Origin of the sequence: Mesorhizobium sp. M1328 (assembly GCF_040318075.1) — a bacterium.
Taxonomy (GTDB): Bacteria; Pseudomonadota; Alphaproteobacteria; order Rhizobiales; family Rhizobiaceae; genus Mesorhizobium.
On sequence record NZ_JAMYLO010000013.1, the window covers coordinates 1 to 56,008 of the forward strand.

The following is a 56,008-nucleotide window of genomic DNA, read 5'->3' on the forward strand; positions in this document are numbered from 1 at the left end:
CGCGGGTTTCTCTTCCAAGTTCTTCTTCCTCATCGGCGGCGCCGGCGCCGCCAATACCGCGGCGGCTACGGCGGACCGTAAAATCCTGTTCATCCAGACAGTGCCGGCAGTGCTGGCGCTGATTGCGCTGGCGTTGGGCTAGCGCATGATCCCTGAACCGAAAGCTGGAAAAGGATCATGCGCAAAATCAATTGCTACAGCGCCGGGCGCTGCGGCCGATTTCAGCCGCCCGGATAGTTTGGGCCGTAGCCGTTGGGATAGTATCCGCCATCGCCGCCGTTGCCGATGAGGAAGGCACTGCCGGTAGCAGCGCGCAGCTTTTGGCTGACATCGTCGAGCTGCGCCAGCAACCCCTGATATTGCGTGCTCGGCATCGTTCCATCGCGCGCGGCCCTCTGGGCGGCCCGATCGAGTTGAGCGACCTGCGTGCGCAAGTCACGTGCCTCGCCCGGCTCGAGCTTGTTCGCCCGGATGGCGCCCTGGATACCCGTCTCCACGCTCTGGATCTGATTGATCAAGGCCGTCTCACGCGGGCCGGCGTAAGCGCCAGCAAACGGAACGGCGAGGAGAAGTGTGGCGAGCGTAGCAGTCCTGAGATTCCTGGGAGCGAAGAAGCGCATGGTTGCGTCTCCTTTACTGGGGAAGGCGGTGGTTGGGAGGGCCCTGCCTTCCGGCCGCGGGCCGTCAGGTTCCGTCGCGTCGCGATGAGGGAGGCATCGCCGGCGGTTCCCGGCCCCTTGCCAACAGCTAGTGACGCGTCGCGGCAAATTGTAATCAAAAAAAGGTAATTTCTTCGGGCCTTGCCGGCGCCGCGCCGGTGCCCTAGATGGCCCCGCCGCTCCGGCCGGCCCCGATCCGGAGCATGGCGCAAGCCAAAGGCTTGCGGATCACCGCTCGGTCAGCTTCAACTCGATGCGGCGGTTCTTGTTGCGCGCCTCTTCGGTATCGGCGGGGTCGAGCGGCTGGAATTCGCCGAAGCCGGCCGCGACCAGCCGGTTGGCCGGCACGCCGTTCTCGATCAGGAACTTGACCACCGATGTCGAGCGCGCCGTCGACAATTCCCAATTGTCGCGGTAGCGGCCGGTGCCGGAGAGCGGCTTGTTGTCGGTGTGGCCGTCGACGCGCAGCACCCAGTTGATCTCCGGCGGGATCTCCTTTTGCAATTCGATGATGGCATCGGCGAGCTTCTTCATCTCGACCTTGCCGGCATCGTTGATCACTTCGGAGCCGGTCGGGAAAAGCACTTCCGACTGGAAGACGAAGCGGTCGCCGACGATGCGGATGTTCTCGCGGTCGGCGAGAATTTCACGCAAGCGGCCGAAGAAATCGGAGCGGTAACGGTTCAGCTCCTGCACGCGTTGCGCCAGTGCGACGTTGAGGCGGCGGCCGAGATCGGCGATCTTGGTGTTGGATTCGCGGTCGCGCGTTTCGGACACGTCGAGCGCTTGTTCGAGCGCTGCGATCTGCTTGCGCAGCGCCGAAATCTGCTGGTTGAGGATCTCGACCTGGCTCAGCGCCTGCTGGCTGATCTGGCGCTGGCTGTCGAGCTCGCCGGAAAGGGCCGTTGCGCGCTGGTTGGCGGCATCGCCGGCACCGGCGCCTTGCGCCAGCAATTGCTCGAGCCGGCTCTTTTCCGCCTCCGACGCAGACAGCGATGCCTGCAAATTGGCAAGGGTGTCTTCCTTGTCCTGCGTCGTCGAGCGCTCCAGCGCCAGAAGCTGGGTCAACTCGTTGATCTGCGAGTTGAGGCGGTTGAGCACCGTGTCCTTGCCGGAGATCTCGCGGCCGAGCAGGAACTGCGCCAGCACGAAAACCGTGAGCAGGAACATGATCGACAACAGCAGCGTCGACAGCGCATCGACGAAGCCCGGCCAGTAATCGATGCGGCGGTCGGAGCGCCGGCCTCGTGCCAACGCCACGTCAATGCACTCCAGTCTTCTTCAAGGCGTCGGCGATCTTCTCCAAGGTGTTGCGCATCGCCCTCTGCTCGTCGGACTGGGCCTCGACCCAGTCGCGCATGATCTGCTGTTCCGAGCGCATGTTCTTGACCAGGCCGGAAATGCCGTCGGCGAGATTGGCCATGGCGGTGGCGACGCGCGGATTGGAGCCGCCGCCATTCTCCTGCAGGGTGCGCAGCTTTTCCGACAACAGCCGGATTTCCTCGGAGGGTTCGGTCTTGGCCGCGTCGGCAACGACGATGTCGGAGGACAGGTCGGTGACCGAGGACAGCCAGTTTTCGAGTTCGGTATAGAAGCGCGTCTGGGCGCGGCCGGCCTGCAGGTCGAGGAAGCCGAGCACCAGCGAGCCGGACAGGCCGAACAGCGAGGACGAGAAGGCGGTGCCCATGCCGGCCAACGGAGCGGAAAGCCCCTGCTTCAGGGATTCGAGCACGGCGGCGGCATCGCCGGTGCCGGGATCGAGCGACTCGATGGTTTCGCGGATCGAGCCGATCGTGTTGAGCAGGCCCCAGAAGGTGCCGAGCAGGCCGAGGAACACCAGCAGTCCGACAAGGTAGCGCGACGTGTCGCGGCTTTCGTCGAGGCGGGTGGCGATCGAATCCAGCATGGTGCGCATCGAACTGGTCGAGAAGGCAATCGTCGACGAGCGACCGATCATCGCCTTCATCGGCGCCAGCAGCACCGGTTCGGTGGTTTCGGAACCGGCGCGGAACGAGTTGACCCAGCGCACCTCGCGGAACAGCCGGCCGACCTGGACGAAGGCCAACAGGATGCCGACCGCCAGCACGCCGATGATCAGGCCGTTGAGGCCGGGATTGGTGATGAAGGCCGTCGAGATCTGGCGGGTCAGGATGGCGGCGATAAAGGCCACGATGAATAGAAAGATCACCATGGTCAGCAGAAACACCTGCGGGCTCGACAATTTGTGCGGATCGTAGATCAGAACGTCGGAGCGCCTGCCCATGCCGAAGGATCTGAGAAGAGTCATCCGTGCCCCGTTTCCGATGCCGTCGCCGCCGATCAATTTGTGTTTGCGACTCTAAACGGAATTGTGACGAAATTGAATGGCGCTTGGCAATATTGCCACTGTCCGCGACCGGAGGTCAAAGCCGGTTGATGACCAGGCAGTCGACCATGGCGGCCAGATGCAGGCCGGCGCCGGTGACGACAAAGCCATGCCACAGCGCATTGTGGAAGCGCAGGCCCTTCCAGGCGAAGAAGATCACGCCGCAGGAATAGACGATGCCGCCGGCAACGATGAGCGCGATCGATGTCGCCGGCAGCGTCCGCACGAGCGGCTCCACCAGAACGATGCCGCTCCAGCCGATAGCTAGATAGAAGACGATCGCCAGTCGGTCGAAACGGCCGGGAAGAAAGACCTTGATGGCGATGCCGACCGCCGCGGCGATCCAGACCAGGACGATCATCGAAACGGCCAGCGGCGAGCCGCCGAGCTGGGCCAGGAAAGGCGTGTAGGTCGCCGCGATCAGCAGGTAGATCGCCGCATGGTCGAAGCGCCGCAATATCCATTTCGCCGGCGACGATACCGGCCAGAGATTATAGGCCAGCGAAATCGACAGCACGGTGAGCAGCGAGACCACATAGAATGCGGCGGCGACATATTCGCCGGGGCCGGTTCGATAGGCGGCCAGTGCCAGCAGCGTCGAGCCGGCAGCGATCGCCAGCACGATGCCCACGGCGTGGACGATACCGTCGGCGATGATCTCGGCGCGCGAGTAATGCCAGCGCCCCATGAAGGGGATGTCGAACTGGGGTAATTCGCTCTGGGACGTGGGCCGGCTGTTCGTCATCGATGATCCTGCGTCGCCTTATCTGGGCGGCCGCGGGATAGTATTTCAAGCTTTGGTTGCGGTTTTGCGACTGCGGCGCTTCAGCGCGGCGCGACTACATCAGCGCACTGGGAGTGGCTTCTTCACCGTCTTCAACAGCGCGCGCTGCATGAGTTCGTTGCCGGCAACGACCGAACCGGCGGTCAGCATCTCCTGGCCGCCGGCGAAATCGGAGACGAAGCCGCCCGCCTCGCGGATCAGCAAAATGCCGGCGGCAATGTCCCAGGCCGACAGGCCGATTTCCCAAAAGCCGTCCATGCGGCCGGCAGCGACGTAGGCGAGATCGAGCGAGGCGGAGCCGAGGCTGCGCACGCCCGAGACCTCGGCCATGACATTGCGCAACTCGACAAGGAAATTGCCGTGCTGGCCACGCCCGAGATGCGGCATGCCGCAGCCGATCACCGCGTCGACCAGCTTGGTGCGGCCGGCAACGCGCAGCCGGCGGTCGTTCATGAAAGCGCCGCCGCCGCGCTCGGCGGTATAGAGTTCATCCATCGCCGGATTGTAGACGACGCCGGCGACGATCTGGCCTTGGCGCTCCAGCGCGATCGAAACGGCAAAGAGCGGAATGCCGTGCAGGAAATTGGTGGTGCCGTCGAGCGGGTCGACGATCCAGCGGTGCTGGCCGTCGTCGCCCTCGATCACGCCGCGTTCCTCCATCAGGAACGCGTAGCCGGGCCGCGCCTTGGACAGTTCGGCAAAGACGATGTCTTCGGCCTTGCGGTCGGCCTGGCTGACATAGTCGCCCGGCCCTTTCATCGAGACCTGCAGGTTCTGCACTTCGCCGAAGTCACGCGACAGCGAGCGGCCGGCCTTCATTGCGGCCTGGACCATGACATTGAGGATCGCGGAACGCGCCATTGCTGTTCTTCCTGTCGCTGCGCCTATTTGCCTTGACCCATGATCTTATCCAAAAAGTCTGCCACTCTTTGGGATCATGCCTTAGTCGGCGCGGCGTACGTAAGTGATTTCGTTGGTATCGACGATGATGCGCTCGCCCGAGCCGATGAACGGCGGCACCAGCACGCGGATGCCGTTTTCGAGTATCGCCGGCTTGTAGGACGAGGCTGCCGTCTGGCCCTTCACCACCGGGTCGGCCTCGGTGATGGTCAGCGTCACCTGGTCGGGCAGCGAAATGCCGATCGGCCTTTCATCATAGAGCTGGACCGTCACCATCATGCCGTCCTGCAGGAAGGCGGCGCGATCGCCGACGAACTCCTTTTGCAATTCGAGCTGCTCGTAGCTTTCGGTGTCCATGAACACCAGCGCGTCGCCCTGCTCGTAGAGGAAGGAAAAATCCTTCAGATCGAGTCGGATCTGCTCGACCGTCTCGGCCGAACGGAAGCGCTCGTTGAGCTTGGTGCCGTTGATCAGGTTCTTGAGTTCGACCTGGTTGTAGGCGCCGCCCTTGCCGGGCTTGACGGTGTTGGTCCTGACCGCCACCCAAAGGCCGCCATCATGCTCGATGACGTTGCCGGGACGGATTTCGTTGCCATTGATCTTGGCCATGGTGAGGTGATCCGGAAATGAGATGATCGCCGCAAAGGGCAATTTGGCGCCTCCAAGACCACAAATCGCCAGCAGAGGCAAGGAGCGCCTTCCGATGAAGCGGGAACGAAGCTGGCCCGGCAGCGCGGCGCGGCAGCTTTAGTCCGTCCTGACAGTCGCGGTGACGGCCTCGGTCACTGCGTCGGCGACCTCTGTCAAAAGATGCAGGTGCGGCGAACGCAGGACGACAATTCGCAGCGCCAGCTCGAGGCCGGGAGCGTCGACCAGGGCAATGCCCTCCGGCAGCTTTTCCCGCAGCAGCCGCGTGGGTAGCAGACCAAGGCCTTGGCCTCGACGAACCCAGTCGATCTGCAGCGCGCTGTCCTGAATCTCGGCCCCCACCATCAACCTGTGGCCGCCCTCGGCAAGGGCAGCCGCCAGCCGCCCGCGCGCGTCGCAAGGCTCAGGGCTGAGGACCCAGGGCATGGTCTTGACGTCGGCTTGCCGGCCGGTGTTTTCGGCAGCGATGATGCCGAGGGGCTCGGTTCCGACAACGCCGTCGCCAGTTTTGGAATTGCCTCCGTCCAGGATGAAGGCGAGGTCGAGCTGTCCGCGCTTGTGCTGGTCGGCCAGCTCAAGACTCCAGCCGCTCTTCAGACGTAGCGAGATCTTCGGAAACCGCGCCACGGCATCAGCAATAGCGGCGGCCACGGCTTTGTCGCAAAGTCCATGCGCGAGGCCGAGCCGCAGCAGGCCCTCCGGCTCGTCGCCCTTGGCGAATGATTTCAGCGCGTCGACGGCGGCGAGAATGTCCTTGCCGCGTGCCAGCACCTCTACGCCGGCCGGGGTCAGTCGCGACGGCTTTAGCCGGCGGTCGAGCAAATCCGTGCCGAGCATCTCCTCCAGCCGCTGAATCTGGCGGGTGACGGCCGGCTGCGTCAACGGCAGGCGTTGCGCCACCTTCTGAATCGAACCCTCCTCGGCAAAGAGGGCCAGTGTTTTCAATTCTTCAAGCACGACACCCCCGAACATGTCATAGAAGCATAATTATCCTGAACATTATGAATTTGAAATTCGGTGGATGGCAAGCGATTTTCCTCCGGCAGGACCCAGCCGGAAAGGAACGACGATGAAAGCGATCGAATTGCAGAGCCCGGGCGGCCTCGAGAACCTCAGAATGGTCGAGCGGCCGATGCCTGAACCAGGGCGCCAGGAGATGATTGTGAAGGTCAAGGCGACGGCGCTGAACTACCGCGATGCCGAGATCGTCCGCGGCAGCTATCACACGAAGTTTGCATTCCCGCTGGTGCCGCTGTCGGACGGCGTCGGCGAAGTCATTGCCATCGGCGCCGAGGTCAGCCGGTTCAAGATCGGCGACCGGGTCTGCGGCACGTTCTGGCAGCGCTGGGTCGGTGGCAGTTTCGCCATGGCCGAGCCCTCCTATCAACGTGGCGGCCCGATCGACGGGCTGCTCAGCGAATTTGCCCGGCTTGACGAACAGGCGGCGGTGCTGGCGCCGGCCAATCTGAGCGACCTCGAGGCGGCGACCCTGCCATGCGCCGGCGTGACGGCATGGCACGCGCTGTTTACTGAGGGCAGCGTCAAACCCGGCGACACCGTGCTTTGCCTCGGCACCGGCGGCGTTTCACTGTTTGCGGTGCAGTTCGCCGCCGCTGCCGGGGCGCGCGTCATCGTGACGTCGAGCAGCGACGAGAAGCTCGCGCGGGCAAAGCAACTTGGCGCGCAGGATGGCGTGAACTATCGCAGCGTCCCCGATTGGGCATCGGCCGTGCTGGGATTGACGGATGGCCGCGGCGCCGACCATATCATCGAGGTTGGCGGACCGCAGAGTTTTGCACAATCGCTGGGGGCAGCGGCTCGCGGCGCCCAGATCAACGTCATCGGCTATCTCGGCGGCAGTGACGGCGCCATCAACCCGCTCGACATCTTCCGCCGGCAGGTTAGGGCGCGAGGCATACCGGTGGGCTCACGCGAATCCTTCGAGGCGATGAACCGCGCCATTGTCGTCAACCGATTGAGACCGGTGATCGACCGGGTCGTGCCGTGGAGCCAGGCCGCCGAAGCCTTTCGGTACCTTGAGCACGGCTCGCCCTTCGGCAAGGTCGTGCTCGATCATACGCAATGAGCCCGTCTGCCGAGCCCGGGGCGCAATGAATCGCGAGATCGCGATCAGGGCAGGCGGTTGGCCCGTTGCAGCGCCTGCTGCGTCTGCTCGTCGGTCAGGCCCTGCAGGAAATCGTCCATCTCTTGGTCGATGAGCCCGGCGCGGCGGGCGACAACATACCAGGCGCCGGCGAGGATCAGATCCGGATCGGTGCCGATGCCGTTCATGTAGAGCTTGGCGAGACGGTTCTGGGCGGCGACATTGCCGCCTTCTGCGGCCTGTTTCATCCAGTTGAAGCCGGATTTCAGGTCGCGGACGCCGCCGCGTCCCTCGATCATCCAGGTGGCGAGATCGATCTGTGCCGTGTCGTAGTTCTGCCGCGCGGCCTGTGCCAGCAGGCCGCGGGCGCGGACATCGTCGCGCGGCTTGCCGCCGGCGCCATTGGCGTAGACCTGTGCCATCGCATATTGTGCGTCGGCAAGCCCGGTCGCGGCAGCGCGCTCGTAATAGGATACGGCTTTGGCAATACCGGCATCGCCGGGCTCCTGTTCGACCATCAGCTGCGCAAAATTGAACTGCGCCAGGCGGTTGCCGGCCTCGGCGGCGGCCTGCATCAGCGCATAGGCTTCCTTCTCGTCCTTTTTGACGTAGCGGCCGTCGAGCAGCATCAGCGCATACTGGAATTGCGATTCCGGGACGCCCTGCTCGGCGGCAAGCGCATACCACTTCGCCGCCCCTGCCGCGTCGACCGGCACGCCGAGGCCGCGCGACAGTATCTCGGCCACCAGCGTCTGTGCCGCCGGATCGCCGTTTTGAGCGCGGGAAAGCGCAAGATTGTAGGCCGTCTTGTAGAGCCCGCGCTGAAAGGCGCCGTAGGCGGCGTCGGACGGCTTTGCGCCGAAGCGGTCGGGGTTGATGGTGTCGGCCGACGGCAACGGGGCGGTGGTGGCGGGCTGCGGCAATTGTGCGGCGATCGGCTTATCGGCAGGTTCGCTGGAATCCGGCCTGGGCTGCGGCAGCGGAACGGGTTCCGCCGCTATCGCCTGCGTCACGGCCGTTGCAAGAAAGGCGCTGAAAAGGATTGTCCGCGAGCGCACGTCAGTCCTCGAAGCGCGGCGCGGTTTCGTCGAGCAGCGCGTTGGCGGCGGCGACCGCCATCTTCGGATCGGCGCCGTCGGCGAAGACGGCGCTGGACAGCGCCACGAATTCGGCGCCGGTGGCGGCGACCGCTTCCACCGAGGCAAGATCGGATCCGGCCATGACGATGCAAGGGATCTGGATCACGTCCGCCCACCATTGCCCGAGCGACAGGTTGCGGGGGTGCGGCTCAGGCTTGTTGTCGTAACCGAAGCGGCCGAAGAAAATGTAATCAGGCCTGACCTCGCCGAGTTCCAGCGCATCGTCGCGGGTCTTGGCGCCGCCGGTGCCGACCATCATCCTGGCCTGGAAGTGTTCGATCGTTTCAGCGAGCTCGTCCTTGCCGACCTCGACATGGATGCCATCGGCCTGGACGCGGCCGGCGATGCGGGTGTCGCCAGCAATGATGACGGCAATGCCGGCCGCTTGCGCCACCGGCACGATCTGTTCGGCAAAGGCCTGGAAGGCGGCCTCGTCCATACCGTTTTCCGGCAGGATGAGCGAGGCGACGTCACCGCCGTCGAAGGCCGCGGCGATGCGCTCGGCAGGCACGTTCGGCGGCGCGATCAGCACGATACGGCAGCGGTTGGGCGGCGTTGCGTCATTCATTGAATTCGATCCCGGTTATCGCCTATGCCGGGCGAAGATGGTTGCATTGCGGCATAGAGCAAAGTGCGGGGATTGAACAGGCGGCAGGGGGATCACGATTGCCGTCAACATTCTATCGGGGCTCGGCGTATGGCTGCCGCTGGCCGAAATTCTCCTCGCCTGGCCGCTTGCGGCCCTACGCAGGCACCTTCGATTTCCACAGCGACCAGCCGAGATTCATGCCGGCAGCGGCGACCAGGATCGCGGCGCCGCCGACGATCTGCGCCGGATGCAGCCGATGGCCGAAGGCGACGACGTCGACGAGGATGGCGACGACGGGGTAGATGAAGGACAGCGATCCCTGCAGATGCGTCGGCAGCTTCTGGATGGCGCCGTACATGAGGATGTACATCAGACCGGTATGGACGATGCCGAGCGTCGCCAGCATTACCCAGCTCCGCGCATCGACGGGAAGGTGGGTGAGATTGGCGAAGGGTGCCAGCATGACGACGCCGATGCAGACCTGGATCAGGGCGATCAGGTGCGGCGGCGTGCCTTTGAGTTTCTTGGTGACGATAGCCGCAACGGCCCAGAAGAAAGCCGCGGCCAGCGCCATCGCAATGCCGGTAAAGTAATCCGTACCATGATCGCCTGCATCGGGCGCGGCCTGCACGATCAGCAGCATGCCGGCGAAGGCGATGCCGAGCCAGGTCAGCTTGGTCATCGTCAGCCGTTCGGAGAAGAAGAGCGCGCCAAACCCGACCAGCATGAAGGGCTGCGTGTTGTAGACAGCCGTGGCGATCGAGATCGAGGCACGCGAAAACGCGCTGAACAGCAGCAGCCAGTTGATAACGATGGCAGCACCGCCGAGAGCCGCGATCGCGACGATGCGAAGCGACAGCCTGCCGCGCAGCAGTCCCAGCGCCGTGCAGATGACCAGCAGCGTTACCGCACCGAAGGCGCAGCGCCAGAACACCACGTCCATGATGGGCTGGCCGGAAAGGACGACGAACCAGCCGATCGTGCCGAGGATCGCCATCGCCGCCGTCATTTCGATCGTGCCGCGTACCGTATTGTCCATGGATGCTCCCGAAACTCTGTTGAGATTTTATAATCCCATGGCGGATCGGGCCTTTCCATGACTTGTTGCCGGTGATATGCAGAACCAACCTCATTAAATTAGGTAAACATCGGCTTTTTCTTGGAATTGTAAAATGCTGGACGAGCTCGACAGAAAGCTCCTCGATATCCTGGTCAAGGATTCACGGACTTCGCTGAAGGAACTGGCGCTGCAGGTCGGGTTGTCGTCGCCAAGCGTTTCGGAGCGGCTTCGGCGGCTTGAGGATCGCGGCGTCATCCGCGCTTTCACCATCGATATCGATCCGCAAGCGCTCGGCTACGCCTTGCAGGCGATCGTTCGCATCCGGCCATTGCCGGGCAAGCTGCACATCGTCCAGAAGCTGATCGAGGAAATCCCGGAATTCGGCGAATGCGACAAGGTGACGGGCGATGACTGCTTCGTTGCCCGGCTGTTCGTCCGCTCGATCGGCGAGCTCGACGGGGTTCTCGACCGCATCGCCGACAAGGCCGAAACCAGCACCGCCATCATCAAGGCGCAGCCGATCCGGAGACGCCCGCCGCCGCTCGACATGCCAAACATGTGACGGGTTTCGGTGGCTTGGCCCACATATTTGCGGTCGCGGTCTGGCCATTTCTGGTCTATTCCAGAGTTCAGCTTTCCCTCCAGCGTCCCTTCCCCATGTCAGGTCTGCTCGTCGATCCCTGGTTCTATGCCGCGGCCATTCCGGCCGTCATCCTCGTCGGCCTGTCGAAAGGCGGCTTCGGCGGCGCCGTCGGCTTTGTCGGCGTGCCATTGATGGCGCTGACCATGCCGCCGGTTCAGGCTGCCGCAATCCTTTTGCCAATTCTGTGCCTGATGGACATTGTCTCGGTGTGGACATGGTGGGGCATCTTCGACCGCAAGATGCTGGCCGACATGATGCCGGGTGCCGTGATCGGCATTGCCCTTGGCTGGCTGACGGCGGCACTTGTAACCGAAGAGATGGTGCGGCTGATCGTCGGCGCGGTTGCCTTGATCTTCGTGCTGCGCTGGCTCTATTTGCAACTCCGCCACGGTGCCGGCCACGCGGCGGAGCCCAACCGCGTCGCCGCCGGCTGCTGGGGTACTGTTGCCGGGTTCACCAGCTTCGTCGCCCATGTCGGCGGACCGCCTTTTCAGGTCTACGCCTTGCCGATCAGGCTCGATCCGAAGGTGCTGTCGGGCACCGCGGCGATCTTTTTCGCCGTTACCAATGCGCTGAAGCTCATCCCTTATTTCGCGCTCGGCCAGTTCGACACCACCAATTTGACCGCGTCGGCGGTGCTGATGCCACTGGCGCCGCTGTCGACAATCGCCGGCGCCTGGCTGGTGCGGCGGATGCGGCCGGAGCTGTTCTATCCCTTTACCTATGCGACCGTGGCGGTCGTCGCGGTCAAGCTTCTGTGGGACGGCATAGCCGGCCTTCTGTAAGACGGCGGCCCCTGTCGGCCGCCGCCGGATCCCTTAAGCCTCAGGCGGCACTCGGCAGCAGCGGCCGCGTCCTGCCAAGCGCGAGCGCGGCGCCGGTAGCCAGCACGAACGCCATGCAGCCAAGAATGGTGATGTCGTGCAGCGTCGGCTTCAGCACCATGTCCGCGATGATCACCAGCATCACCGAATAGTCGAAGCGCGCGGCATTGAGGACGCGCTGGCCCTGGGCAAGCACTGCCGGCGTCACGCCATCCTTGGCGATCATGCCCGCCATGCGGTCGGCCGTCGGCTTGAATACGAACATGCCGATGCAGAAGGTCGTCGCATAACCGGCAAGGCCGATCAGCACCCACAGATCGGAAAAGCCGACCCAGAAGCCGCACATGATGAGACCGAAGAGCAATGTCAGCATCGACATCGGCGCGAAGAACCGGTTGCCGAGCTCGCCGGTGGCGCGCATCGCCTGCAGCATGCCTTCGACGTTTCCAGCGCGGTCGGCGCGTACCGCGAGCAGCATCAGCGTGAAGCCGCCGCCGACCCAGAGGATCGCCGAGACGATGTGCAGAAATTTAACGGCCGAGTACCAGTCCATTGTTCGCTCCTTGAGAGATTTTGATGATTGCCGGAGCGCAAGGTTTTGCTCCGCCTCGTTGCGAGGAACGGGCGTTTAGCGCGGCGCCTGTTTCGGAACGATGTCGCGCGCAGGGCCGTTTTGTTTCGGTATCTCGGTCACCATCTGGAGGAAACCATTGCGCAAGCGCGTCGCTCCCACTTTCCAGCCGGTGGTGTGAACGGCGCCGTAGCCAGTCAGCTGTGCTGTTACGGCACAGATGCTGGGCGCTTGATCGAAAAATATGCCCTGCGTTAAGGGTTCGTTAAGCTTTACAGGCGTTTACTATGTCCATCCAGTGATCTGGATTCTTACCGAGTGGTTGGAGCCACTTTGTTTGACGCCTCCCTGTTAAACTCCTGAGAGCCGCCTTATCCGCGGCTCTTTTTTTGTGCGCCGGCATGGGCGTCCTTCCGGCTAAATGCGGCCGTTAACCGTTTGTTAAACATGTGCTTGCCTTCGCTGGCAGCGAAGCGCATTTTCAAGCTTCAGTCGTTTAGGCTGCCGAATGTGGCAGCCACGAGCCGAATCGGCCGGCTGTCAGGCAAGTGCAGGGGCGTAGCGATGAACGAGCCTTCGAAGGCGAGCGCGAAAACCATCAAGCTGGCGGAGCGCCGGGTTTTCTCCCAATCCTTCAAGCCGCTCTATCAGGAAGGCATGGGCCTGGTCGAGCAGGCGGCCGAATATCTCGACGGCAAGGGCCGCGCCGAGGCCAAGAAGCTGTCGAGGCTGGCGGCGACGCTTTATGCGGCCGAATCGATGCGGCTGACCACCAGGCTGATGCAGGTCGCCTCGTGGCTGCTTTTGCAGCGGGCGGCGAATTCCGGCGAGATGACCCGCGATCAGGTGGCTTCCGAAAAATCCAAGGTGCGTCTCGACACCGCCTCCGCGCACGAGGAGGCGCCCGGCTGGGCCGAGCTGCCGACGGATTTCGTCGACCTCGTCAACCGCTCGCTGCGCCTTCAGGCGCTGGTGCGCCGCATGGACGAGGAGATCTATGGCGGCCTCGCCGAGGTGCCGCCGTCGAGCCGTCGCGTCAATCCGGTCTCAGACCAGATCACGCTGCTGAACACGGCTTTCGCCCGCGGCTGACAGGCCGCTTGATAATTCTACTCTGACGGACACCTGGCGCGGTTCTCTGCGCTTACCTGCAGCGCCGCGCGTCCTTTGGACGCGCAAAGGACGCTGCAGCACTTTGATTACGCATGATCTTAACCGGAAAATCGAACCCGATTTTCGGGATCATGCGTGGGCTCACGGACCAAATGTCCGCTCCGCTTCGGTTCCCGAAAACCACGCCATCTGTCTCGTCAGAGCGAACTCTCAAACAGCCTGCGGGACGTAGCCAGACCTCGTTTCTGGTTTGTTCACATTTCGCTGGCATCGCTGTCCGCCGAAGGTAGACTTGGCGGATGGGGGAAGCGATTCGCATCATCGGCATCGATCCGGGGCTGAGGCGCACCGGCTGGGGCATCGTCGAGAGCCTCGGCAATTCGCTGCGCTTCGTCGCCTCCGGCACGGTACGGTCCGATGACAAGGCCGCGCTGGCGGTGCGTCTTTGCCAGTTGCATGACGGGCTCGCCGAGATCCTGCATGCCGCGATGCCGCACGAGGCGGCGGTCGAGCAAACTTTCGTCAACAAGGACGCCGCTGCGACGCTGAAACTCGGCCAGGCACGCGGCATCGCCATGCTGGTGCCGGCGCGTGCCGGCCTTGTCGTTGCCGAATATGCGCCAAACGCCGTCAAAAAGGCGGTGATCGGCGTCGGCCATGGCGACAAGAAGCAGATCCACATGATGGTCAAGGTGCTGATGCCGAAGGCGACTTTCGACAGCGATGACGCCGCCGACGCGCTGGCTATCGCCATCTGTCACGCGCATCACCGGCAGAGCATCGCCTACAGGATGGCGGCGCTGGCCGGATAAGTTTGTTCTTGACTTGTTCTCCGGCTGATAATAAGTAATACCGACGAGGTATTACCATGCGCGTTACCACTAAGGGCCAAGTGACCATCCCGAAGCAAATACGGGATCATCTGGGTATCGGCCCGGGCTCGGAGGTGGAGTTCGTCCCCACCGAGGACGGGGCTCGTGTCATAGCCGTCGACGAAAACATGTCGGAGGAGGAAGCCGCGCGCAGATTCAGCCAGATGCTCGGCCGTATGGCCGGTACGCTGGATCTGGGGGGCATGACGACGGACGAATATATGGAATGGCTGAGGGGCCCACGTGAAGACCTCGACATTGATTGACACAGATGTCCTGATCGACGTTTGGGGTCCTGCCGGACGGGAGAAGAAGTGGTCGGCGTCGGCAATCACCGCATGCCGGCGCGACGGCGCGCTTGTCATCAACACAATCGTCTGGTCCGAACTCGCGCCGCTGATTGCAACGGAGCAGGCCCTTCGCCAAGCAGCCGACATGCTCAAGATCGAGCGTGAATTCCTGCCGTGGGAAGCAGCCTTCCTCGCTGGTGTCACGCACTCGCGCTATCGCCGCGCCGGCGGCATTCGCGAACGAACCTTGCCGGATTTCTTTATCGGCGCCCACGCAGTCATTGCGGGACATCGGCTACTGACGCGCGATGCCGCGCGCTATCGCAGCTACTTCCCGGACCTCGATATCATCTCTCCGGAAACCCACCCGGCATGATCGGCAAGCTCAAATGATCGGCAAGCTAAAAGGCACGCTGGACGAGATCGACGAGGATTTCTGCATCGTCGACGTGCATGGCGTCGGCTACGTCGCCTATTGCTCGGCGCGCACGCTTGCCGCATTGCCGCCGCCCGGCGAGGCGGTGGTGTTGTTCATCGAGACCTATGTGCGCGAGGATATGCTGCGGCTCTATGGGTTCCAGTCGGTGCTGGAGCGCGAGTGGTTCCGGCTGTTGATGAACAATGTGCAAGGCGTCGGCGCCAAGGTGGCGCTGGCTATCCTGTCGACGCTGGCGCCGGCCGATCTCGCCAATGCGATTGCGCTGCGCGACATCGCCATGGTCAGCCGCGCGCCCGGCGTCGGCAAGAAGGTGGCCGAGCGCATCGTCACCGAGCTGAAGAACAAGGCGCCGGCCTATGCGGGCACTGCCTCGGGCACCATCGGCCTGAAGCAGGAGCTCGGCGAAGGCGTTGCCTCGGCGCCGATCACCGATGCCGTCTCGGCGCTGGTCAATCTCGGCTATTCGCGCGACACCGCCGCCAATGCGGTGGCGGCGGCGCTGAAGACGGCAGGCGAGGAGGCGGACGCATCGAAGCTGATCCGCTTCGGGCTGAAGGAGCTGGCACGGTGAGACGTTGCCCGACAAATAAATTCCGACTAGGAACAAGAGCATGGTCGGATATGCGGGCTTGACCTCCAGGGGGCAGCTTACGATTCCAAAGAAAGTCCGGTACGAGTTGTCGCTCAAGTCAGGCGATATTATTGCCTGGACGGTCGTGGATGGTCTCCTGATAGGAACGCCGCGCAATCTCGAATTTGCCGACCTCGCTGGATTTCTAGGTGATCCACCTGACGGGCCCGTTACGCTGGAACAGATCGACGCGGTGGTAAGAGATGCAGTAGGCCGCCATGTTGTTGGCGAGCAGCAAGACGCCGAACGAGAGGGTGCCGTGTGACCTTGATCCGTGTCGATACGAACTTTTTCCTTCGAGCGGTATGCGCATGAGTCTTTCGCCACGCCTCATTGCTCCCGACAAACGCGGCGAGGACGCCGAGCAGACCTTGCGGCCGCAGACGCTCGGCGACTTCGTCGGCCAGGCGGCGGTGCGGGCCAATCTCAAAGTGTTCATCGAAGCCGCCAAGGGGCGCAGCGAAGCGCTCGACCATGTGCTGTTCGTTGGCCCGCCCGGCCTCGGCAAGACGACGCTGGCGCAAATCATGGCGCGCGAGCTCGGCGTCAATTTCCGCTCGACCTCGGGCCCGGTCATCGCCAAGGCCGGCGATCTCGCAGCGCTGCTCACCAACCTCGAAGACCGCGACGTGCTGTTCATCGACGAGATCCACCGGCTCAACCCGGCGGTCGAGGAAATCCTCTATCCGGCGATGGAGGATTTCCAGCTCGACCTGATCATCGGCGAGGGGCCGGCGGCGCGTTCGGTCAAGATCGACCTGGCCCGCTTCACCCTCGTCGCCGCCACCACCCGGCTCGGCCTGTTGACCAACCCGCTGCGCGACCGCTTCGGCATCCCGGTCAGGCTCAATTTCTACTCGGTCGAGGAATTGGAACAGATCGTGCGGCGCGGCGCCCGCATCCTTGCCATGCCGCTCGGCGACGACGGTGCTTTGGAGATCGCCCGGCGGGCGCGCGGCACGCCGCGCATCGCCGGCCGGCTGTTGCGCCGGGTGCGCGACTTTGCCAGCGTTGCCGGCGACGGCCATGTCGACCGCAAGATCGCCGACGAGGCGCTGACGCGGCTCGAGGTCGACGGGCTCGGCCTCGACGCACTCGACCGCCGCTATCTGTCGATGATCGCCCGGAATTTCGGCGGCGGGCCGGTCGGCATCGAAACCATCGCCGCCGGGCTTTCCGAACCACGCGATGCCATCGAGGACATCATCGAGCCCTTTCTGATCCAGCAAGGCTTCATCATGCGCACCCCGCGCGGCCGCGTGCTGGCGGCCAATGCCTGGCGGCATCTCGGCCTCGACGCGCCGAAGGACCTGGCGCAGCAGCAGATCAGCCTGTTCCAGGAAGAGCCGTAAGTTCCGCTGCTTATGGCTTCGGTGCTGGCAGTTCCCGGCCCCGCCCTCCAGGTCTTGATCATCGCCGGTCTATGCGCAAAACAGGTGTTGCTTAAAACAGGGCCCGTCGGGCCAAAAGGACAGCAATGGACGATCATGGTGAATCGGCCTTGTCCGCCGGGCTTTCCGGCGCGCTGACGGAATTCGGCCATCGATTGATGGCGCGGGTCTATTATGCAGACACCGATTTTTCCGGCGTCGTCTACCACGCGCGCTATCTCGAATTCTTCGAGCGCGGCCGTTCCGACTATCTGCGGCTGGCCGGCGTCCACCACACCGAGCTTGCCGACGGCAAGCATGGCGAGAGAATAGTCTGGGTGGTGCGGCGCATGGAGATCGACTTCCGCGGTTCGGCCCGCATGGACGACATCCTGACCATCGATACGCGCACCGACGAGATTTCCGGTGCGCGCATCGTCATGGCGCAGCAGTTGAAACGCGGCAGCGAGGTGCTGGTCGAGGCGCGGGTCGAAGCGGCGATCGTTGGCGAGAACGGCCGGCCGCGGCGCTTTCCCAAGGATTGGGTGGCAGCCTTCATGCCCAGAACGCGCAAATAAAGGTTCAGAGGCAACGATCCCGAGCTCCCGGTCGGGGCCAGGATCGCCGGGCGGCTCGTCGGGGCGCGGCAATGCGCCGCGCTGTACGTCCTAACCCATCCTTAACCATAACGGTCCATGAAGGGATTGGTTAAGATTGGGAGAATCCAAGCGCCTTCCTTTCACCAATATTTGCCCCGAAAAGGCCGCCAACGGTGCATTTGGGGTTATTCCGCCAGCCTAACGCGAACGGATCACAAGGGATGCCCATGGGCCAGCCGCCAGCCACGCCCGGAAAATCTTTAAGGACGTAACATGGAAAACATCGCTCTCGCCGACCCGGGCGCGCATTTATCGATTTGGGCCTTGTTCATGCAGGCCGGTTGGGTGGTCAAGCTGGTCATGATAGGGCTGCTCTGCGCCTCGATCTGGACCTGGGCGATCATCGTCGACAAGCTCGTCGCCTATGCCCGCATGCGGCTGGCGCTCAATCGCTTCGAACAGGTGTTCTGGTCGGGACAGTCGCTGGAAGAACTTTACCGCACGCTCGCCGACCGCAAGACGACCGGCATGAGCGCGATCTTCGTCGCCGCCATGCGCGAATGGAAGAAGAGCTTCGAGAAGGGCGCGAAATCGCCGCTCGGCCTGCAGACCCGCATCGACAAGGCGATGGATCTGGCGTTGACCCGCGAGATGGAAAAGCTTGAAGGGCGGCTCGGCTTCCTCGCCACCACCGGCTCGGCGGCGCCGTTCATCGGCCTGTTCGGCACCGTGATCGGCATCATGACCTCGTTCCAGGCGATCGCCGCCTCGAAGAATACCAGCCTGTCGGTGGTCGCGCCCGGCATCGCCGAAGCGCTGCTGGCGACGGCCATCGGCCTGCTCGCCGCCATCCCGGCCGTCATCGCCTATAACAAGCTGTCGTCGGACGCGAGCAAGATCGCGGTGCGCATGGAAGGGTTCGCGGATGAGTTCTCCGCCATACTCTCGCGCCAAATCGATGAAAAAGTCGCGCAGAAGGCCTGAGGAACGATCATGGGAATGTCCGTAAGCGCAGGTGGCGGAGGACGCGGCGGGCGCGGCCACAGGCGGCGCGGCCGCCATCACGCCTTGATATCGGAGATCAACGTCACGCCGATGGTCGACGTCATGCTGGTGCTGCTGATCATCTTCATGGTCGCGGCGCCGTTGCTGACGGTCGGCGTGCCGATCGACCTGCCGGATACCCAGGCCAAAGCGATGAACGCCGATACGCAGCCTATAACCGTGTCCATCAACTCGGCCGGTCAGATCTACCTCCAGGAAACCGAGATCCCGATCGAGGAGCTGGTGGCAAAGCTGCAGGCGATCTCGAAGACCGGCTATGACGAGCGCATTTTCATCAGAGGTGACAAATCTACCGACTACGGCATGGCCATGAAGGTGATGGCTCGTATCTCGGCCGCCGGCTACAAGAATATCGGCCTGGTTTCACTGCAGGAACAGGATCAATAGACGCAAGATGAGGACCGGTCTCACCACATCGGTGATCTTGCATACGGTGGCGATTGCCTTCGGGCTGTTCACGTTGTCCTCGCCGCCCGCGATGCCTGCGTCCGATGCGGAATCGGTGTCGGTCGAGATCGTGCCGATGGAAGCGACGGCACAGGTCCTGCAAGGCGACAAGAAGGCTGTGATGCACGACAAGCCGGCGCCGCTACCGACGCAGCGTCCCGACATCGTTCCAGACGCCCAGAAAATCGGCGATAACAGCGTCGACACCGACAAGCCGCCGACACCGGAGCCCAAGCCCCAGCCGGTCGATATGACGGCGGCTCCGCCACCCGCGCCGACGCCGGTCGAAAAGCCCAAGCCCGAGGACGTGCCGAAGCCGAAGGAAGAGCCGAAGCCTATTCCCGCTACGGAGGTAGCGCCGGTGCCGCAGCCGAAGGAAGAGGTCAAGCCCGAGCCTGTCAAGCAGACCGAGCCCAAGCCGACGCTGGCCAAGGAGCCGACGCCCACGCCGCCGCAGGACAAGACTGCAGCGATCGAGCCGCAGCCCGAGGTCAAGCCGGATGCCGTCGCCGAGGCGATTGCCAAGCAACCGCCAACCGAGGAGGCGCAGCTTCCGGACTCGGCCCCGGCACCTGAGGCTCGGCCGAAGCCGCAGCCGGTCCAGGCAGAAAGCGCCAAGGCACCGGAGCGCAAGGACGCCGACAAGCCGGTCAAGGAAGCCTCCTCCAAGCCGAAATCGGACGACAAGCAATTCAACGCCGACGAGATTTCGGCTCTGCTCGACAAGCGGAAGCCGGCCGGGGGCGGCGCCAAGCGCTCGACCCAGCAGGCATCGCTCGGCGGCGAGAAGGATCAGGGCCAGAAGCTTTCGAAATCGGAGCAGGGGGCATTGGAGGCCCAGCTTGGTGGTTGCTGGACACTTCCGGCAGGGCTCGAGGGTTCGGAGAATTTCGTCGTCGTGGTCCGGTTCAATCTGGACGCCTCCGGCAAGTTGGATGGCCGGCCGAGCGTTGAAAAGTCGAGCGGAAACCGCCCGTTTGACGAAAGTGCAGTGCGCGCGGTTCAGAAATGCGATGTGGCCGGCTTGCAAGTTCCCGCGGGCAAGCAAGACATCTGGTCCGACGTTCGGGTCACTTTCGACCCCAGGGAGATGCTCGGCCTTTAGGCCCGGCGCCCACAGAGTCAGCGAAGAGAAGCGAGAAGACATGAAATCCATCCTCAAGCCGCTCCTGATGATCGTAGCGATGGCGCTGGGCATGACTGCCGCCGCCACCCTGCCGGCGCGGGCGCTCGTTGAGCTCAACGTCAACAAGGGCAATGTCGAGCCGTTGCCGATCGCCATCACCGACTTCCAGGGCGGCGATGCGCTCGGCGCCGAGATTTCCGGCATCGTCAGTGCCGACCTGAAACGCTCCGGCCTGTTCGCGCCGATCGACAAAAGCGCTTTCATTGAAAAGATCTCGAACCCGGATGCCACGCCGCGCTTCGAAGACTGGAAGGTGATCAATGCGCAGGCGCTGGTCACCGGCAGTGTCGGAAAGGAGGCTGACGGCCGTGTCCGCGCCCAGTACCGGCTGTGGGACACCTTTGCCGGCCAGCAGATGTCGGGGGAACAGTTCTTCGCCAACGACGCCAATACCAGGCGCGTCGCCCATATCATCGCCGACGCCATCTATGAGCGGCTGACCGGCGAGAAGGGCTATTTCGACACGCGCGTCGTCTTCATCGACGAGTCCGGTGCCAAGAATGCGCGCAAGAAGCGGCTTGCCATCATGGACCAGGACGGCGCCAACGTCCGCTATCTCTCGAACGGCAAATCGATCGTGCTGACGCCGCGCTTCTCGCCGAACCGGCAGGAAATCACCTACATGTCCTATGAGAGCGGTCAGCCGCGGGTGTACCTTTTGCAGATCGAGACGGGGCAGCGCGAGCTGGTCGGCAATTTCCCCGGCATGACCTTTGCGCCGCGCTTTTCGCCGGACGGCCAGAAAGTAATCATGAGCCTGCTGCGCGATGACGGCAATTCCAACATCTTCGCCATGGACCTGAGAAGCCGCTCGACGACCAGGCTTACCAATTCGACCGCCATCGACACCTCACCGTCCTACTCGCCTGACGGCAGCAAGGTGGTGTTCACCTCGGATCGCGGCGGCCGCGCGCAGATCTATGTAATGGGCGCCGACGGCTCGGGCCAGACCCGCATCTCGTTCGGCGACGGCGTCTATTCGACGCCGGTGTGGTCGCCGCGCGGCGATCTCATCGCCTTCACCAAGCAGACCGGCGGCGAATTCCAGATCGGCGTCATGCGCACCGACGGTTCGGGTGAGCGCATCCTGTCCACCGGCTTTCAGCAGGAGGGGCCGACCTGGGCGCCCAACGGCCGGGTGCTGATGTTCTTCCGCGATTCCAATGGCGGACCAAAACTTGTTTCGGTCGATCTCACCGGCCGCAACGAACAGTCGATCCCGACGGCGAACTTCGCCTCGGATCCGGCCTGGTCGCCGCTGCTCGAATAGTTCCGGGCAAGGATGTTCAATTCGAGCATCCTTTGCTCCCAGTTGCACGTCGGCAACGGTGGCCGAAAAGCGCCGTTTCCGGCCTTGTTTTCACCCGATGGTCGCGTTTTGGCCGCATTTCCGCCTACGGTCCGCGCTCATTGTGTAGCCTTGGATGACCCGTCGGGGCGCCCCCTGCAACGAAGGCTGCGGACGGCAGCCGAAACCAAATTTTAACCGTGTTTCTTGAGCGTCGGTTAACCCAAACGTGGTTACTGGACGATCAATGAAATCACTCGAATTGCGAAGGAGAGGCGGCATGGGCCGTATCGCAGCACTTACCACAAACCCGGTCATGATCGCGCTCGTCGCGATGCTCGCGATCACCGGTTGCGCCTCGAAGAAGACGCCGAACAGCGCCGCCGATCTCGGCCTAAACGGCGCTGGCGCGGCAACGCCCGGGTCGGCCCAGGACTTTACCGTCAACATCGGCGACCGCATCTTCTTCGATACCGATTCGTCCTCGATCCGCGCCGATGCGCAGACGACGCTGTCGCGCCAGGCGCAGTGGCTGAACCAGTACAAGCAGTATGCCATCGTCATCGAAGGCCATGCCGACGAGCGCGGCACGCGCGAATACAATCTGGCGCTCGGCGCCCGCCGTGCTGCTGCCACCCGAGACTTCCTGGTCGCCAAGGGCGTTTCGGCGCAGCGCCTGAAGACCATTTCTTACGGCAAGGAGCGTCCGGTCGCGGTTTGCGACGACATCTCCTGCTGGTCGCAGAACCGCCGCGCCGTAACCACGCTGGGCGGCGCCGGTTCTTGATCGGCATTAATGCAACACTTGGTGCGAAAGGCGGCCAAAGGGCCGCCTTTTTCATATCTGCTCGCTCCAAACAAAATTTGGCCGAAGTCTCACGTCCTGTTAAGAGCCGAGAGCGTCTGGCTAGTCCCCAGTTGGCTGGTCTACTTCGAGTGAGAGGCGCGCAACAATGGTTTCACGGCGAGAGGCACATGCATTTCAGATCGGTCTTGAGCGGCACGCTTGCGCTGCTGCTCGTATCAAGTATCTCGGCAGTTGCTGACGGGGCAAGCGGCACCGGGCAGTCATCGGAAAGCGGTTTTTCCTTCCATCTGCCGACGATCAAACTGCCCGGCATTTTCGGCGAAAAGAAAAAGCCGGATCAGGTTCAATTCGCGCAACAGGATGGCACCGGCACTCCGGCGCTGGAGGAACAGCTCCGGCAGATGAACGGCAAGATCGAGGAACTCAATTTCCAGGTCCTGCAGATGCAGGAGCAGATCCGCAAGCAGCAGGAAGACAACGAATTCCGCTTCCAGCAGCTGGAAGGCGGTCAAGGCGCGCAGCAGCCGGCCGAGCAGAAGAAGTCCGAGGCCGGACCCAGCAGCGACAGCCCCAACAGCGACAGCAACGTGGCAGAGGCGCCGGCAACGCAGGCTCCGGCTGCTGCGGACACGCCGCCAGCCGGCGACAAGAGCGTCGAGGACGTCATCATCGAATCGCCGAGCGGCGATCCCGGCAAGCTGATCCCCGGCGCGCCGCCCAAGACGTTCGGCACGATCACCGTCGACAAAAACGGCAATGTCGTCGAAGCCGGCGGCAATGCGCAGGCGAACGCGCCGGACCAGAATACGGCCCCAGCCAACGGCGCCAGCGCAGCCGGCAACAAGGCCGGTAAATCCGATGATACGGTGGTCGCGGCACTCCCCTCGACCAACGATCCGGAGGAGCTTTACCGAAACTCCTACCAGTTCATCCTGTCGGGCGACTACAGCACCGCCGAACAGGGTTTCCGCGACCATATCGCTCGTTTTCCCCGGGACGCCAAGGCGGCGGACGCGCATTACTGGCTTGGTGAATCGCTGCTCGGCCAGCAGAAATACCGCGATGCGGCCGAGATTTTCCTCGCTGCCAGCAAGGACTATCCCAAGGCCAAGAAGGCGCCCGACATGCTGTTGAAGCTCGGCGTTTCACTGGTCGGGCTGAAACAGCGCGACGTGGCCTGTGCCACCTTCAGCGAGATCGGCAAGCGCTACCCCGATATTTCCGGCGCGCTCAAGGAGCGGGTCAAGCAGGAAAGGGCGCTCGCGGCGTGCTAGTTTTTCCGTTGCATGTCGTTGCCCCAAAACCGGGCCCACTTTTGGGCGACATGCATGACGCTCGACACCGAGCCTGACCTTTCGGATTTTTCGCGGATCGACTTTTCCAACGGCGCTGTTGCGGCCGTGTCCGGCGGCAGCGACTCGACCGCCCTTCTCCTCCTCCTCAAAGCCCATCTCGACCGTACCGCGCCGGCAACGAAATTGCTGGCGGTGACGATCGATCACCAATTGCGACCGCAAGCGGCAGCGGAAGCGCAAGCCGTGGCCAGGCTGTGCGCAGCACGCGGCATTGCCCATCGCATCCTCGCCTGGTCGGGGCACAAACCATCGACCGGCCTGCCCGCCGCCGCGCGCGAGGCGCGCTACCGGCTGCTCGCCGAGGCCGCCGAAGCGGCAGGCATCGGCCTGATCCTGACGGGGCACACCGCCGACGACCAGGCCGAGACCGTGCTGATGCGGCAAGCGCGTAACGAGTGGGCACGTGACGAGTGGGCACGTGACGAGCGGGCAAGTGATGGAGGGCCAAGTGAAGAAGGGCGAGGCGACGACGGGCCGCGCGATGAAGGGCGGGGCCTTGCCGGCATGGCGCCGGCAACCCTCTACGAGTGGCGGCACTGGATCGTGCGGCCGCTGCTCGGCATAAGGCGTGCTGAGCTGCGCGAATTCCTGCGGCGTGAACAGGTCGCCTGGATCGAAGATCCGACCAATGCCGACACCGCTTTCGAGCGGCCGCGCGTCCGCGCAGCACTTGTTGAAGGCGACGATGCGCCTCGCATGGCTGAAACGATGGCGCTGGCCAGAAAGGCGGCGGTCGAGCGTGAGCAGCTGGGACACCGCGCGGCCATGCTGATCCGCAGCTTGGCCTCCAGGCCGGCCGCCGGCCTCGTCCGCCTCGATCGGGATTTTGCGATGGAAGGCGACAGCCGGGCGGCCATTTATGCGCTGCGCATTCTGCTGGCGGCGATCGGCGGCACCGCCTTCCTTCCCGACCAGGCCCGCAGCGAAGCCCTTTTCGGCCGGCTCCGCACCGGGCCGCTTTGTGCCACATTGTCGCGGACCGTGATCGATGCCCGGCGTACCGGTACCTTTCTGCATCGCGAATTGCGCGATCTGCCGCCCACTGTTGCGCTTTCCGACAATGCCCTTTGGGACGGCCGCAGACGGATCACATTGGGCGACAGTTCAGGTGCATTGTTGATCGCACCGCTGTTGGTGGCACCGCTCGGGGCGGCTCTTGCCGCAAAGCGGGCAATTGCCGGGCGTGGCACGCCGGCAAGCCTTGTACGTGCCGCCTTGGCCGCTGAGCCGGCGCTATGGCGGGATGGCGAATGCCTTGGTTTGCCTGGCGAAGGTCCGATGCCGGCGGCTGTCGCCGCATATCCGGCAGTCGCGCCCTTCGCCCGTTTCCTGCCGTCTTTCGATCTGGCGCCGGCCGATGCCGTCGCCGCCTTGCTTGGCGCGGCGCCGGTTCCAGCCTCGCCATTCGGCGGCCACAGTGCCGGCCTACCACGGGCGAAAGCTTAACCGAGACCTGCTGTTATGCTTGGCAAGGGGAGACGCTCTCCCTATGTTAGGGCCAAGTTTCCTCTCACGACGCGTGTCCGCCCAGCGGCGCCAACGGGACAATTGATGAATCCGAATTATCGCAACCTCGCGCTCTGGGCGATCATAGCGGTGCTGCTCATCGCTCTCTTCAATCTTTTCCAGACGCCGCAGACGCGTGGAGCCTCGAGCGATGTCCCCTATTCGCAGTTCCTGCAGGAAGTCGCGGCGGGACGGATCAAGTCGGTGACCATTGCCGGCGCTCGTATCTCCGGCAACTACACTGACAGTTCCAACGGCTTCCAGACCTATTCTCCTGGGGACCCGTCGCTGGTTTCGCGGCTGCAAGACAAGAACGTCACCATCAATGCGCGTCCTGAATCCGACGGCTCCAATTCGCTGTTCGGCACCCTGATCTCCTGGCTGCCGATGATCCTCATCCTCGGCGTCTGGATATTCTTCATGCGCCAGATGCAGTCCGGTTCCGGCCGCGCCATGGGCTTCGGCAAGTCGAAGGCCAAGCTTTTGACCGAAGCGCACGGCCGCGTCACCTTCCAGGACGTCGCCGGCGTCGACGAAGCCAAGGAAGATCTGGAAGAGATCGTCGAGTTCCTGCGCGACCCGCAGAAATTCCAGCGGCTCGGCGGCAAGATCCCGCGCGGCGTGCTGCTCGTCGGTCCTCCCGGAACCGGCAAGACGCTGCTCGCCCGCTCGGTCGCCGGTGAAGCCAACGTGCCGTTCTTCACCATTTCGGGCTCGGACTTTGTCGAGATGTTCGTCGGCGTCGGCGCAAGCCGCGTTCGCGACATGTTCGACCAGGCCAAGAAGAACGCGCCTTGCATCATCTTCATCGACGAAATCGACGCGGTCGGCCGCCATCGCGGTGCCGGCCTCGGCGGCGGCAATGACGAGCGCGAGCAGACGCTGAACCAGCTGCTGGTCGAGATGGATGGCTTCGAATCCAACGAAAGCATCATCCTGATCGCCGCTACCAACCGGCCCGACGTGCTCGATCCGGCGCTGCTGAGGCCGGGCCGCTTCGACCGCCAGGTGGTGGTGCCGAACCCCGACATCGTCGGCCGCGAGAAGATCCTGAAAGTGCATGTGCGCAACGTGCCGCTGGCGCCCAATGTCGACCTCAAGGTGATCGCGCGCGGCACGCCGGGCTTTTCCGGCGCCGACCTGATGAACCTGGTCAACGAGTCCGCACTGATGGCGGCGCGGCGCAACAAGCGCCTCGTCACCATGGCCGAATTCGAGGACGCCAAGGACAAGATCATGATGGGCGCCGAGCGCCGCTCGTCGGCGATGACGCAGGCCGAGAAGGAGCTGACCGCCTATCACGAGGCCGGTCACGCCATCCTGGCGCTCAACGTGCCGTCGGCCGATCCGCTGCACAAGGCGACCATCATCCCGCGCGGCCGGGCACTCGGCATGGTCATGCAGCTGCCGGAAGGCGACCGCTATTCGATGAGCTACAAATACATGATCTCGCGCCTCGCCATCATGATGGGCGGCCGTGTCGCCGAGGAGTTCAAATTCGGCAAGGAGAACATCACCTCCGGCGCCTCCTCCGATATCGAGCAGGCGACCAAGCTGGCGCGCGCCATGGTGACGCGCTGGGGCTTCTCCGACAAGCTCGGCCATGTCGCCTATGGCGACAACCAGGAGGAGGTGTTCCTCGGCCATTCGGTGGCGCGCACGCAGAACATCTCGGAAGAGACGGCGCAGATCATCGACGCCGAAGTGCGCCGGCTGATCGACGAGGCCTATTCGACGGCAAGGTCCGTCCTGACCAAGAAAAAGAAGGAATGGATCGCGCTGGCGCAAGGCCTACTCGAATACGAGACGCTGTCCGGCGAGGAGATCAAGCAGTTGATCGCCGGCAATAAGCCCGCACGCGACCTTGGCGACGACACACCGCCGAGCCGCGGCTCGGCCGTGCCGAAGTCCGGCCGCCGCAAGAAAGGCCCCGAGCCCGAAGGCGGCATGGAACCCCAGCCGTCAAGCTAGGCTCCGGCCCAGGACAGATCGACTTCGAAGCGCCGCGGCTCTAACCGCGGCGTTTTCTTTTGGGGAATGCGACACGACAATCGCATTTGGATTGTTGCGAAGATGGACCCCCACCCTAAACCTCCCCACAAGGGGGAGGGAATGCTGCCGCGCGCCTTTCCTTCCTCTTTGGCGCCGAAAGGCAGGCAATCTGCCCGAGGTTAGCGCCAACGGAAGTCTCCCTCCCCCTTGTGGGGAGGGGTTAGGGGTGGGGGTCCATCGTAGAGTGAAAGCCTCGGCTTTCCAACCCGCGATAGCCCGCCCCTCGTGGGGAGATGCCAGGTGGTTCGCCCAGAGAGGGGCGCGAAGGAATGGGCCTTCTATCGTCCTCGTTGACAATTTCGGGAAGATCGACAAAGCGCGCTGGAGGATGAAGTTCGTATTTTTGCCGACGGCGCCACATTTTGTTCTTGCTTTGTGCCGGCAGCTGTGCTACTAATTTGGCTATGGTGTCAATTGGCGCCGCCGACCCGCCCGCCGAGGCGGGTTTTTTGTTTCCGGCTGTGAGGGGTTCCGGTGTTGCCGAGATCGATGCCGGCGAGACAGAGGGAGCGAAGGAACGCGACCTGACAGTTGGTTCGACCTCGGAAGGCCCTCGCACTTGTTCGGCAATAAAAAAAAGCCCGCGAACCTTGCGGCTCGCGGGCTCCTATCGTCGAATGATGCCGCGGTCAGCTCTTCAGCTTGGCGTTGCAGAGGCTGTAGAAGCCGCCGCCTTTCTGGATCCACCTGAGGCCGCCCAGCGTGTTGGCGTCCTTGTTGGCGTAATAGAGGTCGAGGCAGGTGTGCATGCGGCCCTTGGCCGGGGTCTCGGTTGCGTACTTCTTGGAGATCGCCGTCGGGAATTTCACGCCCTGGGGGGCGGTGATGGTCGGCGGTTGCGGATCGCCGGTGTACTTGGCATCGGGAGCCGGCAGGGTGTTGTCGTCGGCTGCGCCGGCGCCGCATTGGCTCTTGCGGAAGTCGTTCCACTTCATGCCGTTCAGCGTGTTGCCGGCCTTGGCAGCCTGATATTTGGCGCTGCAATCCGCCATGCTGAGGCCTTTGCCGGTATCGGTCGCGGCAGCTGTCGTCGCCTTGGCAGGTGCCGCGGCAGGTTGTGCCGCTGCAGTTGCACCGGCGGCGCATTCACTCTTGCGGAAATCGTTCCATTTCATGCCGTTGAGCGTGCCGGCAGCCTTGGCGGCCTGGTATTTGGTGCTGCATTCCTTGGCCGTCAGCCCAGGCGCAGCGTCGTCGGCGGCGGCTGCCGCAGCCTTGGTCGCGGCGGCGGGTTGTGCGGCTGCAGTGGCGCCGGCGGCGCATTCGGTCTTGCGGAAATCGTTCCACTTCATGCCGTTCAGCGTGCCGGCGGCTTTTGCCGCCTGGTATTTGGTGCTGCACTCCTTCGCCGTCAGGCCAGGCGCCGCATCGTCGCCGGCGGCTGCCTTGGTGGTGTCGGCGGCCTTGGCCGTGGCTTTGGCTGGGGCGGGATCGGTCGTAGCGGCGGTGGCATCGGTGCCGCATTGGGCCTTGCGGAACTGGTTCCAGTTCTGCCCGCCAAGCGTTCCCGCATCCTTGGCCGCGTTATACTTGGTGCTGCACTCGGCCATGGTCAGCGCATTGGCAGGCGCCGCCAGGAATAAGGTCGCGACGGCAAGACCCGTCAAAGTGGCAAGTCGGTGGATGAGCATGCGTTTTCTCCCTATGGCGGTTCATGATATGTCCCAGTGCAGCAATAGCGCTCAACGGCTGGTTGCGCCAGATGCTAAGTAGCGTAGAGACAATTTAGAGGTGCATTCTTTTCTTTAAGGTGATGAATTCGTTGCCGGGACTGTCTCCCAGCCAAGTTCGTCCGGGTGCATTGCACGGAGAGCGCGCATATGGCTGGTTCCCAGCGAAGACACTGCGTCGCATGACAGCCAGTCAAATCGGCGGGTGCGGCGGACCTGAGCCTACCTCTGTCTGGAGCAGCACGATGCGGATTCGGGTTCAAGGCCACACTGCCACTAACCAAAGGATCCAGATGAGGTTTTAGGTTGACGTTTCTGATGCTGCTGCCGCAACAAGGGCTCGAAACTTGAAAATCAACACACTAGCGTGACGCAAAACACACAAAACAACAATTTTCTAAGGATTGGTCGTCCATAATCATACAATGTGATGACGGGGCTTGGGCCATTTTATGGCATGAGATGCTCGGAAAGAACCATCGGGAAGCTGGCGAACATGGCAGGACATTATTTCGGTACGGACGGCATTCGTGGGCGCGCCAACAAGTTTCCAATGACGGCGGAGGTCGCCATGCGGGTCGGCATGGCCGCCGGCCTCTCGTTCCAGCGCGGCAGCCACCGCCACCGCGTCGTGCTCGGCAAGGATACCAGGCTTTCCGGCTACATGATCGAGAACGCGATGGTATCCGGCCTGTGCGCCGCCGGCATGGATGTCTTCCTGCTCGGCCCGATCCCGACGCCCGCAGTTGCCATGCTGGTGCGCTCGCTGCGCGCCGATATCGGCGTGATGATTTCTGCCTCGCACAACCCCTATTACGACAACGGCATCAAGCTGTTCGGCCCCGATGGCTACAAGCTGTCCGATGAGATCGAGGAGCGTATCGAGGGGATGCTCGACAAGGATATCGAACTGGCGCTCGCCGATTCCGATGGGCTCGGCCGCGCCAAACGCGTCGACGGCGTGCATGACCGCTATATCGAATTCGCCAAGCGCACGCTGCCGCGCTCAATGTCGCTGTCGGGGCTGCGCATCGTCGTCGATTGCGCCAATGGCGCCGCCTACAAGGTGGCGCCTGACGCGCTATGGGAACTCGGCGCCGAGGTCGTTGCCATCAATGTCGAGCCCAACGGCTTCAACATCAACAAGGAATGCGGCTCGACCCATCCGGCCGGCCTGCAAAAGAAGGTGCACGAGGTGCGCGCCGACATCGGCATTGCGCTCGACGGCGATGCCGACCGCGTCGTCATCGTCGACGAGAACGGCGCGATCGTCGATGGCGACCAGATCATGGCGCTGATCGCCGAGTCGTGGCACCAGAGCGGACGGCTGGCCGGCGGCGGCGTCGTCTCGACGGTGATGTCCAATCTCGGCCTCGAACGCTTCCTCGGCGACATGAACCTGCAGTTGCATCGCACCAAGGTCGGCGACCGCTATGTCGTCGAGCACATGCGTGCCCATGGGCTCAATGTCGGCGGCGAACAGTCGGGCCACATCGTACTGTCCGATTTCTCGACCACCGGCGACGGCCTCGTCTCGGCGCTCCAGGTGCTCGCCTGCATCAAGCGGCAGAACCGGCCGGTCAGCGAATTGTCGAAGAAATTCGAGCCGGTGCCGCAGCTTTTGAAGAATGTGCATATTTCCGGCGGCAAGCCTCTGGAAGAGGCGCCGGTCAAGGCAGCGATCGAAGATGCGCGCAATCGCCTCGGCAAGGCCGGGCGCCTGGTCATCCGGCCATCCGGCACGGAGCCGCTCATCCGCGTCATGGCGGAGGGCGATGACCCGCAGCTTGTCGAGTCCGTCGTCAACGACATCGTCGAGGTCATTTCAGAAACGCGCAGCGCCGCCTGATCTCCTTCCAACGTCAGTTCAAAAAGCCCGCCTTTCCGGCGGGCTTTTTGTTGGATCGCCTGTCAGTCCTGCTACAGCAACGGTCGCCAGATTCCTTGGACTTTAGAGATTCGTGGTTAATCGATACGGTTAAACGCCTTTTAACCTTTCCGATTCATTATCCACAACTGAGATCAATCACATTTCGGGCGCGTTCGCCGTTCGAGGGTTCTCAGGGGTGATAAGCATGTTCAACACAGCAAGAATGGCTCTCCTGGCCGCGCTGTTTGCCGGCGCCGGACCGGCATTCGCCGCCGATTTCGCCGAGCCGCCCGTGGTCGAGGAGGCACCGCCACCGGTCGTCTACGAGCCGCCGGCCGAGTATGGCGGCTGGTATATCCGCGGCGACATCGACTATCACTGGTCGAAGTTTCGCGGCGCCGACTACATCACCTACGGACCGCCTCCCGGGACAGGTACTTTTGACAGCGGCAAGCTGAAGAGTGCCTTCTCGGCCGGTGCCGGCGTCGGCTATCAAATCGACCGGCACTTCCGCACCGACTTGACCGCGGACTGGATGAGCAAATCCACTTTCCGCGGCTCGACCAGCGGCATCTGTCTCGATGGAGATCCCTGTACTTCGGTCGACACCTCGTCCTATACGGCGCTGCTGCTGCTCGCCAACGCCTATGTCGATATCGGCACATGGCACGGTATCACGCCCTATGTCGGTGCCGGCATCGGCGGTGCCTGGGTTAAGTGGGATACACTCCACAACAGTGATGAAGACGGTGAATTCTTCCACCACGGCGGCAAGGGCTGGCGTTTTGCCTATGCTGCCATGGTTGGTGCATCCTACTGTTTGACCGATCGCGTCAAGCTCGACGTCGGCTACCGCTACAGCCATATAAACGGTGGGAAGATGTTCGACTTCGGCAGCGGCGTCGGCCCCGGCTATGACGACGGCATCAATGTTCATGAGGTGCGCGGCGGCCTGCGCTATCAGTTCGGCAGATCGGACTGCGTCGAACCGGAACCCTATGTTCCGGAGCCGGAGCCGGTCTACACCAAGTAAGCGCTTCGAAATCGAGGAATTTGTCGATCGCCCGGCTGATGCCGGGCGGTTTCGTTTGGCTGCCTGAAGATGCTGCGACGCTCTGTGACACCGTCCAGCTCGAGGGGCGCAAACGGATCAAATCAATTGCTAACGCCTTGTTATCCTTAACCCGCACTTAACCACTATGGTTAACAATGCTCCCTGAAACGGCGCGCGATCGCGAATGCGCCAAGTTCGGGAGCCGAGGACCATGACATTCAAATCGCCTGTAGCACTGGCGCTTGCAGCAGTCGTCCTGATGCCGCTGACGCCGGCGCTTGGCGCCGATTACGATCCGCCGGTCTATGTCGACCAGGCGCCGGATTATGTGCCGGTCGAGGTTGGCTCGGGATGGTATCTGCGCGGCGATGTCTCCTATCTGGTGCAGAAGAGCTTCAAGGATGAGGATTTCGCCTTCACGCCCGCGAGCTTCGACGAAAAGGAAGATCCCATCTTCGCCAGCATTGGCTTCGGCTACCATTTCAACGACTATCTGCGCGCCGATCTCAATGTCGGTTATCTGCCCGGCAACAAGATCGACATCGGTTACGACGATACAGGGATTGTGGTGCTACCGGCAACGGCGACGGTGGCATCAGCATCCCTGAAGAACTATGCCTTCTCGGGCATACTCAATGGCTACGTCGATCTTGGCACGTATGTCGGAATCACGCCCTATCTCGGCGCTGGTATCGGTATCCTGCAGAGCAAGCGTCGCCTCTCGGCGAGCTACTTCACCGACAACGCCGACCCCACCGACGATTTCGTCCGGCATGACAACAAGACCCAGTACTCCTTCGCCTACACGCTGAATGCCGGCTTTGCCTACCAGGTGTCCAAGAATGTCTCAGTCGATCTGGGCTATCAGTATTTTTCCGCGCCAGACGCCGAATATGTGACTGCCGAGAGCCTGACTTCTTTTCCGATCCGCAAAGGAATCAACAATCATCAAGTCAAAGTCGGACTGCGCTACGATCTCTGGTAGGCTCGATCGAAGCCGAGGCGTTAACAATGGCGGGTCGTAGGCCCGCCGTTTGCGTTTCGCCGCCGGCAATATCCCGACAGCGACAAAAACTTTCCCCTTGACGCCGAAAGCCTGAACGCATATCGCCGTCCGTGGGCCACCCCTCCCCAACGAGGGGCCACTATCTGGAAGGATAGACCACGATGACGACGCATACGAAGCCCGGACTCCGTCCGGCAAATCCCAATTTTTCCTCAGGTCCTTGTGCAAAACGCCCCGGCTGGTCGGTCGAGGCGCTCAAAAATGCCGCGCTCGGGCGCTCGCACCGTGCCAAGATCGGCAAGACCAAGCTCGAACAAGCGATCGAGCTGACGCGGGAAATCCTCCAGGTTCCGGCGGATTACCGCATCGGCATCGTGCCGGCCTCGGATACCGGTGCGGTCGAAATGGCGCTGTGGTCGCTGCTCGGCGAACGCGGCGTCGACATGGTCGCCTGGGAGAGCTTCGGCTCCGGCTGGGTCACCGATGTGGTCAAGCAGCTGAGGCTCGCCGATGTGCGCAGGTTAGAGGCCGACTACGGCGCACTGCCCGACCTGACCAAAATCGACTTCGACCGCGACGTGGTCTTCACCTGGAACGGCACGACGTCGGGCGTGCGCGTGCCGAACGGCGATTTCATCCCGGCCACCCGCAAGGGGCTGACCATTTGCGACGCCACTTCGGCGGCTTTTGCGCAAAAGCTCGATTTTCAGAAACTCGACGTCGTCACCTTCTCCTGGCAGAAGGTGCTGGGCGGTGAGGGCGCGCACGGCATGCTGATCCTCAGCCCGCGCGCCGTCGAGCGTCTGGAAAGCTACAAGCCGGCCTGGCCACTGCCGAAGATCTTCCGCCTCACTTCGGGCGGCAAGCTGATCGAAGGCATCTTCAAGGGCGAGACCATCAACACCCCGTCGATGCTGTGCGTCGAGGACTATCTCGACGCGCTGCGTTGGGCGAAGTCGATCGGCGGCCTCGACGCGCTGGTCACCAGAGCGGATGCCAATGCCGCTGTTCTCGATCGCTTTGTCCGGAAATCTTCCTGGCTCGGCCATCTTGCCGTCGACCCGGCGACGCGTTCGAACACATCGGTCTGCCTTTCCTTCACCGATCCGGATGTCGCTGCACTCGACGCCGACGGACAGGCTGCGTTCGCCAAAGCAATTGTCTCGGCGCTCGACAAGGAAGGCGTCGCCTATGACATCGGCGCCTACCGCGATGCACCGCCCGGCCTGCGCATCTGGTGTGGGGCGACAGTCGAGACTTCCGACCTCGAAGCGCTGCTGCCTTGGCTCGACTGGGCCTTTGCCGCGCAAAAGGCGTCGCTGAAGGCAGCGGCCTGATCCCTCCCCTCGAGGGAGGGTGGCCCGAAGGGCCGGGTGGGGTCGCCTCCGCCCAGCTCACCGATCCACCATCCAGAAAGATTTGGCCACGTCCGGCCGCACCGATCCCACCCCGGCGCTTCGCGCCGACCCTCCCCTCAAGGGGGAGGGGCGCCAATCGCAAAGGAACAAGCAATGCCCCGTGTTCTCGTCTCAGACAAACTTTCCACCACCGCCGTGCAGATCTTCAGGGATCGCGGCATCGAGGTCGACTATTTGCCGGATCTCGGCAAGGACAAGGAAAAACTGCTCGAAGTGATCGGCCAGTATGATGGGCTGGCCATCCGCTCGGCGACAAAGGTCACGGAGAAGTTGATCAACGCCGCGACCAGGCTGAAGGTCGTGGGCCGCGCCGGCATCGGCGTCGACAATGTCGACATTCCGGCGGCGAGCCGCAAGGGCATCATCGTGATGAACACGCCCTTCGGCAATTCGATCACCACCGCCGAGCATGCGATCGCCATGATCTTCGCGCTGGCCCGCCAGATACCGGAGGCCAACGCCTCGACCCATGCCGGCAAATGGGAAAAGAACCGCTTCATGGGTGTCGAGATCACCGGCAAGACGCTGGGCATCATCGGCTGCGGCAATATTGGCTCGATCGTCGCTACGCGCGGCGTCGGCCTGAAGATGCATGTCATCGCCTTCGATCCGTTCCTGTCGGACAGCCGCGCCGAGGAGCTCGGCGTCGAAAAGGTCGAGCTCGACGAGCTGTTCGCCCGCGCCGACTTCATCACGCTGCACACACCGCTTACCGACAAGACGCGCAACATCATCGACGCCGCGGCGATCGCCAAAATGAAGACCGGTGTGCGCATCATCAATTGTGCGCGTGGCGGGCTGGTCGTCGAGGCCGACCTGATCGCGGCACTGAAAAGCGGCAAGGTGGCCGGCGCCGGCATCGACGTGTTCGAGGTCGAACCGGCGGAGTATAATGAACTGTTCGGCCTGGAGAATGTCGTGGCGACGCCGCATCTCGGCGCGTCGACCACCGAAGCGCAGGAGAATGTCGCCCTGCATGTCGCCGAGCAGATGTCCGACTATCTGATCAAGGGCGCCGTTTCCAACGCCATCAACATGCCGTCGATCACCGCCGAAGAGGCGCCGCGGCTGAAACCTTTCGTCAAGCTTGCCGAAGTGCTCGGCGCCTTTGTCGGACAGGTCACCGAGGATCCGATCAAGGAGGTCGAGATACTGTTCGACGGCTCGACCGCGACGATGAACACGCGCGCGCTGATCAGCGCCACCCTTGCCGGGCTGATCCGGCCGCAGGTCTCCGACGTCAACATGGTGTCGGCGCCGATCATGGTGAAGGAGCGCGGCATCATCGTCGCCGAGGTCAAGCGCGACAAATCCGGCGTGTTCGACGGCTATATCAAGCTCACGGTCAAGACCGAGCACAGGACGCGCTCGATCGCCGGCACCTGCTTCTCGGATGGCAAACCGCGCTTCATCCAGATCAAGGGCATTAATCTCGACGCCGAGGTCGGCCAGCACATGCTCTACACGACCAATGCCGATGCGCCCGGCATCATCGGCCTGCTCGGCACGGTCTGCGGCGAGAACGGCGTCAACATCGCCAATTTCCAGCTCGGCCGCAACCGGCCGGGCGGCGATGCCATTGCATTGCTCTATCTCGATGCGCCATTCCCGGAAAACGTGTTGGCGCAGGTGCGCTCGCACAAGTCGATCGACTCCGCCAAGCGGCTGCATTTCGATGTCGGCGTAGCCTGAAACTCGGTCGCCCCGTGTGCAGCAGCACGCGGGGCGCTTCCACGGTCGTTGATGGATCCGTAGTGGAACGTCGCGGCAAGCGACTTCATTCAGCGGCGGATGCCGCCATCTTCCGTCCGCTGTATTCGGCGAGGCTGATGCCGCCGAGCACCAGCGCGAGAGCAAGCGCCTGATAGAGCTGGAATGTCTCACCGACAATCAGCACCGACAGCAGCGTACCGAAGATCGGCACCAGATTGATGAACAGGCCGGCCCGGTTGGCGCCGATCAGCTCGTTGCCCCTGATATAGAAGATCTGCGAGATGACCGAAGCACCGATGGCGGTATAGAACGCGACCGCCCAGCCGCGGGTATCGGGAACGATGACCTTGCCGGCGGCAATCTCCCACAGGAAGAAAGGCAGCGATGTGATGAGTGCGGCAACCGACAGCGCCAGCATCAGGCTCTGCCAGCGGATGACCGGCTTCAGCCGCAACCCCACCGAATAGAAGGAGTAGCAAAGCACGGCGACCAGCATGATCGCGTCGCCGAAATTGAGATCCAGCCTGAGAAGCTGGCGTGGATCGCCATGGCTCGCCGTCACCGCGACACCGGCGATGGTCAGCACGACGCCGATGACCTGCACGCCATTGACGCGCAGGCGAAAGAACACAAAATTGGCGATGATGATGACGATCGGGATCGCCGCCTGCTCGATCGAGACGTTGATCGCCGTCGTGTAGTTGAGCGCCGTGTAGAAGATCGTGTTGAAGAAGGCGAAGCCGCAAGCGCCGAGCCCGCCAAGCAGCAACCAGTGCCTGCGCACCACTGGCCAGTCTTGGCGCAGCGTTCCCCAGCCGATCGGCAGCAGGATCAGAACCGCCAGCAGCCAACGCAGGAAGACGAGCGTCATCGGCGAGATATGACCGACCGCCAGCTTTCCGGCCACGGAGTTGCCGCCCCACAGCAAGGTGGTGAACAGCAGGAATAGGTAGGCGGCTCGATGCATCGTGACATTCCGGCCAGGCAGAGAGAAATGCGCGGTCGTTGCGGGCCTATTGCGGCAGCTCGCGCAAGTAAATGATGTCAAAGGCGAAAATTGTTGTGCCTCGGAGCGTTTTCGGCGGCAAAGAATGGTCGCGCTCGCCGGGTCTTGACGCTATAGAGCGACGTGCGTGCAATTGGACGCTACGCGTCGGAAGGCTTTAATCCTCGCGTCGTGCTTTCCCAAAATCGATTCCGTTTTTGGGGGCCGATGCGATAGAGGCCTATCGGTTCGAACTATTTCAAGCTGCTCGTGCGGCGTCTCAAGGGAAAAGAAATATGGCCAATGTGGTGGTCGTCGGCTCGCAATGGGGCGATGAGGGCAAAGGCAAGATCGTAGACTGGCTGTCGGAGCGCGCCGATGTTGTCGTGCGCTTCCAGGGCGGCCACAATGCCGGCCACACGCTGGTCGTCGACGGCAAGGTCTACAAGCTGTCGCTGCTGCCGTCCGGCGTGGTGCGGCAAGGCAAGCTGTCCATCATCGGCAATGGCGTCGTCTTCGATCCGCACGCTTTCGTCGCGGAGGTTGCGAAATTGAAAGCGCAGGGCGTCGAGGTGACGCCGGACCGCCTGAAAATAGCCGAAAACACCGCGCTTATCCTGTCCTTGCACCGGGAGCTGGACGGATTCCGCGAGGACGCCGCTTCCAATTCTGGAACGAAGATCGGCACGACCCGTCGCGGCATCGGTCCCGCCTATGAAGACAAGGTGGGCCGGCGCGCGGTCAGGGTGATGGATTTGGCGGATTTGGAAACGCTGCCCTTGAAGGTCGACAGGCTGCTGACGCACCACAATGCGCTGCGGCGCGGGCTCGGCCATGCCGAGGTTACGCATGAGGCGATCATGAGCGAGCTGATTTCGGTCGCCGACGAGATCCTGCCCTATATGGACCGCGTCTGGAAAATCCTCGACGACAAGCGCCGCGCCGGCGAGCGCATCCTGTTCGAGGGCGCGCAAGGCACGCTGCTCGATATCGACCACGGCACCTACCCGTTCGTCACCTCCTCCAACACCGTTGCCGGCCAGGCCGCTGCCGGGTCCGGTGTCGGCCCGGGCGCCATCGGCTATGTGCTCGGCATCACCAAGGCCTATACGACGCGTGTTGGCGAAGGCCCGTTTCCGACCGAGCAGAAGAACGAGATCGGCGAGTTCCTGGGCACGCGCGGCCATGAATTCGGCGTCGTCACCGGCCGTAAGCGCCGCTGCGGCTGGTTCGACGCCGTGCTGGTCCGCCAGGCTGTCGCCGTCAACGGCATCAAGGGCATTGCGCTGACCAAGCTCGATGTGCTCGATGGGCTGGACGAAATCAAGGTCTGTACCGGCTACCGCCTCGACGGCGAGGCGATCGATTACCTGCCGGCCAGCCAAGGCGCGCAGGCGCGCGTCGAACCGGTTTACGAGACGCTGGAAGGGTGGAAAGGCACCACCGCCGGCGCGCGCAGCTGGAACGACCTGCCGGCCCAGGCGGTAAAGTACGTCCGCTACATCGAAGAGCTGATCGGCGCGCCGGTCGCACTCCTTTCCACCAGCCCTGAACGGGACGACACGATACTTGTGACCGATCCGTTTCAAGACTAGTTTCTCAGCCTTTCCGGGCATTGCGGCTGATTTGCGGGGGCCGGCCCAGAAACAAATGCAGGTCGACTGACGTATGGTAGATTTTGTTCCTATTCTGAAAAAGGCGCTCGATAAACTCGGTGAGCCGTCGGCGGAAGTGCGCGCCAGGGTCTATGACAAGGCCCGTTCGTCAATCGCGAAACAACTCGCAGAGAAGGCCACGATGACGCCTTCCGATGTCGACCGGCAGATGCGTGTGCTGGAAGACGCCATCGCCAAAGTCGAGCGGGACTTCGCCAAGCCTGCGCCGCCACCCGACCCGCTGGCGGAACTGGAGGACATCTTCTCCTCCATCGACCGCAACAAGAACCAGTCCAGCCATGTCCGGCAGCCGGCAAAGACCGAGCCGCCATGGCAGCCGGCAAGGACTGAGCCGGCAAAGACGGAGCCTGCAAAGACTGGGCCAGCATGGCAGCCTACGCCCGCTAAGGCGGCACCGAACTGGCAAAAGCCGCAGCCCGTCGCTCTTTCTCAGGAGCGCGCTGGTCCGCCGCCGCCCAATATGGATATTCCGACGGCCGATGACCAAGACGGCGTTTTTCAGGGCGATGACTTTTCCAACGACGGCGGCCCCGCGGAGGACCGGTTCCAGCGGCTCCATCCCGCCGAGCGCAGGCGCAGCTATGGCGGCGTGATCGCCGCCGCTATTGCCTTGCTGGTCATTGCCGGCGGCGGCTATGGCATCTGGCTGAACAAGGATGCGTTCGGCAGCATGCTCGGCCTCGACGAGACCAAAGCCGTCGTCACCGAACCGCTGGTAAAGCCAGCCCCGGCCAAGCCGGTGGCCGATGCGGCCGTACCGGCCGCCGCGCCTCCGACGGAGGCCGGCGAAGGCGCGAAGTTCACGCAGCGCCTGACGCCCGAGGGCCACGAAGTCGATCCTGGCCCCGCGGCCGGGCAGGCGGGCATCGGCGAAGGCGAATCCGTCGCCGCACTGACCACGCCGCCGTCGGCCGCCCAAGCGCCGACCACCCCGGCACCCGCCGCGCCGGCACCGGCCGCACCTGCCGATGCGCAAGCCACGGCCAATCCTCCAGCGGTCGATGGCTCCGCTGCACCAACTCCCGCAACGCCGCCCGCCAACGGGGCAGCAGCGCCGGCCGATGCCGCAGCAGCGCCTGCAGCGGCCGCCCCGCCGCCCGCACCGGCGGCGGCACCAATGGCAGTTCCGCCGCAGGCCACGTTGGCCGTCGGCCAGAAGGCGATCTTCTACGAGGAGCGCACCAGCACCGCTCAAGGCTCGGCCGAGCCCGGCAACATCGTCTGGTCACTGGTGCAGGAATCGCCCGGCGGCGACTTGCCACCCGAGCCGGCGATCCGCGCCGAGGCGACCATTCCAGGCAAGGATATCCAGTTGCGCATGACGATCCGTCGCAACACCGACCAGACGCTGCCGGCCAGCCATATTATCGAGATGATCTTCCTGACGCCTGACGGCTTCGAGGGCGGCGGCGTCGACAACATCCTGCGTGTCGCCATGAAGGGGTCCGAGCAGGATGCCGGCAGCCCGCTGATCGGCATCCCGGCCAAGATCGCCGACGGTTTCTTCCTGGTTGCGCTCAACGACACCAAGGCGGACGAAGACGCCAATCTGACCTTGCTCAGGGGCCAGGACTGGATCGACGTGCCGGTCGTCTACAAGACCGGGCGGCGGGCGCTGCTCACCATGGAAAAGGGCATTCCCGGCGAGAAGGTGTTCGATGAGGCGCTGAAGGCCTGGCAGACAAAGACAGCGGGCTGAAGCCGGCTCGCCAGCCCAACGCTTCTCTGGCTCAGAAGCCTTGGAACAGCATGTCGAGTGCGCTCACGATGTCTTCGTGATGCTTTGACAGGTTCATCCGGCTTTCGCCTAATTCGTCCGCCGGAACCGTTGCGATCAGATGGGTGGCCATAACCATTTTTCGCCCGCTGATCTCAAGGAGAGGGTGGAGTTTGCGCATCGGCGGCGGCGTTGTTGCCATCGGGAGAAGCGGAACGACGACCCTTGTCTTGAAGTAATCAAGCATGTCGGACTGGACGTCGAGTAGATAGCTGCCTTCGATACTGCCGGCGAAGACATCGTAGAGCGCCATCAGAATTGCCGATGTTCTTTCAGCGGAATACCGTGTTTCTCGGCATAGTCGTTCCACGCTTCCATGGTGGCGCGGTTCTCGAGCTTCCATAGCCGGGTCTTTTCCGCAGCGACAGCCTCCGCAATGCCGGCTTCCGCCGCGCGTGAGACATTCACGTCCAGCCCTTTGGCTTCTTTCATGAGTTTGGAATCTATCGACAGGTTTGCCGGTTGGCGAATTGCATTCAATGCCAATTTGCGCACGGCAGCCTCCGCAATATGCGCATAATCTATGCGCATTTCCGAGCTGCAGCAACGAGGAAGTGGACTACCCCTCCATTTCTTCCCGTAGCATCTCGAGTTCCAGCCATTCCTCCTCGAGCGCTGCCAGTGTGACGCGCTCCTTGTCGAGCGCGGCAATCGTCTTCTGGAACGAGGCCGGGTCGCGCTCGTAATAGGCCGGATCGGCGATGTTGTTCTCCAGCCGCGAGATCGAGGCCGACACCGCCTCGATCTTTTTGGGCAAGGTTTCCAGCGCGAATTTCTGCTTGAACGACAGTTTCTTTGCCGGGCCCTTGGGAGCGGCCGCGTTGGTCCTGCTTGCAGCCATCGCCTCGCTGGTCTCTACCTTCGGCCGCGCCTTGCGGTCATCCAGCCTGGTGCCGCCGCGCTGCGCCAGCATGTCGGAATAGCCGCCGGCATATTCGATCCAGCGGCCGTCGCCATCCGGCGCGATGATGCTGGTCACGGTGCGGTCGAGGAAATCGCGATCGTGGCTGACCAGGATCACCGTGCCGGCAAAGCCGGCGACCAGTTCCTGCAGCAGTTCCAGCGTCTCCATGTCGAGGTCGTTGGTCGGCTCGTCGAGCACAAGCAGGTTTGCCGGCCGCGCCAAGACGCGTGCGAGAATCAGCCGTGCCCGCTCGCCGCCCGAAAGCTCGCGCACCGGCGTCCGCGCCTGTTCCGGCTTGAACAGGAAGTCCTTCATGTAAGAGACGACGTGGCGCTGCTCGCCATTGATGACGAGGTTCTCGCCGCGACCGTCGGTAAGATACTGCGCCAATGTCTCCTGCGGGTCGACGGCTTCGCGCTTCTGGTCGAGCGTGGCGATCTCCAGATTGGTGCCGAGCCGCACCGTGCCCGCGTCCGGCTTCAATTCGCCGGTCAGCATCTTCAACAGCGTCGTCTTGCCGGCGCCGTTTGGCCCGACCAGGCCGACGCGATCGCCGCGCTGGATGCGTGTCGAAAATCCCTTGACCACCGTCAGATCGCCAAAGCTCTTCTCAATGTTCTTGGCTTCGATCACCAGCTTGCCGGATTCGGCGGCGTCGCTGGCTGTCATTGTCGCCGCACCCTCGGCGCCGCGATGGCCGCGAAAGCGCTGTCGCATGGTCTGCAACTCACCGAGCCGGCGCATGTTGCGCTTGCGCCTTGCCGTCACGCCATAGCGCAGCCAGTGCTCCTCGCGCACGATCTGGCGGCCGAGCTTGTGCTGCTCGCGCTCTTCCTCCTCCAGCACCGTGTCGCGCCATTCCTCGAAATAAGCAAAGCCCTTGTCGAGGCGGCGGGTCTGGCCGCGGTCGAGCCAGATTGTGGCGCGCGACACGCGTTCGAGAAAACGGCGGTCATGCGAGATGACGACCAGCGCCGAGGAGGTGCGGGCAAGCTCCTCCTCCAGCCATTCGATGACCGAAAGGTCGAGATGATTGGTCGGCTCATCGAGGAGGAGAATGTCGGGCTCCGGCGCCATGACGCGGGCGAGGGCCGCGCGCCGCGCCTCGCCGCCGGAGAGGTCGTTCGGCCGTTCCTCGCCGGACAGGCCGAGATGCTCCATCAGATAGGTGGCGCGGTAGGGATCGTCGGCGGGTCCGAGCCCCGCCTCGACATAGGCGCGAATGGTCGCAAAACCGTCCATGTCGGGCATTTGCGGCAAATAGCGCACAGTCGCCGAGGGCTGGCGGAAGACTTCGCCGTCCTGCGGTTCGATCAGCCCGGCAGCGATCTTGAGGAGCGTCGACTTGCCCGAGCCGTTGCGGCCAACCAGGGCGATCTTGTCGCCAGCCGAAGCCGTCAGGGCGGCACCGTCGAGCAGCGGCGTGCCGCCAAAGGTCAGCTTTATCCCGTCGAGATTGAGAAGCGGCGGCGCCATATCAGCTTTCAGGTAGGGGAAAAGGATGCGCGAGCAGCAGCGCGCGGCCGCTGGCCAGCGCGATTTCCAGCCGGCCCTTGACCTCATTGGAAATGGTCAGCGACGACCCGAAGGCAACCTCGACATGGGCGAGCGGCCATTTGGCGCCGGTGACTGTCAGGCCGGCAAGATCCGAAAAGCCGAGCACCGAAAACAGTGTGCCGTCGGCATAGTCGAAGCCAACCTTTCCGGGCAGCAAGGGAATGCCTTCCTGTGCGCCGCTGGTCAAAAGCACTTCCGTTCCGCCTTCCGCCAGCCGGACGCTCAGCGCCAGATGCAGGAAGATGTGGTCGGTGCGTTTGCCGCCGAAGGCGCCTGCGAGCACAAGGCTGGTAGCACCGCGTTCGAGCGCGGCGGCGATAGCGAGTTCACCGTCGGTCTTGTCCTTTTCGGCGGGAAACACCTGCCGTGGCACGGCGGCCAGATCCTCCGGCAAATCGGCAGGCACGGAATCGAAATCGCCGACCCAGAGTTCCGGCCTCAGGCCCAGCATGCGGGCATGGCCGATGCCGGCATCGGCGGCGATAACGCGGGAGCCTTCGACCTGGCGGTCGAGCAGCGGCGTGCGGATGAGATCGCCGCCAAGCAGGATGGTGAATGTGCTCATATCTCGTGGCCCTTACCAGCCCTGCCCCGGAAACGGAAGATGAAACGGCAGACGAAACGGAAGGCTGGGCTTTGGATGCCCGGCAAACTTCCGCTTGCGCAGCACTTCGGCCGGGCCTATGTGTCGCAACGCTCTAACGGGGTGCCGGACGCGATCTTCGCGGACCGGCTGAGAGGCAAGACTGCCAACCCGCTGAACCTGATCCGGTTTGTACCGGCGGAGGGATTAGACGTTTCGGACAGCCCGACGCCTCAATTCCTTTCAACGCGAACGAAGGAGGCGCCGATGCGCAGTTTTTTCCACTCTCTTGTCTCGATTATCCTGCTTGCAGCATCCGCGCTGGCCTTGCCAGGGCAGGCATCGGCACAGGATAAGCTGACCGTCTATACCTATGAAAGCTTTACCGCCGATTGGGGTCCGGGACCGGCGGTGAAGAAGGCCTTCGAGGCCGAATGCAACTGCGTCGTCGAATTCGTCTCGGCCGCCGACGGCGTCGCGCTGCTCAACCGTGTGAAGCTGGAAGGCGCCGCGACCAAGGCCGATATCGTGCTTGGCCTCGATACCAATTTGACTGCGGACGCCAAGGCAACCGGCCTGTTTTCGCCGCACGGCGCTGTGTCGGGCGTCAGCGTCCCGGGAGCCTGGAGCGACGATATTTTCGTGCCGTTCGACTATGGCTATTTCGCCGTCGTCTACGATACCGAAAAACTGAAGAGCCCGCCGAAGAGCCTCAGGGAATTGGTCGAGGGCGATGCCGGCGACAAGATCGTCATCCAGGATCCGCGCACCTCGACGCCGGGCCTTGGCCTGCTGTTGTGGGTCAAGTCGGTCTATGGCGACAAGGCGCCGGAAGCCTGGGCCAAGCTCAAGTCAAAGGTGCTGACGGTGACGCCGGGCTGGAGCGAGGCCTACAGCCTGTTCACCAAGGGCGAGGCGCCGATGGTGCTGTCCTACACCACCTCGCCGGCCTACCATATGGTCGCCGAAAACACCGAGCGCTACCAGGCGGCGTCCTTCGAGGAGGGCGAATATCTGCAGATCGAGGTTGCGGGGATCACCACCAAGGGTGCGAAGAACCCGCTGGCGGAAAAGTTCGTTGCCTTCATGACCGGACCGAAATTCCAGGATGTCATTCCCGAAACCAACTGGATGTTCCCGGCCGGCAAGACCGACAAGCCGCTCAATCCGGCGTTCGACAAGCTTGTCAAACCGACCAAGACGTTGCTGTTCAGCCCGGAAGAGGTCGCGGCAAATCGTAAGGCTTGGGTCGATGAGTGGCTTGCGGCGATGAGCAAGTAGGATTCCATATGGTGTTCGTTCCCGCCCACCCCCCTCTGGCCTACCGGCCATCTCCCCCGCAAGGGGGGAGATTGAGCTCTCAGCCGCTTTCGCCAATCTCCACTGCGGCAGGAATGAGCGGGGCAACGAAGCTGCCGATCTCCCCCCTTGCGGGGGAGATGGCCGGTAGGCCAGAGGGGGGTGGGCGGGAACACGACCTCAGCCAAGTTCCTCCTCTCAGCACCCATCGTTAAGCTGGGTAGCGCGAAATGCAGGCTCGCCGTCCTGACTCCCGCGTCACTGCCGGCATCGTCGCGCTCGCCGCCATCGCGCTGCTGATCGGCGGGGCATTCGCCGGGCTCGTCGTCGAAGCCACACGCGACCTGTCCGGCGCCGCCTCCGCTTTCGATTCCTATCTCTTGCGCGTCGCCCGTTTCACGCTCTGGCAGGCGGTCCTTTCGACGCTGCTCTCCGTCGCGCCGGCGCTGTTCGTCGCGCGTGCCCTGTCGCGGCATCCACAGTTTTTCGGGCGAGGCTTCATCCTGCAGCTTTTCGCCGTGCCGCTGGCGCTGCCGGCCATTGTTGCCGCACTCGGTGTCCTGGCGCTCTATGGCCGCGCCGGCTATTTTGCCGGCACGCTCGGCGCGCTAGGCGGCCAGAGCTGGCCCGGCATCTACGGCCTGTCGGGCATTCTCGTGGCCCATGTTTTTTTCAATCTGCCGCTGGCAACGCGGCTGTTCCTTGAAGCGTTGCAGACCGTGCCGGCCAACCAATGGCGGCTGGCGAGCCAGCTTGGCATGGGCGCTGCGCCGGCCTTTCGGCTGATCGAATGGCCGCCGCTGCGTGCGGCCTTGCCGGGCGTTGCCGGGCTCGTTTTCATGCTGTGCATCACCTCCTTCACCATCGTGCTTACACTCGGCGGCGGACCCAGCGCGACGACGCTGGAGGTTGCCATCTACCAGGCGCTGCGTTTCGACTTCGACCCGGCGCGGGCGGTGACGCTCACCCTGCTGCAGATTGCCCTGACCTTCGTCGTCGTGCTGGCCTTGACGCGGCTCGGCGCCAATATGGTCGGGGACGCCAATCTACCGGTGGCGCCGCGCCGGTATTTTTCAGCCGGTGCGGCCGAGACCGGGCTGAACGCGCTGGTGATCGGGCTGGCATTGCTGTTTGTCGCCGGGCCGATGGCGGCGACGCTGGCAGCCGGGCTTGGCGCCGATCTCGGCCGCCTGGCCGGCGACAGCGCGGTGCGGCAAGCGACGGCGACCAGTGGCGTGCTCTCCCTTCTATCGGCGCTGCTCTCTGTTGCGTTGTCGCTGTCGCTGGTCATGGCGCGCCGGGCGCTGGCGCTCACCCGGCGAACAGGCCGGCGGACACTGCTCGAACATCTGGCCGACACCGGTGCGGGGTTCGTCCTGGTGGTGCCGCCCATCGTCATCGGCGCCGGCTGGTTCCTGCTCCTGCGCACCGTCAGCGATGTCTTTGCGATCGCCCCCGTCATGGTCGTTGCGGTCAATGCGGTGATGGCGATGCCATTCGCCATCCGCGCCATCCGCCCTGCCTTTGACGCGGCGAGCGAACGCCACGAACGGCTCTGCGCACAGCTTGGCATCTCGGGCTGGAACCGGTTGCGGCTGGTCGACTGGCCGTCGCTGCGGCGGCCGCTCGCCACCGGCTTCGCTTTCGCCATGGCGCTGTCGCTCGGCGATCTTGGCGTCATTGCGCTGTTCGGCAGCGATTCCGTGCAGACCTTGCCCTACCTGCTGCTGGCGCGCATGGGCAGTTACCGCACCGAGGATGCGGCCGGGCTGGCGCTGCTGCTCGGCCTTGTCTGCCTGGCGCTGGTGCTGACCGCGGACTTGCTGGGAAGGAGGGAGAAATCATGATGCCGATCAGCCCGGAACGGTCCATTTCGGTGGAAAAAGGCGCGGCGGTGCGGCTCGACAATGTCTCGTTCAGCTATGGTGAAACGCCGCTTACATTCGATGTCGATTTCCCGGCGTCGGAGATCACCGCCATCATGGGGCCGAGCGGTTCGGGAAAGTCGACGCTGCTCAATCTGGTGGCCGGTTTCGAGGCGCCGCGGTCGGGCCGGGTGCTGATCGGTGGCGCCGATGTCAGCACTGCGCCGCCTTCAGCGCGGCCGGTATCGATGGTGTTCCAGGAAAACAACCTGTTTGCCCATCTTTCCGTCGAGCAGAATGTCGGGCTCGGCCGCTCGCCTTCGCTCAGGCTGAGCGAGGCCGATCGCGCCGCAATCGCCGCAGCGCTGAAGCGCGTCGGCCTTGCCGGCAAGGAAAGCCGGCTGCCGCGCGAACTCTCCGGCGGCGAGCGGCAGCGCGTCGCGCTCGCCCGGGTCCTGGTGCGCGACCGACCGGTGCTGTTGCTCGACGAACCGTTCGCTTCGCTCGGACCGGCACTGCGCGACGACATGCTCGACCTGGTGACCGACGTCCATTCGGAGCAGCGCATGACGGTGCTATTCGTCACGCACCAGCCGGACGATGCGCGCCGTATCGGCCAAAACATGGTTTTCCTGGATGGTGGCACAGTTGCCGCGACGGGCACCGCCGCTGATTTTTTCGTCGGGGCTGGACCGGAGGCATTCCGACGCTATATCGGCTCGGGTCCGTTTGCGGCCGGATCACGAGATGTTGCCCGGAAGCGGACATAATTTATGGTCAAACCGGCGGAAGGCGAAGCGGCGCTTGCTTGCCATGGTCGAGGTAGTGTGGCTAGGTCCGCCAGGAGCTGGTCCGGCCTAGACCGTGATTTGCCCTTGCTGCCTCGTATCTGTCGGACGCACGAAGGACGCCGTAGCACTTGATTTTGCGCGTGATGCTTTCCGGAAATCGCGCCCGATTTTCGCGGTCACGTCCCAGGACTTGAAAGGAAGCCGATCTGCCGACCGGCATCGACAATCGGAGGGTGAAACCGCTGGCGCGCTTTCTGGCGCTGGCCGGTCTTGCCGTGGCGCTGGCAAGCTGCCAGATGTTCACGCCTCCCGACGTGCAGGAATCGGGCTTCCAGCCCTCAGACAAGCCGATCACGGTCGACAATGTCGCCGCCAACAGCAAGCTCGCCCAACTGGCGAAGGCGCAGCACCCGCGCATCCTTGCCACCTATGGCGGTGAGTATTCCGACCCCAAGCTCGAGCGTATGGTGGCCAAGGTCGTCGGCAGACTGACCGTGGTGTCGGCCAACCCGACCCAGACCTACCGCATCACCATCCTCAACTCGCCCAACGTCAATGCCTTCGCGCTGCCGGGCGGCTATCTCTACATCACCCGCGGCCTGCTGGCATTGGCCAACGATTCGGCCGAGCTTGCCGCCGTCATTGCGCATGAGATGGGCCACGTTACGGCCAATCATGGTCTGCAGCGCCAGCAGCTGGAAGCGGAAGAGGGGTTGGCGACCAAGGTCGTTTCGGATGTGCTCGGCGACAACCCGACGGCCAAGGCGGCGCTGGTCCGCGGCAAGCTTAGGCTGGCGCAGTTCTCGCGCAATCAGGAGCTGGAGGCCGATGCCATCGGCATCAAGTCGATCGGCGAGGCCGGTTTCGATCCCTACGCCGCCGGCCGCTTCTTGCAGTCGATGTCGGCCTATACCGATTTCCGTTCCATCAGCGGCGCCACCGACGCCAGCCTCGACTTCCTGGCGACGCACCCCAACACGCCGCAGCGTATCGATCTCGCACAGCGCCACGCCCGCCAGTTCGGCGCGCCCGGTGTCGGGTCGCGCGACCGCGATTCATTCCTTGCTGGCATAGACGGGCTGCTTTACGGCGACACGCCGGAGGAAGGCTATGTGCGCGGCGAAACCTTCCTGCACCCTGGCCTCGGCGTGTCGTTCTCGGTGCCCAACGGCTTCATCATCGACAATTCGGCGGCGGCGGTGACGGCGACAGGCCCGGGCGACATCGCGATCCGCTTCGACGGCGTCTCGATCGACAAGGACCGCTCGCTGACCGACTACATCCGCAGCGGCTGGGTTGCCGGCCTCGACGACAGCAGCGTGCGCCAGGAGACGATCAATGGCAACGAAGCGGCAACCGCGCATGCCGGCGCCGATGGCTGGCAATTCGACATTGCGGTGATCCGCGCCGGCGGCCAGGTCTACCGCTTGCTGACAGCGGCGCCTTCGGCCAGCACCTCGCTGAGCACGGTGGCGCGCTCGGTCAGCGGCTCGTTCCGCATCCTGAGTGCTGCCGAGAAGGCGGCGCTGAAGCCGCTGCGTATCCGCATCGTCACGGTGCAGCCCGGCCAGACAATGGGCTCCCTGGCCGCACAGATGGTCGGCGTCGACCGCAAGCTGGATCTGTTCAGAGTGCTCAACGCGTTGTCGCCGGGTGCCGCCGTTTCGGCCGGCGACAAGGTCAAGATCGTCACCGACAAATAGCTGCCGACGCGATTCAGGCTGCGAGAAATTCCGGATTCTGCTTTACCAGCGCCGCCTTGAGCTTTTCCATGGCGCGCGCCTCGATCTGGCGGACACGTTCCTTGGAGATGCCGAGTGTTTCCCCGAGCGCTTCGAGCGTCGCGCCCTCGTCGCTCAGCCGGCGCTCCTCGATAATCCTGAGTTCTCGCGCATTGAGCGCGCCGAGCGCCGTCTTCAGCCACACCGAGCGGCGTTCGACGTCGATCGTATCGCCGACGATCTCGTCGGGTAGTGGATCATCCGAAACCAGGAACTCCATCCGCTCGGTTGCGCCCGCATCGTCGGCTAGCGGCGTGTTGAGCGAGCTGTCCGGCGCCGAAAGCCGGGAATCCATCATCGCCACATCGGCCTCGGAAACCCCGAGAGCCGCCGACACTTCGCGGTAGAGCGTGGCATTCGACGTCTGCTCGGCGCCGTTTGCCAGGCGGGCGCGCAGGCGCCGCAGGTTGAAGAACAGCGCCTTTTGCGCCGAGCTGGTGCCGCCGCGCACGATCGACCAGTTGCGCAGGATATAGTCCTGCATCGAGGCGCGAATCCACCAGGTCGCATAGGTCGAGAACCGCACCTCGCGCTCGGGCTCGAAACGGGCCGCTGCCTCCAGCAGTCCGACATGGCCTTCCTGGATCAGGTCGCCCAGCGGAAGGCCGTAGTGGCGAAACCGCGACGCCATGGAAATGACCAGCCGCATATGCGCGACGGTGATGCGGTGCAGCGCGTGCTGGTCATTGTTTTCCTTCCAGCGCAGCGCCAGGAGATGCTCTTCGTCACGTTCCAGATAAGGGGCTTTCATCGCCGCGCGAACCATGGTCCGTCCTGCACTGTCTTGCATCATGCCGCGCTCCTGCTTCAGGCGTTGCGGTGCGATCGAATCGTGAGTTGGCGCCGATGGTTGAAATGGCGGCACCGCGCCCTACAACAGCCAAGAACGTGCCATGCGGGGGAATGTTCCCCCGGACTGTCATGTCGATTGCGCTGTTCCAGGCGATTCACCACCGGCCTTGACTCAGCCGGATGGCGCCGGAGATGCTGGTTGAGAATGGGATTTCAAGGGCGCGAGATTTTTGAAATTTAGTTTCTTATTCTGGCATCGCGCATCTGTCATTTTCCGGCACTCGCAATGACGCCGGACATCGGCCAAGGACGGGATCACAGAAAAATGAAATGGCTCAAGTCGCTCATTATCGCCGGAACGCTCCAGCTTCTGGCCATCGCCGCAAGTCATGCCGGCGCCAATCTCGACCAGATCAAGCAGTCCGGCGTCTTCAAGGTTGGCACGGAAGGAACCTATGCGCCCCTCACCTATCATGATGCTTCCGGCGCGCTGGTCGGCTTCGATGTCGAGATCGCGCGGGCAATCGCCGAGCGCCTCGGCGTCAAAGCCCAGTTCCTCGAAGGCAAATGGGACGGACTGATCGCCGGTCTCGACGCCAACCGCTACGATGCCGTCATCAACGAGGTAGGCATCACCGAGGCGCGCAAGGCCAAATATGACTTTTCCGAACCCTACATCGCCTCCAAGGCGGTGTTGATCGTGCGCGGCGACAACACCGATATCAAGAGCTTCGCCGACCTCAAGGGCAAGAAGGCGGCGCAGTCGCTGACTTCGAACTTCGGCAAGCTGGCTGAAACCAACGGCGCCTAACTCGTCGGCACCGACGGCTTCGACCAGTCGATCCAGCTGCTTCTAACCGGCCGCGCCGACGCCACCATCAACGACAGCCTGTCCTTCCTCGATTTCAAGAAGCACAAGCCAGACGCCAATGTGAAGATTGCCGCCCAGGAAGAAAACGCCGACTATTCCGGCGTCATCGTGCGCAAGGGCGATCCGGAACTGGTGGCCGCCATCAATAAGGCGCTGGCCGACATCAAGGCCGACGGCACCTACCAGAAAATCGCCGACACCTATTTCGGCCAGGACGTTTCGAAGTAAAACGGCTTTCTCGTGTGGGCCGAACGCCGGCCCGCGTCGTTCGTATCGCGGCGAGCTGTCTTTTGACGGCCCGCCGCTTTCGCGTGATATGAGCGACGGCAATCTGGCAAGGAGGAGCCTTCGTGCCGCACTGGCTGCAATTGATGCTGGAATCCCTGCCTACGCTGCTGTGGGCTGCACTGATCTTCACCGTGCCGTTGACGCTGCTGTCGTTTGCATTCGGTCTTGTTCTCGGCCTGGTCGTGGCGCTTGTCCGGCTGTTCGGTCCCAAACCGCTGGTCGCCGTGGTCCGCTTCTACGTCTGGATATTCCGCGGCACGCCGCTTCTCGTGCAACTGTTCCTTATCTTCTACGGCCTGCCATCGATCGGCATCCTGCTCGACGCCTTTCCGGCAGCACTGATCGGCTTCACCTTGAACATCGGTGCCTATTCGTCGGAAATCATCCGCGCCGTCATCGGTTCGGTGCCCAAGGGCCAGTGGGAAGCGGCCTATTCGATCGGCATGACCTTGGCCCAGGCAATGCGGCGCACCATTCTTCCACAGGCGGGGCGCGTCGCGGTGCCGCCGCTGTCCAACACCTTCATCTCGCTGGTTAAGGACACTTCGCTCGCCGCTGCCATCACCGTGCCGGAGATGTTCCAGGCAGCGCAGCGCATCGTCGCCACCACCTATGAGCCGCTGATCCTCTATGTCGAGGCGGCGGCGCTCTATCTGGTCATGAGCTCCGTGCTGTCGGCCTTGCAGGCGCGGCTGGAAACGCGGCTCAACCGTTATGGCGGCTTCCTGGAGGCGCGCGCATGATCGGCCTCACCAACATCGAAAAGCGTTTCGGCGACAATTTGGTGCTGAAGGGTGTGACCGTCACAATCGAGGAAGGCAGCGTCACGGCGCTGGTCGGGCCATCGGGCGGCGGGAAGAGCACGCTTTTGCGCTGTATCAACCTGCTCGAGCTGCCGACGTCAGGCACGGTGCGGATCGGCGACGATGCACTCGAATTCCACCCCGGCGGCAGGGTCTCGACCAGGGATATCCAGCGGCTGCGGCTTCAGACCGGCATGGTGTTCCAGAATTTTCAGTTGTTTCCGCATCGCACTGCGATCGAGAACATCATGGAGGGGCTGGTGACCGTGCTGAAATGGCCCAAGGAAAGGGCGCGCGAACGGGCGCTCGCCCTGCTCGAAAAGGTCGGCATGGCGCACAAGGCCGATGCCTGGCCGGCGACGCTGTCAGGTGGCCAGCAGCAGCGCGTGGCGATTGCCCGGGCGCTGGCGCCTTCGCCGAAAGTCCTGCTCTGCGACGAGCCGACCTCGGCGCTCGATCCGGAACTGGCGCAGGAGGTGGTCGATGTGCTCGGCAAGCTCGCCAGCGAGGGCACGACCATGGTGATGGCGACGCATGATCTGCGGCTCGCCTCGAAGATCGCGCGGGAAGTGGTGTTCCTCGATGCCGGCAACATCGTCGAACAAGGCCCGGCCGCGGTGCTGTTCAGCAACCCGGAACGCCAGCGGACCAAGCGGTTTATCGCCACGCTGAAGCACGAGGCGGAAAGGGAGGGCGGCGGCGAAGGTTAGATATGCATTCGCCAGTCAGCCAAAACAAAAAAGTCAGCCAAAACAAAAAACCCGGCGCGAGGCCGGGTTTTTCTGAATTCGAAGGCGAGAAAAATCAGGCAGCTTCTTCCTGCTCGGCTTCCTCGTTGTCGGCCTTGGCGCCGCGCTTCGGGCCCTTGTTGAGGTTCACCTCGATGAGGCGTACCGCTTCGGTCTCCGACATGCGGTTGACGGCCGCGATCTCGCGGGCCATGCGGTCAAGCGCCGCCTCGTAGAGCTGGCGTTCGGAATAGGACTGCTCCGGCTGGTTATCGGCGCGGTAAAGGTCGCGCACCACTTCCGAGATCGAGATCAGATCGCCGGAGTTGATCTTGGCATCATATTCCTGGGCGCGGCGCGACCACATGGTGCGCTTGACGCGGGCGCGGCCCTGCACGACCTTCAGCGCGCGCTCGACATAATCCTCTTCCGACAGCTTGCGCATGCCGATCGAGGTCGCCTTGGCGACCGGCACCTTGAGGCGCATCTTATCCTTCTGGAAGTCGATGACGAACAGCTCCAGCTTGTGGCCCGCGACTTCCTGCTCATCGATCGAGACGATCTGGCCGACACCATGCGCCGGATAGACGATGTACTCGCCGGTCTTGAAACCGTGGCGCGCTGCGGTGGACTTCTTCTGCGGGGTGATCGTTGCCATTACGCCCTGAACTCCTTGTTGTGGTACCGGCATCGTGCCGGCCCGAACTCGTGCGACCGGGGTGACCGGTCCTTAGCCACACAACGATGAACTCACCGGAAAGGCCAGGACCGGCAAATCGCAACATTGCGACCGCCTGCCCCAGATCGCTCTGGTCCGGATTGAGAAATTCACCTTTCAGTGATTTGGGGCGTTTGCGCCATAAATCGACGTTGTGTCACCGGCATGTTTGGCTGATGTAACACAAAAAGTCGGAAGAATCAAGGTTTTGCTGCACGCGCGAAGGCCACGCGCCGTCGCCGCCTGTCAAGGCAGTTAATGTATCACGTCTGTTACGCGGCGTCAGGCCGCCGCAGCCGGCAGGCTCGTCAATCGCCTTCGCCGGGCTCCGGGGAGAAATATTTCTCGAATTTGCCAGTTTCGCCATCGAAGTTTTTAGCGTCGGCCGGCGGCTCCTTCTTGGCGGTGATGTTGGGCCATTTCTCGGCATATTCGGTGTTGATCTGCAGCCATTTGTCGAGACCCGACTCGGTGTCCGGCTTGATCGCGTCGGCCGGGCATTCCGGTTCGCAGACGCCGCAATCGATGCACTCGTCCGGGTGGATGACGAGCATGTTCTCACCTTCGTAGAAGCAGTCGACCGGACAGACCTCGATGCAGTCCATGTATTTGCATTTTATGCAATTGTCGGTCACGACATAGGTCATTGGTCGGCTCCGGGACGTCCCATTTTGTTGGGCTTTTTTGGTGAGGTAACGCCTTTGTCCGCTGGTGGCAAGGGCGGCCCTTACTCAGCGGTGCCGCGGTTTCCGGAATGGAATTCCAGAGGGCCGGCAAAGCGGAAGTTCGAGCTTGCTCAATCGTCGCCGAGCAGGTGGTCGGTCTGGCGGCGTTCCTTCTTCGTCGGGCGACCGCTGCCGGCCTCGCGCAACGGCGGCACCGCATCGGGAAGCGCCTCGCCCTTGGGCACCGGGGGCGGCGACATATCCTCGTAGAGCAGGCGGGCTTCTTCGGCCGGACCGCGCCGTACGCCGGTGCCAAGGACCTTCCAGACGAAAATCCGCCGCTCCAGCGTGATGGTCAAAACGTCGCCCGGCCGGACCGTATCGGAGGCCTGCGCTGCTTTGTCGCGATTGATGCGGACGCGTCCGGCGACGACCAGCTTGGCTGCCAGCGTACGCGATTTTACCGCGCGCGAGAAGAACAGCCACTTGTCGATGCGCTGGCGGGCATCAGTGACCATCGGACGAGCAGCTTACTTCTTCAGCTGGTCGCGCAACGCGGCGAGCTTGGCGAAGGGCGAGTCCGGATCGAAGCGGACCGGGCGTTCCTCACGCGGCTTTGGCTGGAAGGCGGGCTTTGCGCCTTGGGCGCCGCCTTTGCCGTCCTGCCGGCCAGCCTTCCAGTCGGGCCGGTTTTCGCGCCGGTCGGGGCGTTCGCCTTGCGGCTTGCCGGCGCGCTGCTCTCCAGCCTCGCCTTGCAGTTTAGGCTTGAACTTGCTGCGGTCGAAGCGCGGCTTGCCGGCGCCGTCGCGCTGGTCGTGCCGCCCCTGACGGGCGGGCCGGTCGCCCGGCGTCGGTTGCCCGCCGGCATCCACCGGCGCATTGCTGCGGCCGTCCGGCGCAGCTTGACCATTGCGCGCGCGACTGTCCCGATGATTGTCCCGGGGGCGGTTGTCATGCTGGCGATGACGCGGGCGCTGGTCGAAACGACCCTGCCGCCACAACAGGATGGGTTTTGGCTCCTCGGCTTCTGGAGCAGCTTCGCCGGCGACGGCTTCCGCCGTTGCTGCAGGTTCGGCCGGCGATGCTTCCGTAGTTTCGAAAACCGGCGGCTCTGCCGGTGCCGCAGCCTCAGTTTCCGCCCCAAGTTCCGCCCTTGGCTCAGCCGCTGATTCCGCAGGCGCTTCAGCAGTCGCCTCGGCGGCGGGCTGGGCCTCTTGCGTGCCTTCTGCCGCAGCTTCGGGGGCTGGAGCTTCCGGCTGGTCTTCCGCGACAGGCTCTGCCGCCGCTTCGGTTGCGGCTTCGGCTGCAGCCTCCGCAACAGGAGTCGCGTCCGACCCAGGCTCCGAAGCCTCCGCCGGCGGCTCTACCGCGGCAGATGCTTCCGCCATCCTCGCCTGCTCGGCTCGCGTTGCCTCTTCCGCCGCCTGCTTTGCAGCGGCAGCTTTACGCGCGGCATTGTCCTGTGCTTCGAGCCGCGCCTTGACCTCGGCCGCCGGTTTGGCATCGGCGCGATAGCCGAGCCCCTTCAGGATTTCTTCCATGTCGTCGGCGGTGGCGCCGAGGATCGACATCATCGGCGGCGTCACCATGAAGCACTGACCGTCATAGGCGCCGTCAGGGCGAGGCCCGAGGCCTGGCTTCCAGTTGGTCGCCGGCCGGATCAGGTCGGCCAGCCGCTCGAGAATATCGACGCGTACGGCACGCCGGCCAAGATTGCGGTAGCCGGCAAGCTTGTAAAAGGTCTTGTCGAAGGTCGGATCGATGACCACCGAGGTGCGGCCGGAGGCCAGTGCGTGAACGACATCGCCGAAGCCGGGCTTGTCCTTGCCGTCGTTTCTCAGCGCCCATAGCAGCGTTATCAACCCGGCCGGAGCCGGCTTGATCAGC

General features: G+C 63.4%; 55 protein-coding genes, 1 pseudogene and 1 riboswitch (1 of these 57 cut by a window edge). Of the genes and pseudogenes, 34 read left to right on the forward strand and 22 right to left on the reverse strand.

What is annotated here, in order from left to right:
• On the forward strand, positions 1–142 hold a 142-nt coding region (locus NKH23_RS21325; RefSeq protein WP_353035344.1), incomplete at its 5' end, for a DUF1304 family protein.
• A gap of 79 nt (positions 143–221) precedes the next feature.
• Here NKH23_RS21325 and NKH23_RS21330 read toward each other — a convergent pair.
• The 7 genes from NKH23_RS21330 to NKH23_RS21360 all read right to left on the reverse strand — a co-directional run bounded on the left by NKH23_RS21330 (position 222) and on the right by NKH23_RS21360 (position 6,313).
• Entirely contained in the window at positions 222–620 is a 399-nt protein-coding gene (locus NKH23_RS21330) for a hypothetical protein (RefSeq protein WP_352909874.1), read from the reverse strand.
• Between the two features lie 267 nt (positions 621–887).
• Positions 888–1,919: a peptidoglycan -binding protein gene (locus tag NKH23_RS21335; RefSeq protein WP_352909876.1), complete on the reverse strand. Its 1,032-nt coding sequence runs from the start codon at positions 1,917–1,919 to the stop codon at positions 888–890.
• A 1-nt stretch (position 1,920) separates the two neighbouring features.
• Positions 1,921–2,946: a MotA/TolQ/ExbB proton channel family protein gene (locus NKH23_RS21340; RefSeq protein ID WP_352909878.1), complete on the reverse strand. Its 1,026-nt coding sequence runs from the start codon at positions 2,944–2,946 to the stop codon at positions 1,921–1,923.
• 115 nt (positions 2,947–3,061) lie between these two features.
• On the reverse strand, positions 3,062–3,769 hold the full coding sequence (gene trhA, locus NKH23_RS21345; protein ID WP_352909881.1) for a PAQR family membrane homeostasis protein TrhA: 708 nt from the start codon (positions 3,767–3,769) through the stop codon (positions 3,062–3,064).
• A 99-nt stretch (positions 3,770–3,868) separates the two neighbouring features.
• Positions 3,869–4,669, reverse strand: a complete 801-nt coding sequence (locus tag NKH23_RS21350) for an inositol monophosphatase family protein (protein ID WP_352909884.1) — start codon at positions 4,667–4,669, stop codon at positions 3,869–3,871.
• Positions 4,670–4,750: 81 nt separating this feature from the next.
• Complete coding sequence (efp, locus tag NKH23_RS21355; RefSeq protein ID WP_292664037.1) at positions 4,751–5,317, reverse strand: elongation factor P; 567 nt, start codon at positions 5,315–5,317, stop codon at positions 4,751–4,753.
• Between the two features lie 138 nt (positions 5,318–5,455).
• Positions 5,456–6,313, reverse strand: a complete 858-nt coding sequence (locus NKH23_RS21360; RefSeq protein WP_353035300.1) for a LysR family transcriptional regulator — start codon at positions 6,311–6,313, stop codon at positions 5,456–5,458.
• A 112-nt stretch (positions 6,314–6,425) separates the two neighbouring features.
• Between NKH23_RS21360 and NKH23_RS21365 the strand changes: the two genes are divergently transcribed.
• Entirely contained in the window at positions 6,426–7,442 is a 1,017-nt protein-coding gene (locus tag NKH23_RS21365) for a zinc-dependent alcohol dehydrogenase family protein (RefSeq protein WP_352909888.1), read from the forward strand.
• A gap of 44 nt (positions 7,443–7,486) precedes the next feature.
• Here the strand turns inward: NKH23_RS21365 and NKH23_RS21370 are convergent, their stop codons facing one another.
• The 3 genes from NKH23_RS21370 to NKH23_RS21380 all read right to left on the reverse strand — a co-directional run bounded on the left by NKH23_RS21370 (position 7,487) and on the right by NKH23_RS21380 (position 10,227).
• Positions 7,487–8,518 (reverse strand): tetratricopeptide repeat protein, encoded by a 1,032-nt coding sequence (locus NKH23_RS21370; protein WP_352909890.1) that lies wholly within the window; start codon positions 8,516–8,518, stop codon positions 7,487–7,489.
• Position 8,519: 1 nt separating this feature from the next.
• Positions 8,520–9,167 carry a thiamine phosphate synthase gene (locus NKH23_RS21375; protein WP_352909893.1) on the reverse strand — a complete coding sequence of 216 codons (648 nt, stop codon included), beginning with the start codon at positions 9,165–9,167 and terminating at the stop codon, positions 8,520–8,522.
• A 175-nt stretch (positions 9,168–9,342) separates the two neighbouring features.
• Positions 9,343–10,227 (reverse strand): DMT family transporter, encoded by an 885-nt coding sequence (locus NKH23_RS21380; RefSeq protein WP_352909895.1) that lies wholly within the window; start codon positions 10,225–10,227, stop codon positions 9,343–9,345.
• Between the two features lie 133 nt (positions 10,228–10,360).
• Between NKH23_RS21380 and NKH23_RS21385 the strand changes: the two genes are divergently transcribed.
• Positions 10,361–10,810 carry an Lrp/AsnC family transcriptional regulator gene (locus NKH23_RS21385; protein ID WP_352909896.1) on the forward strand — a complete coding sequence of 150 codons (450 nt, stop codon included), beginning with the start codon at positions 10,361–10,363 and terminating at the stop codon, positions 10,808–10,810.
• Positions 10,811–10,905: 95 nt separating this feature from the next.
• Positions 10,906–11,676 (forward strand): sulfite exporter TauE/SafE family protein, encoded by a 771-nt coding sequence (locus NKH23_RS21390; protein ID WP_352909898.1) that lies wholly within the window; start codon positions 10,906–10,908, stop codon positions 11,674–11,676.
• Between the two features lie 40 nt (positions 11,677–11,716).
• Here NKH23_RS21390 and NKH23_RS21395 read toward each other — a convergent pair whose 3' ends face one another.
• Positions 11,717–12,268, reverse strand: a complete 552-nt coding sequence (locus NKH23_RS21395) for a DUF2269 family protein (RefSeq protein ID WP_352465696.1) — start codon at positions 12,266–12,268, stop codon at positions 11,717–11,719.
• Between the two features lie 582 nt (positions 12,269–12,850).
• On the opposite strand from NKH23_RS21395, the gene rcdA reads away from it, so the two are divergent.
• The 16 genes from rcdA (at position 12,851) to ftsH (ending at position 27,226) form a co-directional block, all read left to right on the forward strand.
• Positions 12,851–13,378, forward strand: a complete 528-nt coding sequence (gene rcdA / locus NKH23_RS21400; protein WP_352909901.1) for a protease adaptor protein RcdA — start codon at positions 12,851–12,853, stop codon at positions 13,376–13,378.
• 320 nt (positions 13,379–13,698) lie between these two features.
• A complete protein-coding gene (gene ruvC, locus NKH23_RS21405; RefSeq protein WP_023678004.1) occupies positions 13,699–14,211 on the forward strand; it encodes a crossover junction endodeoxyribonuclease RuvC in 513 nt (170 codons plus the stop codon).
• Between the two features lie 56 nt (positions 14,212–14,267).
• Positions 14,268–14,537, forward strand: coding sequence for an AbrB/MazE/SpoVT family DNA-binding domain-containing protein (locus NKH23_RS21410; RefSeq protein ID WP_353035302.1), 270 nt, complete (start codon positions 14,268–14,270; stop codon positions 14,535–14,537).
• Entirely contained in the window at positions 14,515–14,937 is a 423-nt protein-coding gene (locus NKH23_RS21415) for a type II toxin-antitoxin system VapC family toxin (protein WP_352909905.1), read from the forward strand. The genes NKH23_RS21410 and NKH23_RS21415 overlap by 23 nt, the downstream gene beginning before the upstream one ends.
• A gap of 13 nt (positions 14,938–14,950) precedes the next feature.
• Positions 14,951–15,571, forward strand: a complete 621-nt coding sequence (gene ruvA, locus NKH23_RS21420; protein WP_352522865.1) for a Holliday junction branch migration protein RuvA — start codon at positions 14,951–14,953, stop codon at positions 15,569–15,571.
• A gap of 40 nt (positions 15,572–15,611) precedes the next feature.
• Positions 15,612–15,896 carry an AbrB/MazE/SpoVT family DNA-binding domain-containing protein gene (locus NKH23_RS21425; protein ID WP_352909906.1) on the forward strand — a complete coding sequence of 95 codons (285 nt, stop codon included), beginning with the start codon at positions 15,612–15,614 and terminating at the stop codon, positions 15,894–15,896.
• A 46-nt stretch (positions 15,897–15,942) separates the two neighbouring features.
• Entirely contained in the window at positions 15,943–16,983 is a 1,041-nt protein-coding gene (ruvB, locus tag NKH23_RS21430; RefSeq protein ID WP_023719611.1) for a Holliday junction branch migration DNA helicase RuvB, read from the forward strand.
• Positions 16,984–17,108: 125 nt separating this feature from the next.
• Complete coding sequence (ybgC, locus tag NKH23_RS21435; RefSeq protein WP_352909908.1) at positions 17,109–17,579, forward strand: tol-pal system-associated acyl-CoA thioesterase; 471 nt, start codon at positions 17,109–17,111, stop codon at positions 17,577–17,579.
• A gap of 294 nt (positions 17,580–17,873) precedes the next feature.
• Positions 17,874–18,584, forward strand: coding sequence for a protein TolQ (tolQ, locus tag NKH23_RS21440; protein ID WP_352489260.1), 711 nt, complete (start codon positions 17,874–17,876; stop codon positions 18,582–18,584).
• Positions 18,585–18,593: 9 nt separating this feature from the next.
• The gene (tolR, locus tag NKH23_RS21445; protein WP_352909911.1) at positions 18,594–19,052 is read left to right on the forward strand and encodes a protein TolR; all 459 of its coding nucleotides are present in this window, start codon (positions 18,594–18,596) and stop codon (positions 19,050–19,052) included.
• A gap of 7 nt (positions 19,053–19,059) precedes the next feature.
• The gene (gene tolA / locus NKH23_RS21450; protein ID WP_352909914.1) at positions 19,060–20,217 is read left to right on the forward strand and encodes a cell envelope integrity protein TolA; all 1,158 of its coding nucleotides are present in this window, start codon (positions 19,060–19,062) and stop codon (positions 20,215–20,217) included.
• A gap of 67 nt (positions 20,218–20,284) precedes the next feature.
• On the forward strand, positions 20,285–21,568 hold the full coding sequence (tolB, locus tag NKH23_RS21455; protein WP_502895839.1) for a Tol-Pal system beta propeller repeat protein TolB: 1,284 nt from the start codon (positions 20,285–20,287) through the stop codon (positions 21,566–21,568).
• A gap of 298 nt (positions 21,569–21,866) precedes the next feature.
• Positions 21,867–22,373 (forward strand): peptidoglycan-associated lipoprotein Pal, encoded by a 507-nt coding sequence (gene pal, locus NKH23_RS21460; RefSeq protein ID WP_023677992.1) that lies wholly within the window; start codon positions 21,867–21,869, stop codon positions 22,371–22,373.
• A 188-nt stretch (positions 22,374–22,561) separates the two neighbouring features.
• Positions 22,562–23,668 carry a tol-pal system protein YbgF gene (gene ybgF / locus NKH23_RS21465; RefSeq protein WP_352909917.1) on the forward strand — a complete coding sequence of 369 codons (1,107 nt, stop codon included), beginning with the start codon at positions 22,562–22,564 and terminating at the stop codon, positions 23,666–23,668.
• Between the two features lie 54 nt (positions 23,669–23,722).
• Positions 23,723–25,195 carry a tRNA lysidine(34) synthetase TilS gene (gene tilS / locus NKH23_RS21470; protein WP_352909919.1) on the forward strand — a complete coding sequence of 491 codons (1,473 nt, stop codon included), beginning with the start codon at positions 23,723–23,725 and terminating at the stop codon, positions 25,193–25,195.
• 105 nt (positions 25,196–25,300) lie between these two features.
• Positions 25,301–27,226, forward strand: coding sequence for an ATP-dependent zinc metalloprotease FtsH (gene ftsH, locus NKH23_RS21475; protein WP_352517047.1), 1,926 nt, complete (start codon positions 25,301–25,303; stop codon positions 27,224–27,226).
• Positions 27,227–27,936: 710 nt separating this feature from the next.
• Here ftsH and NKH23_RS21480 read toward each other — a convergent pair.
• On the reverse strand, positions 27,937–28,599 hold the full coding sequence (locus tag NKH23_RS21480; RefSeq protein WP_502908375.1) for a hypothetical protein: 663 nt from the start codon (positions 28,597–28,599) through the stop codon (positions 27,937–27,939).
• An 874-nt stretch (positions 28,600–29,473) separates the two neighbouring features.
• Between NKH23_RS21480 and glmM the strand changes: the two genes are divergently transcribed.
• From glmM to serA, 5 genes are all read left to right on the forward strand, one after another.
• Positions 29,474–30,826 carry a phosphoglucosamine mutase gene (glmM, locus tag NKH23_RS21485; protein WP_292664754.1) on the forward strand — a complete coding sequence of 451 codons (1,353 nt, stop codon included), beginning with the start codon at positions 29,474–29,476 and terminating at the stop codon, positions 30,824–30,826.
• 226 nt (positions 30,827–31,052) lie between these two features.
• A complete protein-coding gene (locus NKH23_RS21490) occupies positions 31,053–31,880 on the forward strand; it encodes an outer membrane protein (RefSeq protein WP_352909924.1) in 828 nt (275 codons plus the stop codon).
• Positions 31,881–32,112: 232 nt separating this feature from the next.
• Complete coding sequence (locus tag NKH23_RS21495; protein WP_352979193.1) at positions 32,113–32,886, forward strand: outer membrane protein; 774 nt, start codon at positions 32,113–32,115, stop codon at positions 32,884–32,886.
• A 182-nt stretch (positions 32,887–33,068) separates the two neighbouring features.
• The gene (locus NKH23_RS21500) at positions 33,069–34,244 is read left to right on the forward strand and encodes a phosphoserine transaminase (RefSeq protein WP_352909927.1); all 1,176 of its coding nucleotides are present in this window, start codon (positions 33,069–33,071) and stop codon (positions 34,242–34,244) included.
• A 174-nt stretch (positions 34,245–34,418) separates the two neighbouring features.
• Positions 34,419–36,017, forward strand: coding sequence for a phosphoglycerate dehydrogenase (gene serA, locus NKH23_RS21505; protein ID WP_352714418.1), 1,599 nt, complete (start codon positions 34,419–34,421; stop codon positions 36,015–36,017).
• Between the two features lie 85 nt (positions 36,018–36,102).
• On the opposite strand, the gene NKH23_RS21510 is transcribed toward serA, so the two are convergent.
• Positions 36,103–37,005 (reverse strand): DMT family transporter, encoded by a 903-nt coding sequence (locus tag NKH23_RS21510; protein ID WP_352714416.1) that lies wholly within the window; start codon positions 37,003–37,005, stop codon positions 36,103–36,105.
• Positions 37,006–37,319: 314 nt separating this feature from the next.
• On the opposite strand from NKH23_RS21510, the gene NKH23_RS21515 reads away from it, so the two are divergent.
• Together NKH23_RS21515 and NKH23_RS21520 are read left to right on the forward strand one after the other, a co-directional pair.
• Positions 37,320–38,618, forward strand: a complete 1,299-nt coding sequence (locus NKH23_RS21515) for an adenylosuccinate synthase (protein ID WP_023680654.1) — start codon at positions 37,320–37,322, stop codon at positions 38,616–38,618.
• A 73-nt stretch (positions 38,619–38,691) separates the two neighbouring features.
• On the forward strand, positions 38,692–40,398 hold the full coding sequence (locus NKH23_RS21520) for a hypothetical protein (RefSeq protein WP_352909931.1): 1,707 nt from the start codon (positions 38,692–38,694) through the stop codon (positions 40,396–40,398).
• Between the two features lie 31 nt (positions 40,399–40,429).
• Here the strand turns inward: NKH23_RS21520 and NKH23_RS21525 are convergent, their stop codons facing one another.
• The 4 genes from NKH23_RS21525 to NKH23_RS21540 form a co-directional block, all read right to left on the reverse strand.
• Positions 40,430–40,729 (reverse strand): CcdB family protein, encoded by a 300-nt coding sequence (locus NKH23_RS21525; protein ID WP_353035305.1) that lies wholly within the window; start codon positions 40,727–40,729, stop codon positions 40,430–40,432.
• Positions 40,729–40,971 carry a type II toxin-antitoxin system CcdA family antitoxin gene (locus NKH23_RS21530; protein WP_352714411.1) on the reverse strand — a complete coding sequence of 81 codons (243 nt, stop codon included), beginning with the start codon at positions 40,969–40,971 and terminating at the stop codon, positions 40,729–40,731. The genes NKH23_RS21525 and NKH23_RS21530 overlap by 1 nt, the downstream gene beginning before the upstream one ends.
• A 64-nt stretch (positions 40,972–41,035) precedes the next feature.
• Positions 41,036–42,856, reverse strand: coding sequence for an ABC-F family ATP-binding cassette domain-containing protein (locus NKH23_RS21535; protein ID WP_352909934.1), 1,821 nt, complete (start codon positions 42,854–42,856; stop codon positions 41,036–41,038).
• Between the two features lies 1 nt (position 42,857).
• Positions 42,858–43,502 carry a thiamine diphosphokinase gene (locus tag NKH23_RS21540; RefSeq protein ID WP_352714407.1) on the reverse strand — a complete coding sequence of 215 codons (645 nt, stop codon included), beginning with the start codon at positions 43,500–43,502 and terminating at the stop codon, positions 42,858–42,860.
• A 127-nt stretch (positions 43,503–43,629) separates the two neighbouring features.
• A riboswitch (TPP riboswitch) is annotated at positions 43,630–43,744 on the forward strand.
• Positions 43,745–43,787: 43 nt separating this feature from the next.
• Here NKH23_RS21540 and thiB point away from each other — a divergent pair.
• The 4 genes from thiB (at position 43,788) to NKH23_RS21560 (ending at position 49,178) form a co-directional block, all read left to right on the forward strand.
• Entirely contained in the window at positions 43,788–44,801 is a 1,014-nt protein-coding gene (thiB, locus tag NKH23_RS21545) for a thiamine ABC transporter substrate binding subunit (RefSeq protein WP_352909937.1), read from the forward strand.
• A gap of 248 nt (positions 44,802–45,049) precedes the next feature.
• Positions 45,050–46,666, forward strand: coding sequence for a thiamine/thiamine pyrophosphate ABC transporter permease (thiP, locus tag NKH23_RS21550; protein ID WP_352979199.1), 1,617 nt, complete (start codon positions 45,050–45,052; stop codon positions 46,664–46,666).
• Positions 46,663–47,454, forward strand: coding sequence for a thiamine ABC transporter ATP-binding protein (thiQ, locus tag NKH23_RS21555; RefSeq protein ID WP_352714403.1), 792 nt, complete (start codon positions 46,663–46,665; stop codon positions 47,452–47,454). The genes thiP and thiQ overlap by 4 nt, the downstream gene beginning before the upstream one ends.
• A 254-nt stretch (positions 47,455–47,708) precedes the next feature.
• A complete protein-coding gene (locus NKH23_RS21560) occupies positions 47,709–49,178 on the forward strand; it encodes a M48 family metalloprotease (protein ID WP_352909942.1) in 1,470 nt (489 codons plus the stop codon).
• Between the two features lie 13 nt (positions 49,179–49,191).
• On the opposite strand, the gene NKH23_RS21565 is transcribed toward NKH23_RS21560, so the two are convergent.
• Positions 49,192–50,049, reverse strand: coding sequence for an RNA polymerase factor sigma-32 (locus tag NKH23_RS21565; protein WP_352714400.1), 858 nt, complete (start codon positions 50,047–50,049; stop codon positions 49,192–49,194).
• A gap of 324 nt (positions 50,050–50,373) precedes the next feature.
• Between NKH23_RS21565 and NKH23_RS21570 the strand changes: the two are divergent.
• The 3 genes and pseudogenes from NKH23_RS21570 to NKH23_RS21580 all read left to right on the forward strand — a co-directional run bounded on the left by NKH23_RS21570 (position 50,374) and on the right by NKH23_RS21580 (position 52,720).
• A pseudogene (locus NKH23_RS21570) lies at positions 50,374–51,147 on the forward strand (amino acid ABC transporter substrate-binding protein).
• A 122-nt stretch (positions 51,148–51,269) separates the two neighbouring features.
• Entirely contained in the window at positions 51,270–51,950 is a 681-nt protein-coding gene (locus NKH23_RS21575; RefSeq protein WP_352909945.1) for an ABC transporter permease subunit, read from the forward strand.
• Positions 51,947–52,720, forward strand: coding sequence for an amino acid ABC transporter ATP-binding protein (locus NKH23_RS21580; RefSeq protein WP_352714394.1), 774 nt, complete (start codon positions 51,947–51,949; stop codon positions 52,718–52,720). Before NKH23_RS21575 ends, NKH23_RS21580 begins: the two co-directional genes overlap by 4 nt.
• 94 nt (positions 52,721–52,814) lie before the next feature.
• Here the strand turns inward: NKH23_RS21580 and NKH23_RS21585 are convergent, their stop codons facing one another.
• The 4 genes from NKH23_RS21585 to NKH23_RS21600 all read right to left on the reverse strand — a co-directional run.
• Positions 52,815–53,396, reverse strand: a complete 582-nt coding sequence (locus NKH23_RS21585) for a CarD family transcriptional regulator (protein WP_006327799.1) — start codon at positions 53,394–53,396, stop codon at positions 52,815–52,817.
• A 368-nt stretch (positions 53,397–53,764) separates the two neighbouring features.
• Positions 53,765–54,103 carry a ferredoxin FdxA gene (gene fdxA / locus NKH23_RS21590; RefSeq protein WP_292664799.1) on the reverse strand — a complete coding sequence of 113 codons (339 nt, stop codon included), beginning with the start codon at positions 54,101–54,103 and terminating at the stop codon, positions 53,765–53,767.
• Positions 54,104–54,252: 149 nt separating this feature from the next.
• Positions 54,253–54,639, reverse strand: coding sequence for an RNA-binding S4 domain-containing protein (locus tag NKH23_RS21595; RefSeq protein WP_352564641.1), 387 nt, complete (start codon positions 54,637–54,639; stop codon positions 54,253–54,255).
• Between the two features lie 12 nt (positions 54,640–54,651).
• Positions 54,652–56,008, reverse strand: partial view of a helicase-related protein gene (locus NKH23_RS21600; protein WP_353035307.1) — the end only. The gene runs 2,063 nt beyond the window's last position; the window shows 1,357 of its 3,420 coding nt (coding positions 2,064–3,420); its start codon lies off the right edge, out of view; the stop codon is at positions 54,652–54,654.

Coding starts and splice junctions, on each gene's coding strand:
- NKH23_RS21535 (WP_352909934.1), bottom strand. CDS start 42,856: ATGGCGCCGCCGCTTCTCAATCTCGACGGGATAAAGCTGACCTTTGGC.
- NKH23_RS21595 (WP_352564641.1), bottom strand. CDS start 54,639: ATGGTCACTGATGCCCGCCAGCGCATCGACAAGTGGCTGTTCTTCTCG.
- NKH23_RS21385 (WP_352909896.1), top strand. CDS start 10,361: ATGCTGGACGAGCTCGACAGAAAGCTCCTCGATATCCTGGTCAAGGAT.
- tolB (WP_502895839.1), top strand. CDS start 20,285: ATGATCGTAGCGATGGCGCTGGGCATGACTGCCGCCGCCACCCTGCCG.
- ftsH (WP_352517047.1), top strand. CDS start 25,301: ATGAATCCGAATTATCGCAACCTCGCGCTCTGGGCGATCATAGCGGTG.
- NKH23_RS21500 (WP_352909927.1), top strand. CDS start 33,069: ATGACGACGCATACGAAGCCCGGACTCCGTCCGGCAAATCCCAATTTT.
- NKH23_RS21390 (WP_352909898.1), top strand. CDS start 10,906: ATGTCAGGTCTGCTCGTCGATCCCTGGTTCTATGCCGCGGCCATTCCG.
- NKH23_RS21495 (WP_352979193.1), top strand. CDS start 32,113: ATGACATTCAAATCGCCTGTAGCACTGGCGCTTGCAGCAGTCGTCCTG.
- NKH23_RS21380 (WP_352909895.1), bottom strand. CDS start 10,227: ATGGACAATACGGTACGCGGCACGATCGAAATGACGGCGGCGATGGCG.
- ruvA (WP_352522865.1), top strand. CDS start 14,951: ATGATCGGCAAGCTAAAAGGCACGCTGGACGAGATCGACGAGGATTTC.
- trhA (WP_352909881.1), bottom strand. CDS start 3,769: ATGACGAACAGCCGGCCCACGTCCCAGAGCGAATTACCCCAGTTCGAC.
- ruvB (WP_023719611.1), top strand. CDS start 15,943: ATGAGTCTTTCGCCACGCCTCATTGCTCCCGACAAACGCGGCGAGGAC.
- pal (WP_023677992.1), top strand. CDS start 21,867: ATGGGCCGTATCGCAGCACTTACCACAAACCCGGTCATGATCGCGCTC.
- thiQ (WP_352714403.1), top strand. CDS start 46,663: ATGATGCCGATCAGCCCGGAACGGTCCATTTCGGTGGAAAAAGGCGCG.
- NKH23_RS21520 (WP_352909931.1), top strand. CDS start 38,692: ATGGTAGATTTTGTTCCTATTCTGAAAAAGGCGCTCGATAAACTCGGT.
- NKH23_RS21540 (WP_352714407.1), bottom strand. CDS start 43,502: ATGAGCACATTCACCATCCTGCTTGGCGGCGATCTCATCCGCACGCCG.
- NKH23_RS21580 (WP_352714394.1), top strand. CDS start 51,947: ATGATCGGCCTCACCAACATCGAAAAGCGTTTCGGCGACAATTTGGTG.
- NKH23_RS21395 (WP_352465696.1), bottom strand. CDS start 12,268: ATGGACTGGTACTCGGCCGTTAAATTTCTGCACATCGTCTCGGCGATC.
- tolQ (WP_352489260.1), top strand. CDS start 17,874: ATGGAAAACATCGCTCTCGCCGACCCGGGCGCGCATTTATCGATTTGG.
- NKH23_RS21365 (WP_352909888.1), top strand. CDS start 6,426: ATGAAAGCGATCGAATTGCAGAGCCCGGGCGGCCTCGAGAACCTCAGA.
- NKH23_RS21340 (WP_352909878.1), bottom strand. CDS start 2,946: ATGACTCTTCTCAGATCCTTCGGCATGGGCAGGCGCTCCGACGTTCTG.
- NKH23_RS21490 (WP_352909924.1), top strand. CDS start 31,053: ATGTTCAACACAGCAAGAATGGCTCTCCTGGCCGCGCTGTTTGCCGGC.
- NKH23_RS21350 (WP_352909884.1), bottom strand. CDS start 4,669: ATGGCGCGTTCCGCGATCCTCAATGTCATGGTCCAGGCCGCAATGAAG.
- thiP (WP_352979199.1), top strand. CDS start 45,050: ATGCAGGCTCGCCGTCCTGACTCCCGCGTCACTGCCGGCATCGTCGCG.
- tolA (WP_352909914.1), top strand. CDS start 19,060: ATGAGGACCGGTCTCACCACATCGGTGATCTTGCATACGGTGGCGATT.
- NKH23_RS21410 (WP_353035302.1), top strand. CDS start 14,268: ATGCGCGTTACCACTAAGGGCCAAGTGACCATCCCGAAGCAAATACGG.
- thiB (WP_352909937.1), top strand. CDS start 43,788: ATGCGCAGTTTTTTCCACTCTCTTGTCTCGATTATCCTGCTTGCAGCA.
- NKH23_RS21425 (WP_352909906.1), top strand. CDS start 15,612: ATGGTCGGATATGCGGGCTTGACCTCCAGGGGGCAGCTTACGATTCCA.
- NKH23_RS21375 (WP_352909893.1), bottom strand. CDS start 9,167: ATGAATGACGCAACGCCGCCCAACCGCTGCCGTATCGTGCTGATCGCG.
- tolR (WP_352909911.1), top strand. CDS start 18,594: ATGGGAATGTCCGTAAGCGCAGGTGGCGGAGGACGCGGCGGGCGCGGC.
- ybgC (WP_352909908.1), top strand. CDS start 17,109: ATGGACGATCATGGTGAATCGGCCTTGTCCGCCGGGCTTTCCGGCGCG.
- serA (WP_352714418.1), top strand. CDS start 34,419: ATGCCCCGTGTTCTCGTCTCAGACAAACTTTCCACCACCGCCGTGCAG.
- efp (WP_292664037.1), bottom strand. CDS start 5,317: ATGGCCAAGATCAATGGCAACGAAATCCGTCCCGGCAACGTCATCGAG.
- NKH23_RS21330 (WP_352909874.1), bottom strand. CDS start 620: ATGCGCTTCTTCGCTCCCAGGAATCTCAGGACTGCTACGCTCGCCACA.
- NKH23_RS21585 (WP_006327799.1), bottom strand. CDS start 53,396: ATGGCAACGATCACCCCGCAGAAGAAGTCCACCGCAGCGCGCCACGGT.
- tilS (WP_352909919.1), top strand. CDS start 23,723: ATGACGCTCGACACCGAGCCTGACCTTTCGGATTTTTCGCGGATCGAC.
- NKH23_RS21565 (WP_352714400.1), bottom strand. CDS start 50,049: ATGATGCAAGACAGTGCAGGACGGACCATGGTTCGCGCGGCGATGAAA.
- NKH23_RS21525 (WP_353035305.1), bottom strand. CDS start 40,729: ATGGCGCTCTACGATGTCTTCGCCGGCAGTATCGAAGGCAGCTATCTA.
- fdxA (WP_292664799.1), bottom strand. CDS start 54,103: ATGACCTATGTCGTGACCGACAATTGCATAAAATGCAAATACATGGAC.
- NKH23_RS21515 (WP_023680654.1), top strand. CDS start 37,320: ATGGCCAATGTGGTGGTCGTCGGCTCGCAATGGGGCGATGAGGGCAAA.
- NKH23_RS21480 (WP_502908375.1), bottom strand. CDS start 28,599: ATGAAGTGGAACGATTTCCGCAAGACCGAATGCGCCGCCGGCGCCACT.
- ybgF (WP_352909917.1), top strand. CDS start 22,562: ATGCATTTCAGATCGGTCTTGAGCGGCACGCTTGCGCTGCTGCTCGTA.
- NKH23_RS21510 (WP_352714416.1), bottom strand. CDS start 37,005: ATGCATCGAGCCGCCTACCTATTCCTGCTGTTCACCACCTTGCTGTGG.
- glmM (WP_292664754.1), top strand. CDS start 29,474: ATGGCAGGACATTATTTCGGTACGGACGGCATTCGTGGGCGCGCCAAC.
- rcdA (WP_352909901.1), top strand. CDS start 12,851: ATGAACGAGCCTTCGAAGGCGAGCGCGAAAACCATCAAGCTGGCGGAG.
- ruvC (WP_023678004.1), top strand. CDS start 13,699: ATGGGGGAAGCGATTCGCATCATCGGCATCGATCCGGGGCTGAGGCGC.